This is a genomic window from Streptomyces corallincola (assembly GCF_019104725.1).
In the GTDB taxonomy this organism is placed as follows: domain Bacteria; phylum Actinomycetota; class Actinomycetes; order Streptomycetales; family Streptomycetaceae; genus Streptomyces; species Streptomyces corallincola.
Genome location: NZ_JAHRXF010000014.1, coordinates 1 through 57,022, shown reverse-complemented (window position 1 = coordinate 57,022; position 57,022 = coordinate 1). Strand labels below are relative to the sequence as shown.

52 protein-coding genes and 1 riboswitch are annotated in these 57,022 nt (G+C 73.5%); of the genes, 24 read left to right on the top strand and 28 right to left on the bottom strand.

Annotation, left to right across the window (positions count from 1 at the left end):
- Positions 1 to 68 precede the first annotated feature (68 nt).
- From cobI to KUM39_RS12150, 10 genes are all read right to left on the bottom strand, one after another.
- Entirely contained in the window at positions 69 to 800 is a 732-nt protein-coding gene (gene cobI, locus KUM39_RS12195) for a precorrin-2 C(20)-methyltransferase (RefSeq protein WP_217785581.1), read from the bottom strand.
- Positions 797 to 2,254, bottom strand: a complete 1,458-nt coding sequence (locus KUM39_RS12190) for a cobyrinic acid a,c-diamide synthase CobB (RefSeq protein WP_217785580.1) — start codon at positions 2,252 to 2,254, stop codon at positions 797 to 799. Before KUM39_RS12190 ends, cobI begins: the two co-directional genes overlap by 4 nt.
- Complete coding sequence (cobO, locus tag KUM39_RS12185; protein ID WP_217785579.1) at positions 2,248 to 2,847, bottom strand: cob(I)yrinic acid a,c-diamide adenosyltransferase; 600 nt, start codon at positions 2,845 to 2,847, stop codon at positions 2,248 to 2,250. Before cobO ends, KUM39_RS12190 begins: the two co-directional genes overlap by 7 nt.
- Positions 2,847 to 4,895 (bottom strand): putative cobaltochelatase, encoded by a 2,049-nt coding sequence (locus KUM39_RS12180; protein ID WP_217785578.1) that lies wholly within the window; start codon positions 4,893 to 4,895, stop codon positions 2,847 to 2,849. The genes cobO and KUM39_RS12180 overlap by 1 nt, the downstream gene beginning before the upstream one ends.
- Positions 4,892 to 8,542, bottom strand: coding sequence for a cobaltochelatase subunit CobN (gene cobN / locus KUM39_RS12175; RefSeq protein ID WP_217785577.1), 3,651 nt, complete (start codon positions 8,540 to 8,542; stop codon positions 4,892 to 4,894). The genes KUM39_RS12180 and cobN overlap by 4 nt, the downstream gene beginning before the upstream one ends.
- A complete protein-coding gene (locus KUM39_RS12170; RefSeq protein WP_217785576.1) occupies positions 8,539 to 10,050 on the bottom strand; it encodes a cobyric acid synthase in 1,512 nt (503 codons plus the stop codon). Before KUM39_RS12170 ends, cobN begins: the two co-directional genes overlap by 4 nt.
- A 127-nt stretch (positions 10,051 to 10,177) precedes the next feature.
- The gene (locus KUM39_RS12165) at positions 10,178 to 11,128 is read right to left on the bottom strand and encodes a cobalamin biosynthesis protein (RefSeq protein ID WP_217785575.1); all 951 of its coding nucleotides are present in this window, start codon (positions 11,126 to 11,128) and stop codon (positions 10,178 to 10,180) included.
- A gap of 118 nt (positions 11,129 to 11,246) precedes the next feature.
- Positions 11,247 to 11,378: riboswitch (cobalamin riboswitch) on the bottom strand.
- Between the two features lie 155 nt (positions 11,379 to 11,533).
- Positions 11,534 to 11,761: a hypothetical protein gene (locus KUM39_RS12160; RefSeq protein ID WP_217785574.1), complete on the bottom strand. Its 228-nt coding sequence runs from the start codon at positions 11,759 to 11,761 to the stop codon at positions 11,534 to 11,536.
- 34 nt (positions 11,762 to 11,795) lie between these two features.
- Complete coding sequence (locus KUM39_RS12155; protein ID WP_217785573.1) at positions 11,796 to 13,073, bottom strand: inorganic phosphate transporter; 1,278 nt, start codon at positions 13,071 to 13,073, stop codon at positions 11,796 to 11,798.
- Positions 13,074 to 13,226: 153 nt separating this feature from the next.
- Entirely contained in the window at positions 13,227 to 13,994 is a 768-nt protein-coding gene (locus KUM39_RS12150; protein ID WP_217785572.1) for a lysozyme, read from the bottom strand.
- 193 nt (positions 13,995 to 14,187) lie between these two features.
- Here KUM39_RS12150 and KUM39_RS12145 point away from each other — a divergent pair, with 193 nt between their 5' ends.
- From KUM39_RS12145 to KUM39_RS12135, 3 genes are all read left to right on the top strand, one after another.
- Positions 14,188 to 14,469 (top strand): hypothetical protein, encoded by a 282-nt coding sequence (locus KUM39_RS12145; RefSeq protein WP_217785571.1) that lies wholly within the window; start codon positions 14,188 to 14,190, stop codon positions 14,467 to 14,469.
- A 160-nt stretch (positions 14,470 to 14,629) separates the two neighbouring features.
- Entirely contained in the window at positions 14,630 to 15,751 is a 1,122-nt protein-coding gene (locus KUM39_RS12140) for an alpha/beta hydrolase (RefSeq protein WP_217785570.1), read from the top strand.
- 329 nt (positions 15,752 to 16,080) lie between these two features.
- The gene (locus KUM39_RS12135) at positions 16,081 to 17,505 is read left to right on the top strand and encodes a hypothetical protein (protein WP_217785569.1); all 1,425 of its coding nucleotides are present in this window, start codon (positions 16,081 to 16,083) and stop codon (positions 17,503 to 17,505) included.
- 93 nt (positions 17,506 to 17,598) lie between these two features.
- On the opposite strand, the gene KUM39_RS12130 is transcribed toward KUM39_RS12135, so the two are convergent.
- Together KUM39_RS12130 and ypfJ are read right to left on the bottom strand one after the other, a co-directional pair.
- Positions 17,599 to 18,021: a VOC family protein gene (locus tag KUM39_RS12130; protein ID WP_217785568.1), complete on the bottom strand. Its 423-nt coding sequence runs from the start codon at positions 18,019 to 18,021 to the stop codon at positions 17,599 to 17,601.
- Between the two features lie 114 nt (positions 18,022 to 18,135).
- Positions 18,136 to 19,026, bottom strand: coding sequence for a KPN_02809 family neutral zinc metallopeptidase (ypfJ, locus tag KUM39_RS12125; RefSeq protein ID WP_217785567.1), 891 nt, complete (start codon positions 19,024 to 19,026; stop codon positions 18,136 to 18,138).
- A 314-nt stretch (positions 19,027 to 19,340) separates the two neighbouring features.
- Here ypfJ and KUM39_RS12120 point away from each other — a divergent pair, with 314 nt between their 5' ends.
- The 3 genes from KUM39_RS12120 to KUM39_RS12110 all read left to right on the top strand — a co-directional run bounded on the left by KUM39_RS12120 (position 19,341) and on the right by KUM39_RS12110 (position 22,528).
- Positions 19,341 to 20,939, top strand: a complete 1,599-nt coding sequence (locus KUM39_RS12120) for an ABC-F family ATP-binding cassette domain-containing protein (protein WP_217785566.1) — start codon at positions 19,341 to 19,343, stop codon at positions 20,937 to 20,939.
- Between the two features lie 435 nt (positions 20,940 to 21,374).
- Positions 21,375 to 21,596 carry a helix-turn-helix domain-containing protein gene (locus KUM39_RS12115; RefSeq protein ID WP_217785565.1) on the top strand — a complete coding sequence of 74 codons (222 nt, stop codon included), beginning with the start codon at positions 21,375 to 21,377 and terminating at the stop codon, positions 21,594 to 21,596.
- Between the two features lie 128 nt (positions 21,597 to 21,724).
- Positions 21,725 to 22,528 (top strand): enoyl-CoA hydratase/isomerase family protein, encoded by an 804-nt coding sequence (locus KUM39_RS12110; protein ID WP_217785564.1) that lies wholly within the window; start codon positions 21,725 to 21,727, stop codon positions 22,526 to 22,528.
- A 121-nt stretch (positions 22,529 to 22,649) separates the two neighbouring features.
- Here KUM39_RS12110 and KUM39_RS12105 read toward each other — a convergent pair whose 3' ends face one another.
- A complete protein-coding gene (locus tag KUM39_RS12105) occupies positions 22,650 to 23,408 on the bottom strand; it encodes a nucleopolyhedrovirus P10 family protein (RefSeq protein ID WP_217785563.1) in 759 nt (252 codons plus the stop codon).
- 83 nt (positions 23,409 to 23,491) lie between these two features.
- Between KUM39_RS12105 and KUM39_RS12100 the strand changes: the two genes are divergently transcribed.
- From KUM39_RS12100 to amaP, 5 genes are all read left to right on the top strand, one after another.
- Positions 23,492 to 23,971 carry an Asp23/Gls24 family envelope stress response protein gene (locus KUM39_RS12100; protein WP_217785562.1) on the top strand — a complete coding sequence of 160 codons (480 nt, stop codon included), beginning with the start codon at positions 23,492 to 23,494 and terminating at the stop codon, positions 23,969 to 23,971.
- Positions 23,972 to 24,126: 155 nt separating this feature from the next.
- Positions 24,127 to 24,339 carry a hypothetical protein gene (locus tag KUM39_RS12095; RefSeq protein WP_217785561.1) on the top strand — a complete coding sequence of 71 codons (213 nt, stop codon included), beginning with the start codon at positions 24,127 to 24,129 and terminating at the stop codon, positions 24,337 to 24,339.
- On the top strand, positions 24,336 to 24,713 hold the full coding sequence (locus KUM39_RS12090) for a hypothetical protein (RefSeq protein ID WP_372455745.1): 378 nt from the start codon (positions 24,336 to 24,338) through the stop codon (positions 24,711 to 24,713). Before KUM39_RS12095 ends, KUM39_RS12090 begins: the two co-directional genes overlap by 4 nt.
- Entirely contained in the window at positions 24,710 to 25,357 is a 648-nt protein-coding gene (locus KUM39_RS12085) for a DUF6286 domain-containing protein (RefSeq protein ID WP_246619999.1), read from the top strand. Before KUM39_RS12090 ends, KUM39_RS12085 begins: the two co-directional genes overlap by 4 nt.
- A 5-nt stretch (positions 25,358 to 25,362) precedes the next feature.
- The gene (gene amaP / locus KUM39_RS12080; protein WP_217785559.1) at positions 25,363 to 25,944 is read left to right on the top strand and encodes an alkaline shock response membrane anchor protein AmaP; all 582 of its coding nucleotides are present in this window, start codon (positions 25,363 to 25,365) and stop codon (positions 25,942 to 25,944) included.
- A 33-nt stretch (positions 25,945 to 25,977) separates the two neighbouring features.
- Here the strand turns inward: amaP and KUM39_RS12075 are convergent, their stop codons facing one another.
- The 5 genes from KUM39_RS12075 to KUM39_RS12055 form a co-directional block, all read right to left on the bottom strand.
- Entirely contained in the window at positions 25,978 to 26,733 is a 756-nt protein-coding gene (locus tag KUM39_RS12075; RefSeq protein WP_217785558.1) for an SDR family oxidoreductase, read from the bottom strand.
- 5 nt (positions 26,734 to 26,738) lie between these two features.
- Positions 26,739 to 28,544: a glycoside hydrolase family 15 protein gene (locus tag KUM39_RS12070; RefSeq protein ID WP_217785557.1), complete on the bottom strand. Its 1,806-nt coding sequence runs from the start codon at positions 28,542 to 28,544 to the stop codon at positions 26,739 to 26,741.
- Positions 28,545 to 28,766: 222 nt separating this feature from the next.
- On the bottom strand, positions 28,767 to 29,570 hold the full coding sequence (locus KUM39_RS12065) for an SURF1 family cytochrome oxidase biogenesis protein (protein ID WP_217785556.1): 804 nt from the start codon (positions 29,568 to 29,570) through the stop codon (positions 28,767 to 28,769).
- 109 nt (positions 29,571 to 29,679) lie between these two features.
- Positions 29,680 to 29,913, bottom strand: coding sequence for a metallothionein (locus KUM39_RS12060; protein ID WP_217785555.1), 234 nt, complete (start codon positions 29,911 to 29,913; stop codon positions 29,680 to 29,682).
- A 161-nt stretch (positions 29,914 to 30,074) separates the two neighbouring features.
- Positions 30,075 to 31,079, bottom strand: a complete 1,005-nt coding sequence (locus tag KUM39_RS12055) for a DEDDh family exonuclease (RefSeq protein WP_217785637.1) — start codon at positions 31,077 to 31,079, stop codon at positions 30,075 to 30,077.
- A gap of 408 nt (positions 31,080 to 31,487) precedes the next feature.
- On the opposite strand from KUM39_RS12055, the gene KUM39_RS12050 reads away from it, so the two are divergent.
- Positions 31,488 to 32,534: a zinc-dependent alcohol dehydrogenase family protein gene (locus KUM39_RS12050; RefSeq protein ID WP_217785554.1), complete on the top strand. Its 1,047-nt coding sequence runs from the start codon at positions 31,488 to 31,490 to the stop codon at positions 32,532 to 32,534.
- A 188-nt stretch (positions 32,535 to 32,722) separates the two neighbouring features.
- On the opposite strand, the gene KUM39_RS12045 is transcribed toward KUM39_RS12050, so the two are convergent.
- Entirely contained in the window at positions 32,723 to 34,249 is a 1,527-nt protein-coding gene (locus KUM39_RS12045) for a S8 family peptidase (RefSeq protein WP_217785553.1), read from the bottom strand.
- 284 nt (positions 34,250 to 34,533) lie between these two features.
- On the opposite strand from KUM39_RS12045, the gene KUM39_RS12040 reads away from it, so the two are divergent.
- The 3 genes from KUM39_RS12040 to moaA all read left to right on the top strand — a co-directional run bounded on the left by KUM39_RS12040 (position 34,534) and on the right by moaA (position 37,715).
- Positions 34,534 to 34,890, top strand: coding sequence for a DUF485 domain-containing protein (locus KUM39_RS12040; protein WP_217785552.1), 357 nt, complete (start codon positions 34,534 to 34,536; stop codon positions 34,888 to 34,890).
- Positions 34,887 to 36,527: a monocarboxylic acid transporter gene (locus tag KUM39_RS12035; RefSeq protein ID WP_217785551.1), complete on the top strand. Its 1,641-nt coding sequence runs from the start codon at positions 34,887 to 34,889 to the stop codon at positions 36,525 to 36,527. Before KUM39_RS12040 ends, KUM39_RS12035 begins: the two co-directional genes overlap by 4 nt.
- Before the next feature lie 198 nt (positions 36,528 to 36,725).
- Positions 36,726 to 37,715: a GTP 3',8-cyclase MoaA gene (gene moaA, locus KUM39_RS12030; RefSeq protein ID WP_217785550.1), complete on the top strand. Its 990-nt coding sequence runs from the start codon at positions 36,726 to 36,728 to the stop codon at positions 37,713 to 37,715.
- Positions 37,716 to 37,803: 88 nt separating this feature from the next.
- On the opposite strand, the gene KUM39_RS12025 is transcribed toward moaA, so the two are convergent.
- Positions 37,804 to 38,016, bottom strand: a complete 213-nt coding sequence (locus tag KUM39_RS12025; RefSeq protein ID WP_217785549.1) for a hypothetical protein — start codon at positions 38,014 to 38,016, stop codon at positions 37,804 to 37,806.
- Between the two features lie 146 nt (positions 38,017 to 38,162).
- Positions 38,163 to 38,594: a DUF3099 domain-containing protein gene (locus KUM39_RS12020; RefSeq protein WP_217785548.1), complete on the bottom strand. Its 432-nt coding sequence runs from the start codon at positions 38,592 to 38,594 to the stop codon at positions 38,163 to 38,165.
- A 217-nt stretch (positions 38,595 to 38,811) separates the two neighbouring features.
- Between KUM39_RS12020 and KUM39_RS12015 the strand changes: the two genes are divergently transcribed.
- Entirely contained in the window at positions 38,812 to 39,093 is a 282-nt protein-coding gene (locus KUM39_RS12015) for a GlsB/YeaQ/YmgE family stress response membrane protein (RefSeq protein ID WP_217785547.1), read from the top strand.
- Positions 39,094 to 39,166: 73 nt separating this feature from the next.
- Here KUM39_RS12015 and tyrS read toward each other — a convergent pair whose 3' ends face one another.
- The 3 genes from tyrS to KUM39_RS12000 are packed head-to-tail and all read right to left on the bottom strand — an operon-like array spanning position 39,167 to position 43,415.
- Positions 39,167 to 40,435 (bottom strand): tyrosine--tRNA ligase, encoded by a 1,269-nt coding sequence (tyrS, locus tag KUM39_RS12010; protein WP_217785546.1) that lies wholly within the window; start codon positions 40,433 to 40,435, stop codon positions 39,167 to 39,169.
- Positions 40,436 to 40,491: 56 nt separating this feature from the next.
- Positions 40,492 to 41,895, bottom strand: a complete 1,404-nt coding sequence (locus KUM39_RS12005; protein WP_217785545.1) for a metallopeptidase TldD-related protein — start codon at positions 41,893 to 41,895, stop codon at positions 40,492 to 40,494.
- On the bottom strand, positions 41,892 to 43,415 hold the full coding sequence (locus KUM39_RS12000) for a TldD/PmbA family protein (protein ID WP_217785544.1): 1,524 nt from the start codon (positions 43,413 to 43,415) through the stop codon (positions 41,892 to 41,894). Before KUM39_RS12000 ends, KUM39_RS12005 begins: the two co-directional genes overlap by 4 nt.
- A gap of 273 nt (positions 43,416 to 43,688) precedes the next feature.
- Here KUM39_RS12000 and fabG point away from each other — a divergent pair, with 273 nt between their 5' ends.
- From fabG to KUM39_RS11985, 3 genes are all read left to right on the top strand, one after another.
- Positions 43,689 to 44,393, top strand: a complete 705-nt coding sequence (fabG, locus tag KUM39_RS11995; protein WP_217785543.1) for a 3-oxoacyl-[acyl-carrier-protein] reductase — start codon at positions 43,689 to 43,691, stop codon at positions 44,391 to 44,393.
- Positions 44,394 to 44,398: 5 nt separating this feature from the next.
- The gene (gene fabI, locus KUM39_RS11990) at positions 44,399 to 45,166 is read left to right on the top strand and encodes an enoyl-ACP reductase FabI (protein WP_217785542.1); all 768 of its coding nucleotides are present in this window, start codon (positions 44,399 to 44,401) and stop codon (positions 45,164 to 45,166) included.
- 254 nt (positions 45,167 to 45,420) lie between these two features.
- Entirely contained in the window at positions 45,421 to 45,777 is a 357-nt protein-coding gene (locus KUM39_RS11985; RefSeq protein WP_217785541.1) for a hypothetical protein, read from the top strand.
- On the opposite strand, the gene KUM39_RS11980 is transcribed toward KUM39_RS11985, so the two are convergent.
- Positions 45,755 to 46,447: a FadR/GntR family transcriptional regulator gene (locus KUM39_RS11980; RefSeq protein WP_217785540.1), complete on the bottom strand. Its 693-nt coding sequence runs from the start codon at positions 46,445 to 46,447 to the stop codon at positions 45,755 to 45,757. The two genes, KUM39_RS11985 and KUM39_RS11980, sit on opposite strands and share 23 nt — an antisense overlap.
- A gap of 295 nt (positions 46,448 to 46,742) precedes the next feature.
- Between KUM39_RS11980 and KUM39_RS11975 the strand changes: the two genes are divergently transcribed.
- The 4 genes from KUM39_RS11975 (at position 46,743) to KUM39_RS11965 (ending at position 49,411) form a co-directional block, all read left to right on the top strand.
- Complete coding sequence (locus KUM39_RS11975) at positions 46,743 to 48,134, top strand: CynX/NimT family MFS transporter (protein ID WP_372455744.1); 1,392 nt, start codon at positions 46,743 to 46,745, stop codon at positions 48,132 to 48,134.
- 89 nt (positions 48,135 to 48,223) lie between these two features.
- Positions 48,224 to 48,340, top strand: coding sequence for an SGM_5486 family transporter-associated protein (locus KUM39_RS28565; RefSeq protein ID WP_281425690.1), 117 nt, complete (start codon positions 48,224 to 48,226; stop codon positions 48,338 to 48,340).
- A gap of 267 nt (positions 48,341 to 48,607) precedes the next feature.
- On the top strand, positions 48,608 to 48,814 hold the full coding sequence (locus KUM39_RS11970; RefSeq protein ID WP_217785538.1) for a hypothetical protein: 207 nt from the start codon (positions 48,608 to 48,610) through the stop codon (positions 48,812 to 48,814).
- 78 nt (positions 48,815 to 48,892) lie between these two features.
- Positions 48,893 to 49,411, top strand: a complete 519-nt coding sequence (locus tag KUM39_RS11965) for a SixA phosphatase family protein (protein ID WP_217785537.1) — start codon at positions 48,893 to 48,895, stop codon at positions 49,409 to 49,411.
- A 36-nt stretch (positions 49,412 to 49,447) separates the two neighbouring features.
- Here the strand turns inward: KUM39_RS11965 and serB are convergent, their stop codons facing one another.
- Positions 49,448 to 50,656: a phosphoserine phosphatase SerB gene (serB, locus tag KUM39_RS11960; RefSeq protein WP_217785536.1), complete on the bottom strand. Its 1,209-nt coding sequence runs from the start codon at positions 50,654 to 50,656 to the stop codon at positions 49,448 to 49,450.
- 121 nt (positions 50,657 to 50,777) lie between these two features.
- A complete protein-coding gene (locus KUM39_RS11955; RefSeq protein WP_372455743.1) occupies positions 50,778 to 52,931 on the bottom strand; it encodes a streptophobe family protein in 2,154 nt (717 codons plus the stop codon).
- 239 nt (positions 52,932 to 53,170) lie between these two features.
- Between KUM39_RS11955 and KUM39_RS11950 the strand changes: the two genes are divergently transcribed.
- Positions 53,171 to 55,693: an ABC transporter ATP-binding protein/permease gene (locus KUM39_RS11950; RefSeq protein ID WP_217785535.1), complete on the top strand. Its 2,523-nt coding sequence runs from the start codon at positions 53,171 to 53,173 to the stop codon at positions 55,691 to 55,693.
- A 130-nt stretch (positions 55,694 to 55,823) separates the two neighbouring features.
- Here the strand turns inward: KUM39_RS11950 and KUM39_RS11945 are convergent, their stop codons facing one another.
- On the bottom strand, positions 55,824 to 56,582 hold the full coding sequence (locus KUM39_RS11945; RefSeq protein WP_217785534.1) for a transglycosylase SLT domain-containing protein: 759 nt from the start codon (positions 56,580 to 56,582) through the stop codon (positions 55,824 to 55,826).
- Positions 56,583 to 57,022 lie beyond the last annotated feature (440 nt).

Here is a 57,022-nt window from a genome sequence, read left to right as displayed (position 1 = left end):
CACACAGCGCCCTGCCACCTGTACCGCACCCACACCCCCCGGACCCACCAGACCCCCCGCGGCCCCCCTCACAGCTTCCCGCCCCGCCCGCCGTCCCGCCGGGGCGGTGCGATCAGGGTGGAGAGGTAGGGCAGCGGGCCGCCGTCCAGATCGGCGGCGGGGCGGACCGACTCGCCGTCCAGGCCCAGCGCCGTACCCCAGACCGCGTCACCGAGCCGACCGGTCTCGCGGAGCGCGTCCGCGACCTCGGCGGCCTGCCGCCCGAACTTGTACGCGACCACCGTGCCCGGCCCCGCCAGCGCCTCCTTCAGCACCGCCGAACCCGCCGTCACCGGCACCAGGGTCAGCGGCTCGGTGCCCTCGGTGAGCACCGCACCGGAGCGGGCGGCCAGGTCCTGCATCGCCGTGATGCCCGGCACGCTCTCCACCACGGTGTCCGGCACCAGCGCGGCGACCGTCTGCGCGAGGTAGGTGAACGTGGAGTACACATTCGGGTCCCCGATGGTGGCGAACGCCACCGAGTCGTGTGCCCGCAGCAGCGCTGCGACCCGTTCGCCCGCCGCGTCCCAGGCGTCCTCCCGGCGGGCCCGGTCGGTGCGCTCGTTCAGCGCGAACACCACCCGGACGACCTTCTCGGCGGGCACGTAGTGCAGCACGGTCGCCTCCGCGCGCCCGCGCTCGCCGGTGTCCATCACCGGGACGACGACGATCGCGGCGGCCCGCAGCGCGTTCACGCCCTTCACGGTCACCAGCTCGGGATCGCCGGGGCCGACCCCGACCCCGATCAGCCTGCTGCTCATGACGTCCGGCACCTTTCCGTGAACCGACCCGCGACACCGGGCGTGGCGGCCCAGTGCGTGTGCAGATAGCTCGCGTGCACACCCCGCTGTACGAAACCCTCCACGCGCCGCTCCGGCCCGGTCAGCCCCCACGCGGGCGCCGCACCGGCACCGGGCTCCACGGCCGTACGGTGGAACTCGTGCCCGCGCGTCCGGGTCCCGGCCGGTGCGAGCACGCTGTCCCCGACGGCCACCGCCTGGCGGTACCCCAGGGTGAGCCGGTCCGTCATGCAGGCGTCCGCGTCCAGCACCCCGCACATCGGCAGCCCGTCCAGTTCCCGGCACAGATACAGCAGCCCCGCGCACTCGGCGGCCACCGGCGCCCCGCTCCCGGCCAGCTCCGCCACCGCGGCCCGCAGCGGGGCGTTCGCGGACAGCTCGGCGGCGTACACCTCGGGGAACCCGCCCCCGATCACCAGGCCCCGCGTACCCTCCGGCAGCCGCTCGTCGCGCAGCGGATCGAACACCACGACCTCGGCCCCGGCGGCGGACAGCAGCTCGGTGTGCTCGGCGTACGAGAACGTGAACGCCTCCCCACCGGCCACGGCCACCACCGGCCGCCCACCGGCAGCCACCCCGCCCGCCCCCGAAGCCGCAGCCGAACCCGCCACCGGACCCGAACCCGGCGTCAGGGCCGAACCCGGCGCCAGCCCCGCCCCGCCCTCCGAAGCCACCGCCTCGCCCGCGTCCCAGGCACCCCCCGCTCCCGGCACCGCCCCCGCGCTCCGCGCCAGCCCCATCAGCGCGTCCAGGTCGCACCCGGCGGCCACCCGGGCCCCCATCTCCGCCACGGCCTCCACCGCGGCGGAACGCCGTTCCGCGACCGGTACCAGCCCCAGGTGCCGGGACGGCGTCTCCACCGGGGCCGCCCGCCGCAGCACACCCAGTACCGGAACCCCGGACTCCTCCAGCGCGTCCCGGAGGAGCGCCTCGTGCCGGTCGGAGGCGACCTTGTTGAGGATGACGCCGCCGATCCGCACCTCGGGGTCCCAGGAGGCGAAGCCGTGCACCAGCGCGGCGACCGAGCGGGACTGCGAGGAGGCGTCCACGACCAGCACCACCGGTGCCCCGAGGAGCTTCGCCACCTGTGCGGTGGACGCGAGTTCGCCCTCGCCCGCCGCACCGTCGTACAGCCCCATCACGCCTTCCACCACGGCCAGTCGGCAGCCGCGCGCGCCGTGCAGGAACAGGGGGGCGACCAGGTCGGGACCGCACAGGTAGGCGTCCAGGTTGCGGCCGGGGCGGCCGGTGGCGAGCGCGTGGTAGCCGGGGTCGATGTAGTCCGGGCCCACCTTGTGCGGGGACACGGCGAGGCCCCGCGCGGCGAACGCGGCCATCAGCCCGGTGGCGACGGTGGTCTTGCCGCTCCCGGAGGACGGCGCGGCCACCACCAGCCGGGGGACGGAACTCACCACTCGATGCCCCTCTGGCCCTTCTGGCCCGCGTCCATCGGATGCTTCACCTTCGACATGTCCGTCACCAGATCCGCCAACTCCACCAGCGGAGCAGGGGCGTTGCGCCCGGTGATCACCACGTGCTGGGTGCCGGGCCGGGCCCGCAGCACCTCGACGACCTCCTCGGTGTCCACCCAGCCCCAGTGCATCGGGTACGCGAACTCGTCCAGGACGTACAGCCGGTACGTCTCGGCGGCGAGGTCCCGCTTGACCTGCTCCCAGCCCTCGCGGGCCTTCTCCTCGTTGTCCATCTGGGCGTCGCGCTGCACCCAGGACCAGCCCTCGCCCATCTTGTGCCAGTCCACGGCACCGCCCTCGCCGGAGGCCCCGAGCACGCGCAGCGCGTTCTCCTCGCCCACCTTCCACTTGGCGGACTTGACGAACTGGAACACCCCGATCGGCCACCCCTGGTTCCACGCCCGCAGCGCCAGCCCGAACGCGGCCGTGGACTTGCCCTTGCCGATGCCTGTGTGCACGACCACCAGCGGCCGGTTCCGGCGCTGCCGCGTCGTCAGCCCGTCGTCCGGCACCACACTCGGCTGCCCCTGCGGCACTACGCTGCCCTCCTCGTCGTCTCCCGCACATCCCGGACCAGCCCCGCGATGGAGTCGGCCCGCAGCTCGTCCAACGTGACGGCCGTGCCGCCCAGTTGACCCGCGAGCTGTCCCGCGAGACCGAGCCGTACCGGCCCCGACTCGCAGTCCACGACCACCGAAGCGGTCTCCTCGGCGGCCAGCAGCCGGGCCGCGCGGCCCGCGAGCACCACCGGCTCGGCGCCGCCGGTGGCCCGCCCGTCGGTCACCACGACCAGCAGCGCCCGGCGCGCCGGGTCCCGCAGCCGCTCCACCCGCAGCACCTCCCGCGCCTTCAGCAGCCCCGCCGCCAGCGGCGTACGGCCGCCCGTCGGCAGCGACTCCAGGCGTACGGCGGCGGCGTCCACGGACGACGTCGGCGGCAGCGCCAGCTCCGCCGAGGCACCCCGGAACGTCACCAGGCCCACCTTGTCGCGCCGTTGATAGGCGTCCAGCAGCAGGGAGAGCACGGCGCCCTTCACCGCGCCCATCCGCGCCCGCGCCGCCATCGACCCGGAGGCGTCCACCACGAACAGCACGAGATTCCCCTCGCGCCCCTCGCGCACCGCCTGCCGCAGATCGTCCCGGCGCAGCACCAGACCGGTGCCGGACCGGCCGCGCGCCCGCTGGTGCGGGGCCGCCGCCCGGACGGTCGCGGCCAGGTGCAGCCGGGTCAGCGCGCCGCGCGGGCGGCGGGCGCCGGTGGTCCGGCCGCGCTCGGTGCGCGCCCGCGACCGCCGCCCGGCGGCGCCGTCCCCGACGCCCGGCACACTGAGCACCTTCGTACGGAACGGCTCACCGGCCGGTGCGGGGGTGCGCTCACCGGCGCCGGACGACTGCGAGGGCCCGTCCTCGCCCGCCTCGGGGCGTGCGGTCTCCCCGCCGCCGTCCGCCGGGCCGTCCCCGGGCGCGGGCTGCCCGCCCCCGCCGCCGGGACCGTCCGGACCGGGCCCGTCGTCGTCCCCGCCGTCACTCTCGTCGGGGTCGCCTCCGCTCTCGCCGTCGCCCTCGCCGGGGCCCGCGTACCGCTCCAGCGTCTCGTCGAGCTTCTCCTCGTCCAGGCCCGGCGCGTCGAAGGGGTTGCGGCGCCTGCGGTGCGGCAGTGCCAGCAGGGCCGCCTGCCGGACGTCCTCCGCGAGCACGTCCGTCCGCCCGGCCCACGCGGCCAGCGCGGTCGCGGTGCGCGCCATCACGATGTCCGCGCGCATGCCGTCCACCTCGAACGCCGCGCAGGTCGCCGCGATCTGCCGCAGCGCCGCGTCCCCGAGCCGCACCTTCGGCAGCAACTCCCGCGCGGCGGCTATCCGTTGCCGTACGGCGGACTCCTCGTCCGACCAGCGGGCCGCGAACGCGTCCGGATCGTCGTCGTGGGCCAGGCGGCGCCGTACGACCTCCACCCGCTCGTCCGGTTCACGGGAGGCGGCCACCTCCACGGTGAGGCCGAACCGGTCGAGCAACTGGGGCCGCAGCTCGCCCTCTTCGGGGTTCATCGTGCCGACGAGCAGGAACCGCGCCGCGTGCCGTACGGAGACACCCTCGCGCTCCACGTACGAGGCGCCCATCGCGGCGGCGTCCAGCAGCAGGTCCACCAGGTGGTCGTGGAGGAGGTTGACCTCGTCCACGTAGAGGATGCCCCGGTGGGCGGCGGCGAGCAGGCCCGGCTCGAACGCTTTCACGCCCTCCGCCAGGGCCCGTTCGATGTCGAGGGCGCCGACCAGGCGGTCCTCGGAGGCGCCGACCGGCAGCTCCACCATCCGTGCGGGCCGCGCCTCCGCGCCGCCGGGCAGCGGGTGCGGGCCGTCCGGGCAGGCCGGGTCGGGTGCGGCCGGATCGCACGAGAACCGGCAGCCCGGCACCACCGCCACATGCGGCAGCAGTCCGGAAAGGGCGCGTACCGCCGTGGACTTGGCGGTGCCCTTCTCGCCGCGCACGAGGACCCCGCCGACCGCCGGGCTGACCGCGTTCAGCAGCAGCGCCAGGCGCAGATCGTCCTGTCCGACGACGGCGGTAAAGGGGAACGGGGTGGTCACTGGTCTCCCTCCAGGTCGCCTTCCAGCTCCAGGTACGTCGCCCGCAGCCGCTCCAGCGTCTCGGTGTCCGGCTCCGCCCACAGACCGCGCTCGGCGGCCTCCAGCAGCCGTTCGGTGATCCCGCGCAGCGCCCACGGGTTGGACCGCTTCATGAACTCCCGGTTCTCCGGGTCGAAGACGTACTCCGCGCTGAGCTTCTCGTACATCCAGTCGTCCATGACGCCTGCCGTCGCGTCGTACCCGAAGAGATAGTCCACGGTGGCCGCCATCTCGAAGGCACCCTTGTAGCCGTGCCGCCGCATCGCCGCCATCCAGCGGGGGTTGACCACGCGGGCGCGGAACACCCGGTGTGTCTCCTCGCCCAGCGTGCGGGTCCTGACCTGGTCCGGTACGGCCGAATCGCCCACGTACGCCTCGGGATCGGCGCCGGTGAGGTGCCGCACCATCGCGACCATGCCACCGTGGTACTGGAAGTAGTCGTCGGCGTCCACCAGATCGTGTTCGCGGGTGTCCACGTTCTTCGCCGCGACCGCGATCCGCCGGAACGCCGTCTCCATGTCGCCGCGCGCCGCCCGCCCGTCGAGCCCGCGCCCGTAGGCGTAGCCGCCCCACACCGCGTACACCTCGGCGAGGTCGGCGTCGCTGCGCCAGTTGCGGGCGTCGATCAACGGCAGCAGACCCGCGCCGTACGCGCCCGGCTTGGAGCCGAAGATCCGGGCGGTGGCCCGGCGCCGGTCGCCGTGCCCGGCGGTGTCCTCCTCGACGTGCGCGCGTACGTAGTTGGTGTCGGCGGGCTCGTCCAGCCCGGCCACCGCCCGCACCGCGTCGTCGATCAGCCCGACCACGTGCGGGAACGCGTCCCGGAAGAAGCCGGAGATCCGGACCGTGACGTCGATGCGCGGCCTGCCCAGCTCGGCCGGGGGCACGATCTCGAACCCGGTGACCCGGCGGGAGGCGTCGTCCCACACCGGGCGGCAGCCCAGCAGCGCCAGGATCTCCGCGATGTCGTCGCCCTGGGTGCGCATCGCGGACGTGCCCCACACGGTCAGCCCGACCGACTTCGGGTAACTCCCGTTGTCGTCCAGGTACCGCTGGACCAGCGAGTCGGCGAGCGACTGCCCGACCTCCCAACTCAGCCGGGAAGGAATGGCCTTGGGGTCCACGGAGTAGAAATTCCGGCCGGTCGGCAGCACGTTGACCAGACCGCGCGTCGGGGACCCCGAGGGCCCCGCCGGGACATAGCCGCCGCGCAGGGCGTGCAGGACGTTGCCGATCTCGTCCGTGGTGCGGGCCAGCCGGGGCACCACCTCGGTACAGGCGAACTCCAACACCGCGACGGCGTCCGGCAGTTCGTGTCCGAGGACCTCCCGCAGCACCGGGCGCACCGCGTCGCCGCTCCAGTCCCGCGCCTCCATGCCCTCCGCGATCCCGCGGCACAGCCGCTCCAGCAGGTCCACGGCGTCGGCGGCGGTCCGGTCGGGTCCGGCGACGAGCGCGGTCAGTTCGGCGGGCAGCTTCACCCGCGCGCCCGGCTCGGCCAGCAACTCCTTCTCCACCAGCCCGAAACGGGCCGCGAGCGCGGACCGCAGACCGGGCAGCGCGTTCGCCTGCCCGCCCCACACCTGGGAGGCGCGCAGCACCGCCAGCACGAGGTTCACCCGCGGTTCGCCCACCGGGCCGCCGCCCAGGACGTGCAGCCCGTCACGGATCTGCACGTCCTTGATCTCGCACAGATAGCCGTCGATGTGCATGACGAACGCGTCGAAGTCGTCGTCCTCCGGCTGCTCGGCCACGTGCAGGTCGTGGTGGAGCTCGGCCGCCTTCACCAGCGTCCAGATCTGCGCGCGCACGGCGGGTGCCTTCGCCGGGTCCAGGTCCGACACCAGGGCGTACTCGTCGAGGAGTTGCTCCAGCTTCGCCAGGTCGCCGTAGGTGTCGGCGCGGGCCATCGGCGGCACCAGGTGGTCCACCACGGTCGCGTGCCCGCGCCGCTTCGCCTGGGTGCCCTCACCGGGGTCGTTGACGATGAACGGGTACACCAGCGGCAGTTCGCCGAGCACCGCGTCCGGCGCGCACCCGGCGCCCAGCCCGAGTCCCTTGCCGGGCAGCCACTCCATCGTGCCGTGCTTGCCCATGTGCACGACCGCGTCCGCGCCGAAGCTGTTCTCCAGCCAGCGGTAGGCGGCCAGATAGTGGTGCGAGGGCGGCATGTCCGGGTCGTGGTAGATCGCTATCGGGTTCTCCCCGAAACCGCGCGGCGGCTGGATCATCACCACCACGTTCCCGAAGCGCAGGGAGGCGAGCACGATGTCCTCGCCGTCCACGTACAGGTTCCCCGGCGGCTCGCCCCACGTGTCCAGCATCGACGCGCGCAGCTCCGGGTCGAGCGCGTCGAACCACTCCCGGTAGTCCGCCAGCGGCACCCGCGCGGGCGCGGCGGCCAACTGCTCCTCGGTCAGCCACTCCACGTCGTGCCCCCCGGCCGCGATCAGCCGGTGGATCAACTCGTCGCCGCCGGACGGGTATCCGCTCACCGCGTACCCCGCGTCCCGCAGCGCGTCGAGCACCCGCACCGCCGACGCGGGCGTGTCCAGGCCGACCGCGTTGCCGACCCGCGAGTGCTTCGTCGGGTACGCGGTGAACACCAGCGCGATCCGCTTCTCCGCGTTCGGCCGGTGCCGCAGCGCCGCGTGGCGCACGGCGATCCCGGCGACCCGCGCGGCCCGCTCGGGGTCGGCCGCGTACACCGGCACCCCGTCCGGGCCCTCCTCCTTGAAGGAGAACGGCACCGTCACCAGGCGTCCGTCGAACTCCGGGATGGCGACCTGCATCGCCGCGTCCATCGGGGACAGCGCCGCGTCCGACGCCTCCCACGCGGCCCGCGAGGAGGTCAGGCACAGCCCCTGGAGCACCGGCACGTCCAGCGCGGCCAGCGCGCCCACGTCCCACGCGTCGTCGGCGCCGCCCGCCGACGCCTCCGAGGCGTGCGCGCCGCCCGCCGCGAGCACCGTCGTCACCAGCGCGTCGGCCCGGCCCAGCAGTTCGTACAGCCCCGGATCGGCGCCGCGCAGCGAACCGCAGTACACCGGAAGGGCGTTGGCGCCGCGCGCCTCGACCGCCGCGCACAGCGTGTCCACGAAGCCGGTGTTCCCGCTGAGTTGGTGCGCCCGGTAGAACAGCACGCCCACCGTGGGCCGGTCGTCCCGGATCTCGTACGTCCCGTGGACACCGAACTCCGGCATGGGAGACGGCACTTCGAAGCCCTCACCGGTCAGCAGCACGGTGTCCGACAGGAACCGGGCCAGCTCCGCGAGGTTCGCCGGGCCGCCCTCCACCAGATAGCGCAGCGCCTCCGCGACGACCCCCGCGGGCACCGACGACTCGGCCATCAGCTCGGCGTCCGGCACCGACTCGCCGCCCAGCAGCACCGTCGGCACCCCGGACGCCTTCAGCGCGGCGAGCCCGTCCTCCCAGGCGCGCTTTCCGCCCAGCAGCCGTACGACGGCCAGGTCCGCGCCCGCCAGCAGGCCCGGCAGGTCGGCCGTCACGTCGGTGCGGGTCGGGTTGCCGATCCGGTAGTCCGCGCCCGAGGCGCGGGCCGCCAGCAGATCCGTGTCGGCGGTGGACAACAACAACACTGTGCTCATGCGGGTGCTCCCGGTGGGATGAAGGGCAGTCCGCGCGGCGGGCCCGACTCGACGAGCCGCCACAGCGCGTCCGTGTCCGCGTGCTGTTCGACGAGGTCACCGAGCCGGTCGAGCTGCTCCTCGCGCAGCGCGCCGAACGCGGTGTCCGGGGCGGGGACGAAGCGGCGGCCCGCGGCGGCGGCCACCTCGCGCAGAAACGCCCGCCGGAAGCCGTCCGACTCCAGCGAGCCGTGCCAGTGCGTGCCCCAGGTGTTCCCGGTCCGGCAGCCGTCGAGGAACGGCTCGCCGCCGGTCACCTCGGCGACCCCGTGATGGATCTCGTACCCCTCGACCCGTTCGCCGAGGGCCTCGCCGGTGGGGCGGGCGAGGGTCTTCTCGCGGGCGAACCGCACCCGCACCGGCAGCACCCCGAGCCCGGCGACCGTCCCCGCGCGGGACTCCACGTCGTCCTCGACGCGCTCGCCCAGCACCTGGAAGCCGCCGCAGATCCCCAGCACCGGGCGCCCCTCGGCGGCCCGGCGCAGCAACGCGTCCGCGAGGCCGCGCTCCCGCAGCCAGGCCAGCGCCCGCACGGTGCCGCGCGTGCCGGGGACCACGACGAGGTCGGCGTCGGCCAGTTCCTCGGGCCGGTCCACGAACCGCACCACCACGCCCGGTTCGGCGGCCAGCGCGTCCACGTCGGTGAAGTTGGACATCAGCGGCACCGCGCACACCGCGACCCGCAGCACGTCCGCCCCGACCGGCGGCGCCACCGACGACTCGCGGACCGTGCCGCGCAGCGACACCCGCAGCCCGTCCTCCTCGTCGATGCCCAGCCCGTGCCGGAACGGCAGCACCCCGTACGACGGCCGCCCGGTCAGCCCGCGCAGCATGTCCAGGCCCGGCTCCAGCAGGGTCGCATCACCCCGGAACTTGTTCACCACGAACCCGGCGACCAGCTCCTGGTCCTCCGGCGAGAGCAGCGCCAGGGTGCCGAAGAACGAGGCGAACACCCCGCCCCGGTCGATGTCCCCGACGACCAGGACGGGCAGCCGCGCACCCCGCGCGATGCCCATGTTCACGATGTCGGTCCGCCGCAGATTGATCTCGGCGGGCGAACCGGCGCCCTCGCAGATCACCGCGTCATACGTGCCCCGCAACTCGGCCAGGCACTCCAACACCGTTCCCAGCAGCCGCTGTTGACGCCCGCCGTGGTAGCCGCGCGCACTCATCTCGCCCACCGGGCGGCCCAGCAGCACCACTTGGCTGCTCTGCTCGCCACCGGGCTTCAGCAGCACGGGGTTCATCAGCGCGGTCGGCTCGATCCGGCACGCCTGCGCCTGCATGGCCTGCGCCCGGCCGATCTCGGCGCCCTCACGGGTCACGAACGAGTTCAGCGACATGTTCTGCGCCTTGAACGGCGCCACCTTCACGCCCTGCCGCGCCAGCCACCGGCAGATCCCGGCCGTCACCACGCTCTTGCCCGCGTCGGACGTCGTTCCGGCCACGAGCAGCCCGCCGCCCCTCACGCGGTACGTCCTTCCCGCGCGGCTGCCCCGAACCCGCCCGCCGGACCGCCCTGTTCGAGCACACCCGCCCCCTCCGGCACAACTGCCGCCCCGATCACGCACGCCCCTCCGGCCATGTCCGCCCCCTTCACTTCCCGCGCCCCCGCACGACCACGACCCGCCGCGCGGCCACCGTGACGCCGAGCGCGAGCAGGCCGACGCGGCGGGACAGCCGTACCGCGCGGCCGATGTCGGCGACGGCGACGGCGCGGCCCGCCGCGCCGTTCAGGATCGGACGGTGCTCGACCCGGCCGCCGTAGGAGAGCGTCCCGCCCAGGCGGACGCCGAGCGCGCCCGCGAACGCGGCTTCCACCGGACCGGCGTTGGGGCTCGGATGGCGGCCCGCGTCGGCCCGCCAGGCGCGCAAGCTCCCGCGCGGATCGCCCCCGGCGCACACGGCCAGTACGGCGGTCAGCCGCGCCCCCGGCCAGCCCGCCACGTCGTCCAGCCGGGCCGACGCCCAGCCGAACCGGCGCAGCCGGGGCGAACGGTGACCCACCATCGCGTCCAGGGTGTTCACCGCCCGGAAGCCCAGCAGCCCCGGCACCCCCGCCACCGCGCCCCACACCAGCGCGCCCACCACGGCGTCCGAGGTGTTCTCCGCGACCGACTCGACGACCGCGCGGGCGATCCCGTCGGCGTCCAGCGCCTCGGGGTCCCGGCCGCACAGATGCGGCAGCCGGGCCCGCGCCGCGACCAGGTCACCGGCGGTCAGGGACCGCCCGATCGCGGTCGCCTCGCGGGCCAGCGAGGTCCCGCCGAGCACGGCCCACACGGCACCGGCGGTCAGCGCGGCACGGGCGCCCGGAGAACGCCGTACGGCACGGTCGGCGGCGGCGCCGAGCGCGACGGCGGCCGAGGCGCAGACGGTGGTGAACAGCGCGCCCCAGCCCCGGTGGTCGTGCCACAGCGCACGCTCGGCGCGCGCGGCGGCGCGTCCGAACATGGCGACGGGATGCCCCCGGCGGGGATCGCCGAGCAGCAGATCACCGAGGACACCGGCGGCGGCGCCGTACGCGTAGGAGCGATCGGCACCCATCGGGTCAGCCGACGGGCGTCGCGGGGAGGGCTCTCATACAGGACCGGGAACGGTGTCCGGGCATGGCGACATGTCCTCACTCAGGGTGTCCACGCCCTGGTTCGACGAGACGGGCGGCGAGAGTTCCTGGCTCCCGGGAGGGTTCTCCCGGTGACAGTGGCGGGACCGCGCCGGATTCGCACCGGCTTCCTCTTCTGCCGCCTCCTTGGCCCCGGCAGTCCACCACGGCCCCGGAAGACCCGTCAACTCGCCCGTGACCTGCGCCGGGAGAGTGTGCCGAGCCCCACACCGGGACGGACGGGACACGGACATGAGGGCCCCCGCCCGGTCCGGTGGGACGGGCGGGGGCCCTCACGGGGAACCCCTCGGGGGACGTGCCCCCCGTACCTGTGGCGGTACGGCGGCTCAGCTCTTGGAGACGATCAGGAGGATGCCGTAGCCCACCGCCGCCGCGCAGGCGGCGAAGCAGAGGTACGCGCCGGTCACGGCGAGCCCGGCGGAGCCGCCCTGGGCCGCCGCCCTCTCGCGGCGGGCGAGGCCGCCCACTCCCAGGGTGAACAGGACCACCAGGGCCACGGTGGCACCGAGGCTGACGCCGAAGACGGAGCCGATGGCCGCCCAGTCGATCTTCATGGGGATGTTTCCTTCGGTTACCGGTGCTCGGGGGTCAGACGGTGGCGGCGGGCGGCTTGGCCGCCGTGCTGCGGGCGGTCACCGGGCCGGTGGCCTGCTCCGGGAAGCCGGATCCGGGGGAGCCCGGGGAGTCGGCGGCGGCCGGACCGGCCGGGGGCCGGACCACGGCGGCCATCGCGGTGGTGACCACCCCGGCCGGTTCCCCGGCGGTGGGCGGCGCGATCACGTTGGTGCTGTCCACGACCTCGCGGCGGGAGAGCTTCCAGATCCCGAAGGACGCGGCGACCAGGAACACGGCCACCAGCGCGGTGCCCCAGTCACCGAGGCCGGTGACCTTCTCCGCGCCCGCGCCGACCAGCGCGGCGGCCGGGAGGGTGAGCACCCAGGCGACGGTCATCCGGGTCGCGGTGGACCAGCGGACCACCCCGCCCTTGCGGCCGAGGCCCGCGCCCATCACCGAGCCGGAGACGACATGCGTGGTGGAGAGCGAGAAACCGAGGTGCGAGGAGGCCAGGATGGCGGTCGCCGCGCTGGTCTGGGCGGCGAAGCCCTGCCGGGTGGAGAGGTCGGTCAGGCCCGTGCCCATCGTGCGGATGATGCGCCAGCCGCCGATGTAGGTGCCGAGCGCGATGGCCAGACCGGCCGAGAGGATCACCCAGGTGGGAGGGTTGGAGCCGGGGGAGATGACCCCGCCCGCGATCAGCGCCAGCGTGATGACGCCCATCGTCTTCTGCGCGTCGTTGGTGCCGTGCGCGAGCGAGACCAGACCGGCCGAGGCCACCTGCCCGGCGCGGAAGCCCTTGCGGGTGGCCGCGGCCTCGGTGTCCTTGGCGACGCCGTAGGACAGCCGGGTCGAGAGCATCGCCGCGAGCCCGGCGACGACGGGCGCGGCGACCGCGGGCAGCAGCACCTTGGTGACGAGCACGTCGCCGTGGACCGCGCCGAAACCGGCGGAGGCGACGGTGGCACCGATGAGACCGCCCATCAGGGCGTGCGAGGAACTGGAGGGCAGACCCACCAGCCAGGTCAGCAGGTTCCAGAGGATCGCGCCGACCAGCGCCGCGAAGATGACCTCGGGACGGATGCCGGTCTCATCGACGAGCCCCTTGGAGATCGTGTTGGCGACCTCCACGGAGAGGAAAGCGCCCACCAGGTTGAGCGCGGCGGACATGGCCACCGCGACCTTGGGCTTGAGGGCACCGGTCGAGATGGTCGTGGCCATCGCGTTGGCGGTGTCGTGAAAACCGTTCGTGAAATCGAACGCGAGCGCGGTGACGACCACGATCGCGAGGATCAGCGAGAAGTTTTCCATTTACCCAGGCAATCGTTCGAAGTCATTGGCGGTTGGAACGTAGGCAACCTGGGTGAACGGAAGGTGAACTGAGAGGGGCGTGTGGGTGCCTGTGACCGGGCCCGGAGGTGGCTCGGGGACCACCCCGGACCCGGCGCCCCTGACGCCCCTTGGCTAACGGCCCCGCGCGAACGCCTTGAGGCGGCTCTGCGACCCGTGGAAGAGATTCTGGTCACCCGGCAGACCGCCCCGGACGCCGTACTGCCAGAACGTCCAGTCCGGCCAGCCGCCGGGCAGCGCGCCCGGCCCCGACGTGCCGTGCCGGGCGATCCACAGCGGGTGGTCGGCGGCGAACGCGCGGCTGTCGCCGGTGCACTGCCGCCACCACTGCGCGGTCGTGTAGACGACGGGCCGCCGCCCGGTCGCCCGGCGCACGGCGTCGCTGAACGACCGCACCCACTCCGTCATCCGGCGCGCGCTCAGCCCGTAGCAGCGCCGCTTGGCGTCGTACGGGTTGTATTCGATGTCCAGCGCCGGGGGCAGCGTCCAGCCGTCCGCCCGCCAGTCCCCGCCGTTGCGGACGAAGAACTCGGCCTGCTCGGCGCCGGAGGAGCGGTCCGGCCGGGCGAAGTGGTAGGCGCCCCGGACCAGCCCCGCCGCGCGGGCGCCGTCGTACTGCCGCCGGAAGTAGGGGTTGCGGTAGCCGGTGGACTCGGTCGCCTTGACGTAGGTGAACCGGGCGCCGTCCGCGCGCGCCGACGACCAGTCCACGTGCTTCTGGTGCGAGGACACGTCGTGCCCGCGCAGTTGACCGGCCGCCGCGGACGGCGGGCCGCCGGTGCCCGCGGCGGGCTGGGCGCCGGTGAGGGCGAGCGCGGAACCGAGCGCGGCGAGGAGGGCCGCGCGGCGGCGGGAGCGGAAGGGTGTGCGGTCACGGGCCATGCGTCCCCCTGGTCGGTCGGTGCAACGGGGTCCCGCCGCCGGGGAAGCGTCCCGCGAGCGGCGGCCGTCCCGGCGGGCGAGGGGGACCAGTCAACGCCGGACGGCCGAGAGGGCCCCGCTCATCGGCTGATCGCACCGGCGGGTTCACCCGCCCGGTGCAGCCCCGGGAGGTTTACGGCCACCGAGGCGCGGGTTGTCCGCAGGCCGCCCCGGCACGGACGGCGGTGCGGATGGCGGTACCGGCGGCGGTACGGACCTCCGCGCGGACCGGGAGCGGTGGGCGGGGACCTGGGCGGCGGTGGTGGCCGCCGCGCGGCGCACGGTCGCGGACGGACTCGTGGACGGACTCGTGGTCGGCGAGGTGCGGCGGGGGTCGGCGGCGGCCTCCGTGCCCGGCCGCACACCCGCCCTGGCGACCGAGGCACGGATGGCCGAAGCCGGGGCACGTTCACGGGGGTACGGCCACCGGAGGTGACCCCATGCGTGTCATGCGGCAGAACCCGCCGCCCCGCGTCCCCGACCCCCGCCCGCTCCTGGACCCACTCCGCCGTCCGCGTCCCCGGCCGGGCGCCCGCCCCGTGCACCGGGTGCCCGCTCCGCTGGCCGGTGGCGCCGCGCCCCGTGACACTGGTCCCGTGCGTACCGTCAGAGCCACCGCCGCCGCGCTCACCGCGATGCTGGCCGCCGGGGCGGCCTCCGTGGCCGTCGGACGGCTGGCCGGCGACGCCGCGCTGAAAGCCCCGCCGGGCCGTCCGCTGCCCACCGAACCCCGGCTCACCGTGCACGACATGGTGGCGGGGGAGCGCATCACCCTCACCCGCGACCTCGCCTCGCTGCGCCCCGGCGTCTACGGCCTGGCCGGGCACGGCTCCCACGCGATCGTCGGACCGGTGCTCAACACCGACCTGCACGCCCCCGACACCGTGGCGCGCCGCCTGCGCGGCCTCACCCACGGCACCTTCGAGCCGGGCGACTCGGCCTGGCTCACCCCCAACCTCCACGTCGGGGACCCGAAGAGCGCCCTCGGTCTCGACCACGCCGACATCGACGTGCCCGGCGAACTCGGGCCGCTGCCCGCCTGGTTCCTGCCCGGCGGCCGTGACACCTGGCTGATCGCGGTGCACGGCCTCGGCGCCACCCGCGAGCACTCCATGAACCTCATGGAGTTCCTGCACCGCAAGGGCGTCCCCGTGCTCGCCCCCGCCCACCGGGGCGACCTCGGCGCCCCGCCCCGGCCCGACGGCATCAGTCACCTCGGCGAGACCGAGTGGCGGGACGTGGACGCGGCGATGCGCTACGCCGTCCGCTACGGCGCCCGGCGCCTCGTCCTGCTCGGCTGGTCCACCGGCGCCACCATGTGCCTGCGGGCCGCCGCGAAGTCCCCGGTGCGCGACCGGGTCGCCGGACTGGTCCTGGACTCGCCGGTGCTCGACTGGCAGGCCACCGTGCGTGCCCTCGCCGGTGCCCGGCACATCCCGCGCCCGCTGCTGCCGCTCGCGGTCCGCGCCGTGGAGGGCCGGGCCGACCTGGACCCCGACCCGGACGCGGGCTCCGGCCGCCTCGCCGTGCCGACGCTGATCATGCACGGCCCGGACGACACGGTCGCCCCCTGGAACGCCTCGCGCCGCCTGGCCGCCCGCCGTCCCGACCTGGTCTCCCTGCGCGCCGTACCCGGCGCCCCGCACGCGGCCATGTGGAACGCGGACCCGGCGGAGTACGAGGAACACCTGCGGCGCTTCCTGGTCCCGCTGCTCTGAGCCGCACGGGCCCCTACCGCCGCCGCCCGCCTCGATCGGCGCCCTTCCTCGCCCTTCCGCCCCTTTCCGTCCCTCTCCCGCCGCCACCGGGGGAGAGGGGCGGAAGATCCGCTTCCGGAGGTTCCGTTTACGGCCCTCTGCACAGACGTGCGAGCGCTCTCCCGAACGTCCTCCCTGCCCCCAACGCCCCCGCAACCGGGGATACGCCCCCGTAAGCGCCCCCTGCGCCCCCTTTGCGCACCCCACGGGCGCCCGTGCGTTGGCCAGTCCCGTCGCCGCCCGTGACATTCCGTTTGGGTTTTCGGACCGTCAACCGGAAGACTGCACTCGTGACGTCCCGTATCCCGCGCGACTCCAGGCTTCGACTCGTCCGACCCCGACCCCTGGCCGCCGCCCCCTCCGCTGTGAACCAGCGGCCCACGCGCCGCCCCGCCCCCCGCCCGCCGGAGGGCACCCCGGCCCGGGCCGAGCTGGCCGCGACGGCGCGCGCCGGTCTGGCCGGTGCGGTCCGTGTCGCCCGCTGGGCCGACGCAGCCCTCGGCCCCGGCAGCGACGGCGCCACCGCCGACGGCAAGGCCACCCTGTCCGAGGCCACCACCCGCCTGGCCGCCGCCGACCTCGGCCTGAGCGGCCCCGAGATCCGCGCCGAGTGGGACACCGCCCGCCTCGCCGGACTGGTCGAGGTGCACGGGGACAACGCCCGCCCCGGCTGGCGTCTGCGCGCCTGGGACCGTGACGACAGCGCCGTACTGCGCGGCTGGGTCGCCCTGTTCGACGCCTGGTCGCTGGCCAGCCCGGAACCCGCGGACCAGGAACCCGGCGCCGTCGCCGAGGTCGTCTCCGCGATGCCCCAGGTGCTCTCCTTCCTCCAGCTCTCCGCCGGTCCCGTCCCGGTCGAGCAGCTGCTCGACCTGCTCCAGCAGCGGGTCACCGAACTGCGCACCGAACGCTGCGAGGTCTCCTACGCCCCCGACGGCGCCGCCGCGACCCCGGAGGCCCCGCCCGCCGCACCGGCCCCCGCCGGGGACACCGAGACCCCGCTCCCCCCGCTGCTCGACTGGGCCCTCGACGCCCTCGCCTCGGTCGGCGCCCTCACCCGCGCCGACGGCCACGCCACCCTCACCCCCCTCGGCAGCTGGGCGGTGTGGGTCAAGCTGGAGCAGATCTGCGTCGCCGCGCAGAGCCCGGCCGGAAACATCGAGCAGTCCGCCGAGGACATGCTGCGCGGCTGCGCCCAGCTCCGCCCCAAGGCGGCCCGCGACGAATACCGCGCCTGGCTCGCCGCCCGCCCCGTCGGCAGGGCCGTCACCGAACTCCTCGACGGCGCCCGCGGCGAGGACGCCCTGCTGCGCGGCCTCGCCTTCGAGGCGCTGCGCGTCGTCGGCGCCCCCGCCGAACCCGATGTGCGCGCCGTGGTGGACGAACCCGCCCTGCGCCCCTACGCGCTGCTCTGGCTCGCGGAGCACGACGGGATCGACCCCGAGGACGCCCACGAGGTCCTCACCCGCGAGGAGGCCACCTGGCTCTGGGTGGACACCGCCGCCGCCGTCGCGGACCACGGCGAGGCCGAGATGCTCGTCCGGCACCTGGAGGCCGCGGTGCAGCCCACCGTGCCGATGCTGCTGGACGAGGTCCGGGCCGTGGGCCATCCCCGCACCGTGCAGGTGCTGGTCGCCCTCGCCGCCGCCCACCCCGACCCGGCACTCGCCAAGGCGGTCCGCAGAGCCGCCTTCCAGGTCCACACCGGAGGCTGACCCGACGGGACCACCGGGCCCCCTCGCGGCCCGTCCCGTTCAGCCCCGTCCCCGTCCCGTTCGGCCCGGCCCGTCCGGCCCCGCACCGGCCGCCTACGCCTCCCCGCCCCCGATCTCCGGCGCGTACGTCCCGAAGCTCCACACGTTGCCCTCCAGATCGCGGGCCAGGTAGTCCCGCGAGCCGTAGTCCTGGTCGGTCGGCTCCATCAGGATCTCCACGCCGTGCTCCACGGCCCGCCGGTGATGCGCGTCCACGTCGGTCACGACCACGTACACCCCACAGGGGCCCGCGCCCTTCATCACCGAGTCGAACAGACCGCCCCGCCCCTTCGAACCGAGCATCACTGCGCCCCGGCCCTGCACCAGTTCGGCGTGCATCACGGCGCCGCCGTCCGCCGTCTCGTACACCGCCGTCGCGGTGAAGCCCAGCCCCTCCGTGAGCTGCGTGATCGCCGCCCTCGCGTCCGTGTACAGCAGCGTCGGACACACGCTCGGCCGTCCACCGTTACCCGCCATGCCGATCACTCCCTCGTGGACCGGTTCCGCACCGGTTCGTCCCGTTTCCCCGAGTGTGGCAGCCGCCACTGACAACGGCCCGTGCGAGCGGTCGGGGTGAGCGGTCGGGGCGGCTCAGCGGAACGTGTCGCAGCGGCCCATGTCCCCGGTGCGGTACCCCTGGTCGAACCACTGACGGCGCTGCTGCGCCGACCCGTGCGTCCAGGTCTCCGGCGTCACCCGGCCCTGGAACCGCTCCTGGATGCGGTCGTCGCCCACGGCCGCCGCCGCGTCCAGGCCGTCCTCGATGTCGGCCGCCGTCAGGCTGGTGATCAGCGGGCGGCCCGTCGATTCGTCCGGGGTGGTCGTCGCGTGGTGCGCCCACACGCCCGCGTAGCAGTCGGCCTGTAACTCCGTGCGCACCGAGCCGCTGTCGGCGCCGGTGCGCCCGTCCTGCGAGCGCTTCAGCACACCGGTCAGGTCCTGCACGTGGTGGCCGTACTCGTGCGCCACCACGTACGCCTGCGCGAACGGGCCGCCGGTCGCCCCGAACTTGGTCCGCAACTCGTCGAAGAACCCCAGGTCGAGATAGACCCGCCGGTCACCGGGGCAGTAGAACGGGCCGACCGCCGAGGTGGCCGTCCCGCACGCGGTGCCCACCCGGTCGCTGAAGAGGACCGTCGGCGCGGCCGTGTAGACGCCGTCGCGCCTGCGGAACTCCTGCGTCCAGTAGTCCTGCACGCTGTTGACGACGGCCACCGTCCGGCAGTCGTCGCGCGTGTTGGCGTCCCGCCCGGTCCGGCAGGACTGCTGCACCTGCGCCAGCGAGGACGCGTCCGGCCGCGCCTCGTCCCCGCCGGAGGACAGGCCGAGCTGGTCGGGGCCCACTCCGAGGAACAGCGCCAGCAGCAGGCCCACCACCCCGACGAGCCCGCCGCCCACCGTCGCCCGGCCGCCCGGAATCCGGCTGCCGCGCACGTCGCGCACCTCGGACGTGTCCAGACCGGCGTCGTCGTCGAACTGCACGCCCCACCGCCTTCCGCCCGCCGCGCGGGCCCTACGAGACCTGGCGCCATCCCTACCCGGCGCCGTCCGCCGGGGTCCGGGCGTTCACCCGTACGGGCCGGACCCGGCGCCCCCGGTCCGCCGCGCCCGGCGCGGGTACCCGCGCGCGCCCGCCCGGACACCCGCGCCGCCCGTGTCCGCGTCGTCCACAGGCCGGGGAACCCGCTTGCACCGCCCCGTTAGACTGGCCCGCATGGCCATTCTCCTCGCGCATTAGACGGCGGGAACGTCCTCAGCCGCCCACCCGTCAATCCCGTACGCCCAGGAGTCTGTCCGTGATCTCCGCCTCCGGTATCGAGCTGCGCGCCGGTGCGCGCGTCCTCATCGAGAACGCCACCTTCCGTGTCGCCAAGGGCGACCGCATCGGCCTGGTCGGCCGCAACGGCGCCGGCAAGACCACGCTGACCAAGGTCCTCGCCGGTGAGGGCATCCCCGCCGGCGGCACCGTCACCCGCTCCGGCGAGGTCGGCTACCTCCCGCAGGACCCCCGCACCGGCGACCTCGACGTCCTCGCCCGCGACCGCGTCCTGTCCGCGCGCGGCCTCGACGTGCTGCTCCGCAAGATGCGCGAGAACGAGGAGCGCATCGCCAACGGCAAGGGCAGCACTCGCGACAAGGCGATGAAGCAGTACGAGCGCCAGGAGACCGAGTTCCTCACCAAGGGCGGGTACTCCGCCGAGGCCGAGGCCGCCACCATCGCCGCCGCGCTCAACCTGCCCGACCGGGTGCTCGGCCAGCCCCTGCACACCCTCTCCGGCGGTCAGCGCCGCCGTATCGAGCTGGCCCGCATCCTGTTCTCCGACGCCGACACCCTGCTGCTGGACGAACCGACCAACCACCTCGACGCCGACTCGATCATCTGGCTGCGGGACTACCTGAAGACCTACCGCGGCGGCTTCATCGTGATCTCCCACGACGTGGACCTCGTGGAGACGGTCGTCAACAAGGTGTTCTACCTGGACGCCAACCGCTCCCAGATCGACGTCTACAACATGGGCTGGAAGCTCTACCAGCAGCAGCGCGAGGCCGACGAGAAGCGCCGCAAGCGCGAGCGCGCCAACGCCGAGAAGAAGGCCGCCGCGCTGCACTCCCAGGCCGACAAGATGCGCGCCAAGGCCACCAAGACGGTCGCCGCGCAGAACATGGCTCGCCGCGCCGACAAGCTGCTCTCCGGGCTGGAGGCCGTCCGCCAGTCCGACAAGGTCGCCAAGCTGCGCTTCCCCGACCCCGCGCCCTGCGGCCGTACACCGCTGACCGCCGAGGGCCTGTCGAAGTCGTACGGCTCGCTGGAGATCTTCACCGACGTCGATCTGGCCATCGACAAGGGCTCGCGCGTCGTCATCCTCGGCCTCAACGGCGCGGGCAAGACCACGCTGCTGCGCCTCCTCGGCGGTGTCGAGCAGCCCGACACCGGCTCCGTCGTCCCCGGCCACGGCCTCAAGCTCGGCTACTACGCGCAGGAGCACGAGACCCTCGACCCCGAGCGCTCGGTGCTGGAGAACATGCGGTCCTCCGCGCCCGACATGGACCTCGTGGAGGTCCGCAAGGTGCTCGGTTCGTTCCTGTTCTCCGGCGACGACGTGGACAAGCCCGCCCGGGTCCTCTCCGGCGGCGAGAAGACCCGCCTGGCGCTGGCCACCCTGGTCGTCTCCGCCGCCAACGTGCTGCTGCTGGACGAGCCCACCAACAACCTCGACCCGGCCAGCCGCGAGGAGATCCTCGGCGCGCTGCGCACCTACAAGGGCGCCGTCGTCCTCGTCACCCACGACGAGGGCGCCGTCGAGGCGCTCCAGCCGGAGCGGATCATCCTGCTCCCGGACGGCGTCGAGGACCTGTGGGGCGCGGACTACGCCGACCTGGTCGCCCTGGCCTGACCAGGCACCCGCCGGACCGTCCCGGCGGGTCTCCCGGCCGTCCCCGCCGGGACGGTCCGGCGGGGACGCCATGTCCCCGGCCGAGCGCCCGGCCGGAGACGATCACCCGCTCATGGATCATTCGGCCGATCCTTGATCCCCCATCTGCGTGAGATCCCCTCGTACCGCGGCGTGTCACGGCGCGACGGAGATCGACCGCACGGCCGCACCCCCGCTCACCGGGGGTGCGGCCGTCGCGCGTCCCTGACCTGGCACAACGCGGAACCACCCGTTCGGGTGTACGGACACCCGAAGGTGGAATGGCCCGTTCCGGATGTGCGCAACCCCTCCTGTCGTCACGACGATGTCCCACGGACCTTGCCGAATGGGTGGCCATCGCGCCCCGGAGGGGTGATCATGAGGAGACCAGAGCGCACTTCCCATGAGGAGGCACGGGTGGCCGAGACTCTGAAGAAGGGCAGCCGGGTGACCGGCGCCGCGCGCGACAAGCTCGCGGCAGACCTGAAGAAGAAGTACGACTCCGGTGCGAGCATCCGGGCGCTGGCCGAGGAGACCGGCCGCTCGTATGGCTTCGTGCACCGGATGCTCAGTGAGTCGGGCGTCACGCTCCGTGGGCGTGGCGGAGCGACCAGGGGCAAGAAGGCCGAAACGTCCTGACCCCGGGCGGGCCATCGGTCCCACCGGTGGCCACCCGGCCGTTCGTACGACCGACCGGGTGGTTACTGTGCAGTCACTTGGCGCGCCGCCACGGCACGCGCCACTGACCGCACCCCCGGAGGCGCCGCATGGCCACGCCCGACCAGGACCTCACCGCCGTACTCGACCAGGACGGCGTACGGCTCACCGTGGACGACACCCTCGCCACGGTGACGCTGACCAACGCGGCCAAGCGCAACGCGCAGAGCCCCGCCCTGTGGCGGACGCTCACCGAGGCCGGCCGGCTGCTGCCGGGCTCCGTCCGGGTCGTGCTGCTGCGTGCCGAGGGACAGTCCTTCTCCGCCGGGCTCGACCGCCGGATGTTCACCCCCGAGGGGATTCCGGGCGAGCCGACCTTCACCGATCTCGCGCGCCGCGACGCGGCCGACCTCGACGCGACCATCGCCGGGTTCCAGGACGCGTTCACCTGGTGGCGACGGACCGACATCGTCTCCGTGGCCGCCGTGCAGGGGCATGCCATCGGCGCCGGATTCCAGCTCGCCCTCGCCTGTGACCTGCGCGTCGTCGCGGACGACGTGCAGTTCGCCATGCGCGAGACCGCCCTCGGTATCGTCCCCGACCTCGCCGGGACCCACCCGCTCGTCGGACTCGTCGGCTACGCCCGCGCGCTGGAGATCTGCGCCACCGGACGCTTCGTCGGCGCCGAGGAGGCCGTCAGCTCCGGCCTCGCCAACCTCGCCGTCCCCGCCGGTGACCTCGACGCCACCGCCCGCGACCTCGCCGCCGCCCTCCTCGCCGCCCCCCGCGACGCCGTCACCGAGACCAAGGCCCTCTTGCGCGGCGCCACCGCCCGCACCTACGACGAGCAGCGCGCCGCCGAGCGCGCCGCCCAGGGCCGCCGCTTCCGCGACCTCGCGGGCCTGGGGGACTGAAGCCGTACCCCGCCCGGAGGTCCGGGACGCCGATGACGACCGAGCCGACAGGGACGCGCGCGGACACGGTCCCGTACCCGCGCCGTCGCGCGCGCCTCCGCCGGACGGTGTGAACCGACGGTCACGGCACGGCCGACGTCGGCGGGACGGGTGCCTCCTCGTCCACCGCCGTCACCAGCACCGCGACCGTCGGATGGTCCAGCGCGTCCCGCACCGCGGCCCGTACCCCCCGGGCCACGTCCACGGCCCGGTGGCCGGAGACCGTCGCCAGCTCCACCCGCACGTGCCGACGCGGCAGGGTGCCCCCGTCCGCCCGGTCGTCGATGCGCACACCCCGGCCGCGCCCGCCCAGCGAGCCGGTGAGCCGGGCCGTACCCGGCATGGCCAGCGCGGCCGCCACCGCGCGGGACTCGTCCGGGTCCGAGGCCGGGCGCGCGTCCGGCGGACGCGGCGCCCGGACCGGCTCGGCCGCGCCCGGCGGCCCGTCCAGCAGGTCGGTCACCCTCAGGTCGGTCTCCGCGACCCGCAGCCCCAGCCGCTCCGCCGCCGTCACCAGCACCGCCCGCAGTCGGCCCGCCACCGCCGTCAGCGGTTCGCCGCCACCCGCCGCGAAACCCGCCGAGACCCGCAGCGGACCCGGCGACACCGCACCCGGAGGCGGCGGTACGACCGGATCACCGGCCCGCTCCGGATCGGCCAGCGCCACCCGCGGCACCCCGGTCAGCCGAACCCCGGGCACCTCGCGGGCGACCGCGCCCGCCAGGACCGCACCGGCCGCCGCCTCCGTGATCCACGCCCCGTCCAGGGGTCCGCCGAGCGGCAGCAGCCGCCCCAGCCCGATCTGCTCCCGCACCGCACGCGTCAGCCCGTCCGCCGTCATACCTCCAGCCTGGTCCCCGGCGCGAAACCGCGCATCCGTGCTTACGGTGGTTGAGGAACCACTACCGAGAGGGACGTACGGCGATGACCGAGATGACGACGACCCCAGACGGTGACAACGCACCCCAGATGTCCACCCGCAAGCCCACCCGGCGCGGCGCGGGGGACCCGGCCGGACGTGGCCGGACGACCATCGCGGACGGCGTGGTGGAGAAGATCGCGGGCATGGCGGCCCGTGACGTGCTCGGCGTGCACGCGATGGGCGGCGGCCTCGCCCGCACCTTCGGCGCGGTACGCGACCGGGTGCCCGGCAGTGGCAGCTCCAAGTCGGTGACCCGCGGTGTGAAGGCGGAGGTCGGAGAGGTGCAGACCGCGCTCGACCTGGAGATCGTCGTGGACTACGGCGTCTCCATCTCGGACGTGGCCCGCGACGTGCGCGAGAACGTCGTCAGCGCCGTCGAACGCATGACCGGCCTCGAAGTCGTGGAGGTCAACATCGCGGTCAGCGACGTGAAGCTGCCCGATGAGGAGGACGACGAGCCCGAGGCGCCCCGCATCCAGTGAGGCCCGCGCGGTCGGCCAGGGCCGGTGCGCCGCCACCGCGTCCACCCGCCCCGTACGACCGCTCGCCACGACTGCTCCGTCCGGCTGCCCCGTACGACCGGGACCACCGGTCGCCCCGAACACCACCGACCGCCCGACGCAACTGGGAGCGCTGCATGAACATGGCCGTGATCGGCATGATCGCCGGGATGGCGCTGGGCTTCGCCGGGTACTTCGGCGGATTCGGGGCCTTCCTGCTGGTGGCGGCGCTCGGCGCCGTCGGCTTCGTCGTCGGCCGGGTGCTCGACGGCGACCTGGACCCCGGCGACTTCTTCCGCACCCGCGACTTCCGCACCCGCGGCGACGTCCGGCGCGACCGGCACCGGTGACCGCCGTGAACGCGCGCACCGGCACCCCCGCCCGGCCCTCCGGACCCGTGGCACCCGGCGAACGCGGCGCCACCCGGATCGCGGACCGGGTCGTCGCCCGGATCGCCGCGCGGGCGGCCCGCGAGGCGCTGGCCCCGCTGCCCCGCGAGGCCGCGCCCCCGCACGCCTCCGTCCTCGTCCGCAACAGCACCGCCCGCGTCCGCATCCACCTCGAACTCGGCTTCCCCGGCGACATCGGCGCCCACTGCGCCGCCGTACGGCAGCGCGTCACCGACCGCCTCCGCGCCCTCACCGGCATGGACGTGCCCGAGGTCGTCGTGGAGGTCGAACGGCTGCACCCCGTGGCCGGAGCACAGCGGGGGAGGACCCGATGAACCAGCCCCGACCACCCGCCGACCCCCCCGGCGACACCGACCGCGACCCCGAGCCCGAGTACGAGTCCGGCCGCGCCGACGACCCCGGCCTGCTCCCCGAGAGCAGCGGGCGCCTCTGGTCCGCCCGCCGCGTCCCGGCCGGTGTCGTCGCCCTGCTCGTCCTGGCCGGTACCGGACTGCTGCTCTACGACGTCGCCGCCGTCCGCGCCGGTCGCCCCGCGATGTGGTGGCGCCGCGAACTCGCCCGACAGCTTGCCGCCCGGCCCCTGGACGACGTACGGGTCCTGGCCGGTGCCGCGTTCGTCGCCGCCCTCGGTCTGCTGCTGCTGGCCCTCGCCCTCACCCCCGGCCTGCGCGGCTGGCTGCCCATGCGCCGCCCGCGCCCCGAGGTACGCGCCGCGCTCCGCCGCGAGGCCGCCGCGCTGGTGCTGCGGGACCGCGCGATGGAGGTGTCCGGCGTGCAGGAGGCGCGGGTACGCATGCGGCGCCGCAAGGCGGACGTACGGGCCGTGTCCCACTTCCGCGACCTGACCGACGTACGCGCCGACCTGGACTCCGTGCTCACCGGCGCGGTCGAGGGCCTCGGACTCGCCCGGCGCCCCGCGCTGTCGGTGCGGGTCCGCCGGGCCGGACGGAAGGGGTGACCCCGATGCGTGGAGGAGCCGTCAACCGCGTGCTGCTCGCACTGGTCGGCCTGGTGCTGCTCGCCCTCGGCGGCGCGGTGCTCGCCGTCGGCTTCGGCGCGCCGCCCCCGCACTGGTGGCCGCACACCGGGCCGCACGACGTACTGCTCACCCACGCCGAGCGGACCCACTGGCGCGCCGCCGGATGGTGGTGGCCCGCCGTCATCGCCGTGCTCGCCGTGATCCTGCTGCTCGCCCTGTGGTGGCTGGTCTCCGTACCGCGCCGACGCCGCCTGGCCGCCGTGCTGGTGGACACCGGCGACGGCGACGGCGCGGTGGTGCGCGGCAGGGCCCTGGAGGACGCCCTCGCCCTGGAGACGGACCGTCAGGACGGCGTCTCCGACGCGGACACCCTGCTGACCGGCCGCCGTACCGCGCCCGCCGTCCGTGCCTGGCTCCGGCTCGAACCCGACGCCGACCCGGCGGCGGCCCTCACCGGCTTCACCGGCCGGGCCCTCGCCCACGCCCGCGACTCCGCCGGACTCCCCACCCTCCCGGCCGAGGTCCGCCTGCGGACGGTACGCCACCGCGCGGGCCGCGTCAGCTGACTCCCGCCCCGCGTCGCAGGCCGGGCCGGTTCCTCAGAACCCGTGCCGCATCCCGCCGTCCACCGGCAGCATCACGCCCGTCAGATAGGAGGCGGCCGGAGACAGCAGGAACGCGGCCGTCCGACCGAACTCCTCCGGGGCGCCGTAACGGCGCAGCGGGATGCGGGACTCGCTCGCCCGGCGCGTCGCCTCCGGGTCGGCGGACAGCCCGTCCAGCTCCCGCACCCGGTCGGTGTCGATGCGGCCCGGCAGCAGCCCGACCACCCGGATGCCGCGCGGACCCAGCTCGTCCGCCAGGGACTTGGCGAACCCGGCGAGCCCCGGACGCAGCCCGTTGGAGACCGTCAGCCCCGGAATCGGCTCGTGCACCGACCCGGACAGCACGAACCCGATCACCCCGCCGTCCTCCAGCTCCGCCGCCGCCGTACGGGCGAGCCGCACCGCGCCGAGGAACACCGACTCGAACGCCGTACGCCACTGCTCGTCCGTGTTGTCCGCGACGAACCCCGGCGGCGGCCCGCCCACGCTGACCAGCACCCCGTGCAGCGCGCCGAAGTGCTCGCGGGCGGCGGCGACGAGCCGACCGGCCGCCTCCGGATCGCCATTGTCCACGGCGACCCCGACGACGTTCGGCCCGAGCGCGGCGGCGGCCCCGGCCACCCGCTCCTCGTCCCGCCCCGAGACGACCACCTTCGCGCCGTCCGCGACGAGTTCCCGCGCGGCGGCGTGCCCCAGTCCGCGGGTGGCGCCGGTGACGACGAACACCCGGTTCTTCAGTCCAAGATCCATGCTCCCTATCCTGCCCCCTGCCCTGCGGTCCGGACGCCCAGGTCCCCGTACAGGGTCAGCGCGGTGTTCACCAGCGCGATGTGGCTGAACGCCTGCGGATAGTTGCCGAGCTGGCGGCGCAGCCGCGGGTCGTACTCCTCGGCGAGCAGCCCGACGTCGTTGGTCAGGCCGACCAGCCGCTCGAACAGCGCGCGTGCCTCGGCGGTCCGCCCGGTCAGGTGCAGCGCGTCTGCCAGCCAGAACGAGCAGGCCAGGAACGCGCCCTCACCGCCCGGCATCCCGTCCACGCCGAGCGCGTCCGTGTCGTAGCGCCGCACGAAACCGCCTTGGCCGAGGTCCTCGCGGATGGCGTCCACCGTGCCGATCACCCGCGGATCGTCCGGGGGCAGGAAACCGAAGCGCGGGATCAGCAGCAGCGCCGCGTCCAGCTCGCGCGAGCCGTAGTACTGGGTGAAGGTGTTGCGGCGCCGGTCGAAGCCGTGCTCGCACACCTCCCGGTGCACCTCGTCGCGCATCGCCCGCCAGCCGTCCAGGTCGCCCTTCAGCTCCGGGTGCGACTCCAGGGTGCGCACCGCGCGGTCGGCGGCCACCCACACCAGCACCTTGGAGTGCGTGAACTGGCGGCGCCCGCCCCGCACCTCCCACAGCCCCTCGTCGGGCTGCCGCCACGCCGACTCCAGGAACGTCATCAGGGCGCACTGGAGCGCCCACATGTGGGGCCGCGTCGGCAGTCCCGCGTCGCGGGCCAGCGACAGCGAGTCCATCACCTCGCCGTACACGTCCAGCTGGAGCTGGTCCACCGCGCCGTTGCCGACCCGTACCGGCGCGGACGCCGCGAAACCCGACAGCCAGGGCAGCTCCCACTCCGGCAGCCTGCGCTCGCCCGCGACCCCGTACATGATCTGAAGATCGGCCGGGTCGCCCGCCACCGCGCGCAGCAGCCAGTCGCGCCAGTCCCGCGCCTCCTCGTGGTACCCGGCGGCGAGCAGCGCGCCGAGCGTCAGCGTGGAGTCGCGCAGCCAGCAGTAGCGGTAGTCCCAGTTCCGCACGCCGCCCAGCTCCTCGGGCAGCGAGGTCGTCGCGGCGGCGACGATCCCGCCCGTGGGACGGTACGTGAGTGCCTTCAGCGTGATCAGCGAGCGCACCACGGCGTCCCGGTACGGGCCGTCGTAGCCGCATCTGCGGGTCCAGTGCCGCCAGTCGCGGACGCTGGCCGCCAGCGACTCGTACGGGTCCACCAGCGGCGGACGCCGCTCGTGCGAGGGGTGCCAGGTCAGCACGAACGCCACCCGCTCGCCCTCGCCGACCGTGAACTCGGCGTGCGTGCCGAAGTCCTCGCCCCACGTGCGCACCTCGGGCTCCGCGCGCAGCCACACCGAGTCCGGGCCCGCCACCGCCACCCGGTGCCCGTTCGAACGGCGCACCCACGGCGTCACCGACCCGTAGTCGAAGCGCAGCCGCAGCGTGCTGCGCACGGTGACCCGCCCGCTGACCCCCTCCACGATCCGTACGACGTCCGGGGCCCGGTCCCGCTGCGGCATCAGGTCGGTGACCCGCACCGTCCCCTCGTCGGTCTCCCACTCGGTGTCCAGCACCAGCGTGTCGGGCCGGTAGGCGCGGCGTGTGCAGTCGCCCGCCCCCTTCGGCGCGATCCGCCAGTGGCCGTTGTCCTCGTCGCCCAGCAGCCGGGCGAAACACGCCCCGGAGTCGAACCGGGGCAGACACAGCCAGTCGATCGAGCCGTCCCTGCCCACCAGTGCGGCGGTCTGCTCGTCGCCGATCAGGGCGTAGTCCTCGATGCGCGCGTTCACGGGACGCGGATTCCCCGGCTCCGGGCGCGGGCAATCAGGGGGGTGCGCCGGGGGAGTGAGGGGGGTGGGGTCCGAGGGGAGGCGCCGCGCGGGCGGGGGAGAGCGCGCAGGGGTGGAGTGAGGGGTGAGGGCGCGCGCGGGGGAGTGACGGGGCGCGAGGTGTATGTGGGGGAGTGACGGGGCGCGAGGGTGCGCGCGCGGCAGTAAGGGTGCGCGGGCGGGTCAGACCGCCGTCGCCGGTTCCCGTTCCTCCGGGCTCGTGTCCGTGGCCGCCGCCTCGGCGCGGTCGCTCAGTTCCCGGCGGACCAGGAAGTAATAGCCCACCGGCACGCCCGCCGCGAACAGCCACCACTGGATCATGTACGCGTAGTTCAGCGGGGCGTCCTCGCTGCCGGGGTCGGAGATCTGCTCCGGGGAGCCACCCCTGGACGCGGGCGAGGTCTGCTCGATGTAGCCGCCGAGCACCGGCGCGCCGAGCCGCTTCGTCTGCTCGACACTGTTGATCAACATGATCTGCCGGTCCGGCAGACCCTTGATCTCCTTGATGCCGCTCAACGCGGTCGTCTCGTCGGCCATCAGCCGTCCGGTCACCGTGGTACGTCCGGAGGGCGGGGCGGGGACCTTCGGGAACGCCGTCTGAGCGCCGTTCGCCGGGACCCAGCCCCGGTTCACCAGCAGCACCCTGCCGTCGTCCAGCACCAGCGGGGTCAGTACGTGGAAGCCGACCTCGCCGTCCTCGTTGGTACGGCGCCGGACCACCACCTCGCGGGCGGTGTCGAAGGTGCCGGTCGCGGTGACCGTGCGGTACCTGTCCAGTCGGCCCACCGCGTGCCCCGGTGACGTCAGCCGTTCCACCGGGACCGGCTCGGCGTGCAGTGCCCGCGAGACGAGGTTGTTGCGGGCGGTGCGTTCCTCGTACCGGTGCTGCTGCCAGAAACCGAGCCGGATCATGGTCGGGATCAGCGCGAGCGCCACGAGGGTGAGGATCACCCACTGGCGGGACAGCAGGAAACGGTAGCGGTGCACCCCCGCACGGTACCCCCTGGGCCGGGCGGGGCATTACGGCGGGTACCGCCCCAACCCGGTCGAGGCGGCCGCCCCGGTCGGCGCGGGTCGGCGCGGGGATGCCGGGCCGTCAGACCCGGTCGATCACCCCCGTGGCGCCCTCGGCGCGGGCGCAGTGGGCGCCGCAGTACCAGTTGCCCTCCACCTCCACGCCCTGGCCGATGATCTGCACCCGGCAGTGCTCGCAGATGGGGGCCATGCGGTGGATCGCGCAGGAGAAGCAGTCGAACACGTGCACCGCGCCCTGGGCGTGCACCTCGAAGGTCATTCCGTAGTCATTGCCGCACACTTCGCAAGTCGCCATGAGGCACAGGGTGAGCCGTCACCGGCGCGCGGGCGAGCGGGAGTCGGGCGAGTCGGGACGAATCACCCGTCCGTACGCCACCGCCCGCACGGGCCGTTCCCCGAGGGCGCTCACCCCCCTCCCCGGCCTCCGGTGCCCCTGCCCGTCCCGGCCGCGGCCGGTCAGCCGTCGGCCGGGGCCACGTCCCGCAGCAACTGCCCGAACGCGGCCTCGTCCACCACCGGCGTGCCGAACTGGCGGGCCTTCACCACCTTGGAGGTCCCCGAGGCGGGGTCGTTGGTGACGAGCAGACTCGTCAGCCGGGACAGACTCGTCGCCACATGCAGCCCGGCCTCGGTCGCCCGGTCCTCCAGCAGCTCGCGCTCGGTGGAGGTGTCGCCCGAGAACGCCACCCGCATCCCCTGCTTGAGCGGCCCGCCGTCCGTGTAGCGCCCCGGATTCGGGTACGGGCACGCGGGCCGCTTCCGCGCCGGACGCCAACCGCCGGGCCGCGAGCCGCCGTAGCCCCCGTACCCGCCGGACGGCCCGCTCGCCTGGCGGCCGATCCGGGGTGTGTCCGACCACTCGGTCAGCGGTCGGCACTCCAGCAGCGGCAGCCGTACGTTGTCCGCCGCCGCGGCCCGCAGACTGGGCCGGAACGCCTCCGCCAGCACCCGCGCGTCGTCCAGCGCGTGGTGGGCCCGCTGCTGCACGACCCCGAAGTGCGCGGCCAGCGACTCCAGTTTGAAGTTGGGCAGCGGCAGACCCAGCTCCTTGGAGAGCGCGATCGTGCACAGCCGCTGCCGCACCGGCGCCTCGCGCTCCGCGCGCGCGTACTCGCGGGCGATCATCTGCCAGTCGAAGACCGCGTTGTGCGCGACCAGCACCCGTCCGTCCAGCCGCTCGGCGAACTCCCCGGCGACCTCCGCGAACAGGGGCGCGCCCTCCAGTACATCGCTCGTCAGACCGTGTATCCACACCGGCCCCGGATCGCGTTCGGGGTTGACCAGGGTGTACCAGTGGTCCTCGACCTCACCGCGCGCGTCCAGCCGGTACACGGCCGCCGAGATGATCCGGTCGTCCCGGGCCAGACCGGTGGTCTCCACGTCAACGACCGCGTATCCCTGGGGATAAGCGGTCGGCCACGGGGTGGCGGAGGACACTGCGGTCGCGTGGTCTTCGAGCATGGTCATTGAGGATACGGTCCCGCGCCGACATTCCCGCCCGGCAGGTGCCGGACCCGCCCCTTCCGCCGCATCACCCGCATACGTGTACGCGCGGAACGGCACCCGTGAGAGGGGTTTGGGGCGCCGGTGACCGCAAAGCCGCGCGCACGAAGCCCTGTTGCCCGTGCCCCTCGCGGCGGGGCCGCACCGGCCGATCCTCCTCCGCTCCGTCCCGTCTCCCCTCCCCCTCCCGCCTCTCCTTCCGGTACGGCGCTGACCTGCGCCGCGTACGGGGCCCTCGGCGCGCGACCGCGGCCCGACGCGGCGTACGGTGAGATGCGCCCGCGCCCCCCGGAACCGCCTTCCGGACGGAACGCCTCCGCTCGGGCCGACGCACCGCACGACCCCGTACGAGAAGGACGACCCACCATGCGCGCCACCACCATCCACGCCCCCTACGACATGCGCGTGGAGGACGTGCCCGAGCCCCTGGTCCAGCTGCCCACCGACGCCGTGGTGCGGGTGCTGCGCGCCTGCATCTGCGGCAGCGACCTGTGGGCGTACCGGGGTGAGGCGGCCCGGACACCCGGCCAGCGCATCGGGCACGAGTTCCTCGGCCTGGTCGAGGAGACCGGCTCCGAGGTGAGCGGGGTACGGCGCGGTGACCTCGTGGTCGCGCCGTTCATGTGGTCCGACGGCGTCTGCGACTACTGCCGCGACGGTCTGACCACCTCCTGCGAGCACGGCGGCTTCTGGGGCTCCGTCGGCTACGACGGCGGCCAGGGCGAGGCCGTCCGGGTGCCGTTCGCGGACGGCACCCTGGTCCGGCTGCCCAAGGAGGCGGCCTCCGACGAGCGGCTGCTGTCGGCGCTGCTGACCCTGTCCGACGTGCTGGGCACCGGCCACCACGCGGCGCTCGGCGCGGGCGTCCGTCCCGGCGCCACGGTCGCCGTCGTCGGGGACGGCGCGGTGGGCCTGTGCGCGGTGCTGGCCGCCAAGCGGCTCGGCGCGGAGCGGATCATCGCGCTGGGCCGTCACGAGGTCCGTACCGGTATCGCCCGCCGCTTCGGCGCCACCGACGTCGTCGCGGAGCGCGGGGACGCGGCCGTGGAGGCGGTGCGCGAGCTGACGCGCGGCCGGGGCGCGCACGCCGTGGTCGAGGCGGTCGGCACCGAGCAGTCCATGAGCACCGCCCTGAGGATCACCCGCGACGGCGGTGCGGTCGGCTTCGTCGGCGTCCCGCACGGCAGCGGCACAGGTGTCGATCTCGGCGTCATGTTCAACCGCAACGTCGCCCTGCGCGGCGGTGTCGCCCCGGTCCGCACCTACATCCCCGAGCTGCTGCCCGACATCCTGGACGGCTCCATCGACCCGTCCCCGGTGTTCGACATGACGGTCGGCATGGAGGGTGTACCGGAGGGCTACAAGGCGATGGACGAGCGCACGGCGCTCAAGGTGCTCGTCACCAATGGATGAACGGGGTCGTCCCGTTGATTCCGTACATCCAGTGATGTTCCGCGTCAACTGTTGATCAATACCGTTGACCAATGCCGAGGGCGACTGGTCAACACTGGTCAACAGTTGACCGACCGGGCCGCCGGGCCGCCGGGCCGCCGGGCCGCCGGGCCGATCCCCCCGGCACCGGCGGCCCCGTCACCCCTCGTCTACCAGGTCACGGCCTTCAACGCGTCCGCCGTACCCCACCCGTAGAACCCGTTGTAGTTCTTCGACCCCTTGCACACCGCGTCCACCTTGCCGTCACCGTTGATGTCGTACGGATCGGTGCACGGCGTCGCGTTCGCCTCGGCGTACAGCAGCGCCTTGACCAGTGCGGCCGAGGCGTGTGGATGGGTGGACTTGATCAACGCGGCCACCCCGACCACGTGCGGGGTCGCCATCGACGTACCCGCCATGTACCCCCAGGTCCCGCCCGGCAGCGGGCCGAGGATCAGCCCGCTCGTCGCCGGGGCGTCCGGCTTCTGGTACGCCGTGGAGTCACCGCCCGGCGCGGCGATGTCGATCACGCCGAGCCCGTGGTTCGAGAACGACGACTTCAGACCCTTCGCGCCCGTCGAGGCGACCGTGACCACACCCGGCAACTGGGTCGGGATGTCGAAGCACTTGTGCGGGTCCACCGTGCGGTCCGACGGGGTGCCGTCGTTCGGCGAGGCCGGGTCGGTGATCGAGTGCGAGTCGAGGTCGTAGTTCTCGTTGCCCGCCGCCGCGACATTGACCGTGCCCCTGTCCTCCGCGTACCGGGAGGCCCGTGTGATGGCGTCCACCAGGGCCTTCTGGTCCGGGTCGTCGGCGCAGTTGAAGTACCAGGGGTCGGTGTAATAGCTGTTGTTGGTGACGTCCACGTGGTGCTCGGCCGCCCACATGAAGCCGCAGACCACGGACTCGGTGTAGAAGTACCCGTCCGGGTTGGCCACCTTGATGCCCGCCACCCGCACACCCGGCGCGACACCCGTCACGCCGACCCCGTTCTTCGCGGCGGCGATCTCGCCCGCCACATGGGTGCCGTGCGGGGACTCGGCGGCACCCGGCCGCCAGGAGCCCTCGGTGGTGTCCGCCTTGCCCGAGACGCAGTTCGCGGACGCCGACCGGTCGAAGTTGGGCGCGATGTCCGGGTGGGTGTCGTCCACACCGGTGTCGATGACGGCGACCGTCACCTTCCGGCTGCCCAGGGTCTTCTCGTGCGCCTTGTCCGCCTTGATGGCCGGAAGGTCCCACTGGAGGGGCTCCAGCGGGTCCTGGCCCGCCGCCGCCTTCCGTCCGGCCGCCGCGACCTCGGCGGCGCTCAGTGCCTTCGGGGTGCCCTCGTCCGTGGTGGCCTGCGAGGGCAGCGGCCGGTTCCGGGTGGCGCCCGCCGAGTCCACCCCGCGCACCTGCCGCATCCGCTTCCCGAAGTCCGGGTCGGCGGAGTGCGCCACGATTACCCCGATGCGGTCGTAACTCGTCACGACCGTACCGCCGTTGCGGGTCACGGCCCGGCGCACCGACTCGATCGTGCGGGCGTCCCGCGCGGTGTTCACCACGTACGACAGGACGTCACCGTCCGCCGCGGGGGCCGTCGCCGCGGCCGGGACCGCCGCCGAGGCCGCCACCGGCAGGAAGCCGAGCGAGGCGGTCAGGGACAGCACGACCGGAACGGCGAGCGCGAGTCGGCGTCCTGAGCGCAGATGAGCCATGAGGTCTCCACATCATCCGGATGGCTGACCGCCCGGAACGCGTACAACGCTCGGGCAGGTACATGACGGGTGGGGCAAGGCGAAACTATCCTCACCCGCTGATCTCCGAAAGAGCCGGGCCGAGTTGAACCGGTGTGCCCCGCGCGCCGTGACCGTGGGCGGGGGCCGACCCGGCGTGCCCCCACCGGCCCGTCGTCACGCACGGAGGTCACCCTGTGACGCCCGGTAGTGTGATCCCCCGACTTGGGTCAGCAAGCGCACATCCGTGACGCGAGGAGACTTTCGTGGCTACCGAGACACCGCCGCCTTCGAGGCATTCAGCATCCCTTCCCTCCCCCGAGGAGTTCGCCGAGGAGCAGCGAAGCGCGGAGTTCGGTGAACTGCGCCGCTCCTACCGCTCGTTCGCCTTTCCCCTGACCCTCGCCTTCATCGCCTGGTACCTGCTGTACGTGCTGCTCTCCAACTACGCGGGCGGCTTCATGGGCACCAAGGTCGTCGGCAACATCAACGTGGCCCTCGTACTGGGCCTCGCGCAGTTCCTGAGCACCTTCCTCATCGCCTGGTGGTACGCGCGGCACGCCGCCGCGAAGTTCGACCCCAAGGCCGAAGCCATCAAGTCCCGGATGGAGGGCGGCGCATGAGCCCCGCAGCGCACCTGAGCCCCACGCACACCCTGCTCGCCGCGGGGGAGGCCAGCGAGCACCGGCCGCTGATCATCACCCTGTTCGCGGTGTTCGTCGCGGCCACCCTCGTCATCACCGTGTGGGCCGGACGCCAGACCAAGGACGCCGCCGACTTCTACGCCGGTGGACGGCAGTTCACCGGTTTCCAGAACGGTCTCGCCGTCTCCGGCGACTACATGTCCGCCGCGTCCTTCCTCGGCATCGCCGGTGCCATCGCCCTCTTCGGCTACGACGGCTTCCTGTACTCCATCGGCTTCCTGGTCGCCTGGCTCGTCGCGCTGCTGCTGGTCGCCGAACCACTGCGCAACTCCGGCCGCTACACGATGGGCGACGTACTCGCCTACCGGATGCGGCAGCGCCCGGTGCGCACCGCCGCCGGTGTCTCCACCATCGTCGTGTCGATCTTCTACCTGCTCGCGCAGATGGCCGGCGCGGGCGTCCTCGTCTCGCTGCTGCTGGGCATCACCAGTGACGGCGGCAAGATCGGCATCGTGGCCCTGGTCGGCGTCCTGATGATCGTGTACGTCACCATCGGCGGCATGAAGGGCACCACCTGGGTCCAGATGGTCAAGGCGGTCCTGCTCATCATCGGCGCGCTGCTGCTGACCTTCCTGGTGTTGATCAAGTTCAACTTCAACGTCTCCGAACTGCTCGGCAGGGCCGCCGACAACAGCGGCAAGGGCGCGGCCTTCCTGGAGCCCGGCCTGAAGTACGGCGCCACCGGCACCAGCAAGCTGGACTTCCTCTCGCTCGGCATCGCCCTGGTCCTCGGCACCGCCGGACTGCCGCACATCCTGATCCGCTTCTACACCGTGCCCACCGCCAAGGCCGCCCGGAAGTCCGTCCTGTGGGCCATCGGTCTCATCGGCGTCTTCTACCTGATGACCCTGGCCCTCGGCTTCGGCGCCGCCGCGCTGATCAAACCGGCCGAGATCATCGCCTCCAACAAGGCGGGCAACACCGCGGCCCCGCTGCTCGCCCTGCACCTCGGCGGCGTGGACTCCAACTGGGGCGCCATCCTGCTCGCCACCATCTCCGCGGTCGCCTTCGCCACCATCCTGGCCGTCGTCGCGGGGCTCACCCTGGCGTCCTCCTCGTCGTTCGCGCACGACATCTACGCCAACGTCATCAAGAAGGGCCGGGCCACCGAGAAGCAGGAGATCAACGCCGCCCGCTACGCCACGGTCGGCATCGGCGCCGTCTCCATCGTGCTCGGCGCGCTGTCCAGGGACCTCAACGTGGCCGGTCTGGTGGCGCTCGCCTTCGCCGTCGCCGCCTCCGCGAACCTGCCGACGCTCCTCTACAGCCTGTTCTGGAAGCGTTTCACCACCGCGGGCGCCCTCTGGTCCATCTACGGCGGCCTGGTCACCGCCGTCGGCCTGGTCCTCTTCTCGCCCGTCGTCTCCGGAGCACCGACCTCGATGTTCCCGGACGTCGACTTCCACTGGTTCCCGCTGGAGAACCCCGGCCTGATCTCCATCCCGGTCGGCTTCCTGCTCGGCGCCCTCGGCACCCTGCTCTCCAAGGAGGTCCCGGACGCCGGGAAGTACGCCGAACTGGAGGTCCGCTCCCTCACCGGCACCGGCGCCCACTGACCCGTACCGGACGCCCGGAACCCGTACCGCGGGCACGCGAGAGCGGCCCGTGCGCGGCCCGCGCCGACCGGGACCCGTAGGTCCTGCGGTGCGGGCCGCGCCCCCTCGGGGCGCCTCGCCCCTGTGATCGCCCGCGCTCTCGCGTAGGCTCGCAGGTGACAGACCCACGAGAGCCGAGCGAGCGAGGGAGGGGACCACGTGCTCATCGACACCTACGGCCGGACGGCCACCGACCTTCGGGTCTCACTGACCGACCGGTGCAACCTGCGCTGCACCTACTGCATGCCCGAGGAGGGCCTGCAGTGGCTCGGCAAGTCCGAGCTGCTCACCGACGACGAGATCGTCCGGCTCATCGGCATCGCGGTCCGCCTCCTCGGCATCCGCGAGGTCCGCTTCACCGGCGGCGAACCGCTCCTCCGCCCCGGCCTGCCCGGCATCGTCGAACGCGTCACCGCGCTCACGCCCCGCCCCCGCACCTCGCTGACCACCAACGGCATCGGCCTGGCCCGTACGGCGGCGGCGCTCAAGGCGGCCGGACTCGACCGGGTCAACGTCTCCCTGGACACCCTGCGCCCCGACGTGTTCAAGACGCTCACCCGGCGCGCCCGCCACCAGGACGTGCTGGACGGCCTCGCCGCCGCGCACGACGCCGGACTCACCCCGGTCAAGGTCAACTCGGTCCTGATGCCCGGCCTCAACGCCGACGAGGCACCCGACCTGCTCGCCTGGGCCGTGGCGCACGACTACGAACTCCGCTTCATCGAGCAGATGCCGCTGGACGCCCAGCACGGCTGGAAGCGCGACGGCATGGTCACCGCCGAGGACATCCTCGCCTCGCTGCGCACCCGCTTCCGCCTCACCCCCGAACAGGACGGCGAGCGCGGCTCCGCCCCGGCCGAACGCTGGCTGGTGGACGACGGACCCGCGCGGGTCGGCGTGATCGCCTCCGTCACCCGCCCGTTCTGCGCCGCCTGCGACCGCACCCGGCTCACCGCCGACGGCCAGATCCGCACCTGCCTGTTCGCCACCGAGGAGACCGATCTGCGCGCCGCGCTGCGCTCCGACGCCTCCGACGAGGAGATCGCCGAGCGGTGGCGCAAGGCCATGTGGGGCAAGAAGGCCGGTGCGGGCCTCGACGACCCGACGTTCGTCCAGCCGGACCGGCCCATGTCCGCGATCGGCGGCTAGCGGAGTCCGCGGGAGGCCGCTCCGGAGCCCGCGGGAAGCCGCTCCGGGGTCCCGGACGGCCGCTCCGGGGTGTACCGGACGGAGTTGCTCAGACCTCCGTCGCCCGCCACTCCCCGAACGCCACCACGTCCTTCAGGAACCCCCGGACGCCCAGGAACTGCGACAGGTGCTCGCGGTGCTCCTCGCAGGCCAGCCAGGTCTTGCGCCGCTCCGGGGTGTGCAGCTTCGGGTTGTTCCAGGCCAGCACCCACGCGGCGCCCGCGCGGCAGCCCTTGGCGGAACAGATCGGCGTATCGCTCACGGCACTCGACTCACAGAACGGGGCGGGAAAAGGCGACGCCGAGCAGCCACGGGGGGAGCTGCCCGGCGTCGGTCCGTCGCTCCGACGGGGGATGCGGAGCGCGTACGAAGTATGTCACGGGGCACCCGGCGTCCGGCACCGGAACCTCATGATTGATCTGAGGTTTTCCTGAGGTTCGTGACCGGGTCCCCGGGCTCCTCCGGGGCCGCCCGGCGGCCCTCACCGCCCGCGTCCCGACCGGTGGTCCGGGCGCCGTCCTCCGGGCCCCGCGGCAGCGCGGGCGGCACGTACGCGCTCACCGGCGACGACACATAGGTGGACGGCAGGTTCGGAGGCCGCTCGCGCCCGGCGTTGGCGATCACCACCGCCACGTAGGGGAGCAGCATGCCCACGACGAGGGCCACCAGGGCGACATGGCGCTCGACGTTCCACATGACCGCCGTGAGGATCACCGACAGGGTGCGGATCGACATGGAGATCACGTACCGCCGCTGCCGGGCCCGTACGTCCTCGGCGAGGCCGGTCCGGGCACCGGTGATCCGGAACACCTGGACGCTTCCGCCGTGCTGTTTCCGCATCACATTCCACTCCGCCCGCGTCGGACTCCCCGGCCCGGCACCCGCCCCGTCGGCCGACGGGGAACGGCCGGGAACGCACCTCACGTTACGCCCCGTCCACCGCGCCGACGAGACCGGGTCGCGTCCGGGTGTATCCGACATGCGCCCCGCGCCGGGCACGCCCAGACTGGCCGTATTCATCACGGATCGGCGCGCCGGATCGTTCGAGGAGGCAGTCATGGGCTGGTTGTGGGCGATCATCGTGGGATTCGTGCTGGGCCTGATCGCCAAGGCGATCATCCCCGGCAAGCAGCACAGCCCGCTCTGGCTGACCACCATCTGCGGCATGCTCGGCGCCATCGCGGGCAATGCCATCGCCCGCTCCCTGGGCGTGGCCGAGACCTCCGGCATCGACTGGAGCCGACACGCCTTCCAGCTGATCGCCGCGATCATCATCGTCGCCGTGGTGGACATGCTGTACATGGCGACCCTGGGCAAGCGGAAACGCGAACACGTCTGACAGAGCGACGTGGAGGGGCGCCGGTCCAGCGACCGGCGCCCCTCCACGCGTCGTACGGCCCCGCCGCGAACCGCTACGCGCCGGTGACCTCCACCGCCGCCAGGTTCTTCTTGCCGCGCCGCAGCACCAGCCAGCGCCCGTGCAGCAGGTCGGCGGTGTCGGGCACGGCGTCCTCGGCGGTCACCTTGACGTTGTTCACGTAGGCACCGCCCTCCTTCACCGTGCGGCGCGCCGCCGACTTGCTGGCGACCAGGCCGACCTCGGCGAGCAGGTCCACCACCGGGCCGGGTGCGGCGACGCGGATGTGCGGCAGCTCCGACAGGGCGGCCGTCAGGGTCGCCCCGTCCAGCTCCGCCAGCTCGCCCTGCCCGAACAGCGCCTTCGACGCGGCGATCACGGCGGCCGTCTGCCCGGCGCCGTGCACCAGCGTCGTCAGCTCCTCGGCCAGCGCGCGCTGCGCCGCCCGCGCCTGCGGACGCTCCGCCGTCTGCCGCTCCAGCTCCTCCAGCTCCTCGCGGGAGCGGAAGGACAGGATGCGCAGGTACGTGGAGACGTCCCGGTCGTCCACGTTCAGCCAGAACTGGTAGAACGCGTACGGCGTCGTCATCTCCGGGTCGAGCCAGACGGCGCCGCCCTCGGTCTTGCCGAACTTGGTGCCGTCCGCCTTCGTCATCAGCGGCGTCGCCAGGGCGTGCGCCTCGACACCCGGCTCCAGCCGGTGGATCAGGTCCAGCCCCGCCGTGAGGTTGCCCCACTGGTCGCTGCCGCCCTGCTGGAGCGTGCAGCCGTAGCGGCGGTGGAGCTGGAGGAAGTCCATGCCCTGGAGCAGCTGGTAGCTGAACTCGGTGTAGCTGATGCCCTGGTCGGACTCCAGACGGCGGGCGACCGAGTCCTTGGTGAGCATCTTGTTGACCCGGAAGTGCTTGCCGATGTCGCGCAGGAACTCGATCGCGGACAGGTTCGCGGTCCAGTCCAGGTTGTTGACCATGACGGCCGCGTTCTCGCCCTCGAAGGACAGGAACGGCTCGATCTGGCCGCGCAGCCGGTCCACCCAGCCGGACACCGTCTCCGGGTCGTTCAGCGTGCGCTCGGCGGTCGGGCGCGGGTCACCGATCAGCCCCGTCGCCCCGCCGACCAGTGCCAGCGGCCGGTGCCCGGCCTGCTGGAGCCGGCGGACCGTGAGCACCTGGACGAGATGCCCGACGTGCAGGCTGGGCGCGGTCGGGTCGAAGCCGCAATAGAACGTGACGGGACCGTCCGCGAGCGCCTTGCGCAGGGCGTCCTCGTCGGTGGACAGGGCGAACAGCCCACGCCACTTCAGCTCATCGACGATGTCCGTCACGTCTGTCGTGTCTCCTCGGGTGATCTCGGGCGGCCGGATGACGGCCGCCTACGAGGTTATACGCCCTGGCTGACAGAGCTCATGTGGAAATCCGGCACCCGGAGCGCGGGCATCGCGGCCCGCGTGAACCAGTCGCCCCACTCGCGCGGCAGCGTCTTCTCCGTGCGGCCCGCCTCCACGGCCCGGCCCAGCAGGCTCACCGGTGACTCGTTGAACCGGAAATTGTTCACCGCGCCGGTCACCTCGCCGTTCTCCACCAGGTACACCCCGTCCCGGGTGAGCCCGGTGAGCAGCAGCGTCGCCGGATCGACCTCGCGGATGTACCACAGGCAGGTCAGCAGCAGCCCGCGCTCGGTGGCCGCGACCATCTCCTCCAGGGAGCGGTCAGAGCCACCGTCCAGGATCAGGTTGCCGCCGCCCGGCGCCACCGGCAGCCCGGTGAGGGCCGCGCCGTGCCGGGTGGTGGTCAGGTGCTTCAGCTCACCGTTCCCGATCCAGTCGATGGCGCCGCTCGCCAGACCGTTGTCGAACACCGACCGGTCGCCGCCGGAGGAGTGCGCGACGACGAACGGCGCGCATTCGAGGCCCGGCTCGTCCGGGTCGCTGCGCAGGGTCAGCGGCAGCTCGCTGAGCCGGTCCCCGACGCGGGTGCCGCCGCCGGGCCGGGAGAACACCGTGCGTCCCTCGGCCGCGTCCCGGCCCGACGCCGACCAATGCTGGTAGATCAGCAGGTCCGCCACCGCGGTCGGCGGCAGCAGCGTCTCGTACCGTCCGGCGGGCAGCTCCACCCGGCGCTCCGCCCAGCCGAGCCGCGTGGCCAGCTCCGCGTCCAGCGCGGCCGGGTCCACGTCCTTGAAGTCCCGCGTGGCCCGGCCCGCCCACGCCGAGCGGGTGCCGTCCGGGGACTTGGCGTTCAGCTCCAGCGTCCCCGACGGCTGGTCGTACCGCAGTCGCAGCCCGGTGGAGGTGCCCAGGTACGTCGAGACCATCTCGTGGTGGGCGAAGCCGTACAGCTCCCGGCCGCCCGCGCGGGCACGGGCGAACGACTCGCCCAGCGCGGGCGCGAACTCCGCGAACACCGCCGAGGAGGTCTCGGCGGGCGCGTCCGTGAAGTCCGGGGCGACGGGCACCCCGGTGACCAGCGGCCGGGCGTCCTCGGCGGGCCCGGCGCCGCGCGCCGCCGCCTCGGCGGCCCGCACCAGCGGTTCCAGCTCGTCGGCGGTCACCGCCGCCCGCGACACCACCCCGCTCGCGGTGCCCTCCCGGCCGTCCACCGTGGCGATCACGGTGAGCGTACGGCCGCGGGTGACGCCGTTGGTGGTGAGCGCGTTGCGCGCCCAGCGCAGGTTGGTGTCGGACCGCTCGTCCGCGATGACGACGAGACCGTCGGCGCGGGACAGGGCGAGCGCCCGCTCGACGGTCTCGTGCGGCTTGCTCGCCTTGCTGACGGGGGCGCTCATCGGCCGGCCTCCTGCGTGGTGTTCAGAATGTTGACGCCCTTGAACAGGGCGGACGGGCAGCCGTGCGACACGGCGGCGACCTGGCCCGGCTGGGCCTTGCCGCAGTTGAACGCACCGCCCAGGACATAGGTCTGCGGGCCGCCGACGGCCGCCATCGACCCCCAGAAGTCGGTGGTCGTGGCCTGGTAGGCGACGTCCTTCAGCTGCCCGGTGATCCGGCCGTTCTCGATCCGGAAGAAACGCTGCCCGGTGAACTGGAAGTTGTACCGCTGCATGTCGATCGACCAGGAGCGGTCCCCGACCACGTAGATGCCCCGGTCCACGCCCCCGATCAGGTCGTCCGTGGACAGGCCCGCCGGGTCCGGCCGCAGCGACACGTTGGCCATGCGCTGCACCGGCACGTGTCCGGGGGAGTCGGCGTAGGCGCAGCCGTTGGAGCGCTCGAAGCCGGTGAGCCGGGCGATCCGCCGGTCCAGCTGGTAGCCGACCAGGGTGCCGTCCCGCACGAGGTCCCAGGACTGCGCGGCGACACCCTCGTCGTCGAAACCGACGGTCGCCAGGCCGTGTTCGGCGGTGCGGTCCCCGGTGACGTTCATCAGCTCGGAGCCGTACTTCAGCGTGCCGAGTTTGTCGAAGGTGGCGAACGAGGTGCCCGCGTAGGCCGCCTCGTAGCCGAGGGCGCGGTCCAGCTCGGTGGCGTGCCCGACCGACTCGTGGATGGTCAGCCACAGGTTGGACGGGTCCACGACCAGGTCGTACAGGCCCGGTTCCACGCTGGGCGCGCGCATCTTCTCCGCGAGCAGCTCCGGCATCCGCTCCAGCTCGCCCTCCCAGTCCCAGCCGGTGCCGGTGAGGTACTCCCAGCCGCGTCCGGCGGGCGGGGCGAGGGTGCGCATCGAGTCGAACTCGCCGCTGGAGCCGTCCACCGACACGGCGGTCAGCTCCGGGTGCAGCCGGACCCGCTGCTGGGTGGTGACGGTCCCGGCGGTGTCCGCGTAGAACTTGTTCTCGTGCACGGTGAGCAGCGAGGCGTCCACATGGCTGACGCCCTTGGCGGCCAGCAGCCGCGCGCTCCACTCGGCGAGCAGCGCCGCCTTCTCCTCGTCGGGCACCGTGAACGGGTCGATCTCGTACGACGACACCCAGGTGCGGTCCGCGTGCACCGGCTCGGCGGCCAGCTCCACGCGCTCGTCGGAACCGGCGGCCCGCAGCACCTGCGCGGAGAGCTTCGCCATCGCCACCGCCTGCGAGGCGACCTTGGCCGCCGCGTCCAGGGTGAGGTCCACACCGGACGCGAAACCCCAGCTGCCGCCGTGCACGACACGGACCGCGTACCCGAGGTCGGTGGTGTCCGACGACCCGGCGGGCCGGGCGTCCCGCAGCCGCCAGGACGCGCCGCGCACCCGCTCGAAGCGGAAGTCCGCGTGCTCGGCGCCCAGCGCCCGCGCGCGGGCCAGCGCGGCGTCGGCCAGCGGCCGTAGCGGAAGCGCCGTGAAGGCTTCGTCGATGGAATGGGGCACGGAGTTCTCCCTGCTGTCGTGGCCTGTCGGCACCGATCATGGCGCGGGTCCGCCCGGCGCGACCACCCGTTCCGCCCCGTCGGCACGGGTTTCTGTAGGGACCCGACAGCGACACCCCCGTGCCACTGTCGGTGCCCGATTGCCCGCGCGGGGTGCGCGACCGATAGGTTTTCGATGCGGTCGCCCGTCCTCGGCGCCCGGCCGGACCCACGGCCACCTGCCCGTCCGACCTCGGCCGCAGCAGCATCAGCCCGCCAACGAAAGGGTGATCCGTTGAGCCGCTCGGTTCTCGTCACCGGAGGAAACCGGGGCATCGGCCTCGCCATCGCCCGCGCGTTCGCCGACGCCGGCGACAAGGTCGCCATCACGTACCGCTCCGGGGAGCCGCCGGCCGGCTTCCTCGCCGTCAGGTGCGACATCACCGACGCCGACCAGGTGGAGCAGGCGTACAAGGAGATCGAGGACGCCCACGGCCCGGTCGAGGTCCTCGTCGCCAACGCCGGTGTCACCAGGGACCAGCTCCTGATGCGCATGTCCGAGGAGGACTTCACCTCGGTCCTGGACACCAACCTCACCGGCACCTTCCGGGTCGTCAAGCGCGCCAACCGGGGCATGCTGCGCGCCCGCAAGGGCCGTGTCGTGCTGATCTCCTCGGTGGTCGGCCTGCTCGGCTCGGCGGGCCAGGCCAACTACGCCGCCTCCAAGGCCGGTCTGGTCGGCTTCGCGCGCTCCCTCGCCCGTGAGCTGGGCTCGCGCAACATCACCTTCAACGTCGTCGCGCCCGGTTTCGTGGACACCGACATGACCAAGGTGCTCTCCGACGAGCAGCGGGCGGACATCGTCACCCAGGTGCCGCTCGGCCGTTACGCGCAGCCCGAGGAGATCGCCGCGACGGTGCGGTTCCTCGCCTCGGACGACGCCTCGTACATCACTGGAGCCGTCATCCCCGTTGACGGCGGACTGGGAATGGGTCACTGATCACCATGAGCGGAATCCTCGCCGGCAAGCGCGTCCTGATCACGGGCGTGCTGATGGAGTCCTCCATCGCCTTCCACGCCGCCAAGCTCGCCCAGGAGCAGGGCGCCGAGATCATCCTGACCGCGTTCCCGCGGCCCACCCTGACCGAGCGCATCGCGCGGAAGCTGCCGAAGCCGGTCAAGGTCATCGAGCTGGACGTCACCAACGAGGAGCACCTCGGCCGCCTGGCCGACGTCGTCGGTGAGGAGCTGGGCGGCCTGGACGGCGTCGTCCACTCCATCGGCTTCGCCCCGCAGGACGCGCTCGGCGGCAACTTCCTCAACACCCCGTTCGAGTCGGTCGCCACCGCCATGCACGTCTCGGCGTTCTCGCTGAAGTCGCTCACCACGGCGTGCCTGCCGCTCATGCAGAACGGCGGCTCCGTCGTCGGCCTCACCTTCGACGCGCAGTTCGCCTGGCCGCAGTACGACTGGATGGGCCCGGCCAAGGCCGCCCTGGAGGCCACCAGCCGCTACATGGCGCGTGACCTGGGCAAGCAGAACATCCGCTGCAACCTGATCTCCGCCGGTCCGATCGGCTCGATGGCCGCCAAGTCCATCCCCGGCTTCGCCGACCTGGCCGCCGTGTGGGACACCCGCTCCCCGCTGGAGTGGGACCTCGCCGACCCGGAGCCCGCCGGACGCGGCATCGTCGCCCTGCTGAGCGACTGGTTCCCGAAGACCACCGGCGAGATCATCCACGTGGACGGCGGCCTGCACGCCATCGGCGCCTGATCCCCGGCCGACACCGGCAGCTGCGCCCCGCCTCCCGTACGACGGTACGACCGTACGACGGGAGGCGGGGCGCGGTCGCGTGCGTACGGGACGGGCCACCCCTGCGCGCGGGCCCGACGGCGGCTACCACTGTGTACACGTACCGTCACCCGATCGGCCCTGCCCGCCGGGCGCCGCACACCCCGTACGGCGCACTCTGGAGGCACGCGCCCTGCTCGGGCGTCCCTCCGCAGCCCGGCCCAGGAGGTTCCCTTGTGCGCCTGTCCCACAGCCTGGCCCCGGTGATCCTCGCGGCCGCTCTCACGCTGCTGCTCCCGCGCGACGCGTCCGCCCTCACCGGCGACGGCGGCTCCTCGGTGGCGGACGCCCCCGGTGACCTGTTCGGCGCCTCCTGCCGCACCGCTGTGGACGGCTCCCACGTGGTCGCCTACTGCCACAACCCCTATGTGGACACCGACCGGCTGCGGCTGCACATCGAGTGCGCGCAGTGGTGGGACATCGACACCGACACCGCGCCCGTGGACGACGGCGCCGCCATGACGGTGCGGCTCACCGGACGCTGCTGGAACGAGGTCGCCTCGGCGTGGGTCAGCCACCAGCGGGCGGGCTGAACCGGTCCGGACGGCACAGGAACGGGTAGCTCCCGGCCTCCGCCTCGGCGGCGTCCGCGTCGCCCGCCCGGATCGCGTCCACCAGCCGGGTGTGGTCCATGTGCGACTCCGGGGTCAGCGCCTCGCCCACGTCCGCGCGCAGCCAGTCCCGCAGTACGGCGCCCAGGTCGGCGTACATCGCCGCCATGACGTCGTTGTGCGAGGCGGCGACCACGGCCAGGTGGAACGCCGCGTCGGCGGTCACGAACGCCTCCGCGTCGCCGGTGTTCCACGCCTCCTCGCGGCGCGCCAGCATCGCGTCGAGCTGCACCAGGTCCTTCCCGGTCCGCCGTACGGCGGCCAGCCGCGCCGCAGCCGACTCCAGCGTGGAGCGCAGTTCCGCGATGTGCCGGGGGTCGGCGTCCGCGAACCTGCGGTACATCACCCCGGCCAGCTCGCTCGTCGCCAGCACGTAGGTGCCCGAACCCTGCCGGATGTCCAGCAGCCCGTTGTGCGCCAGGGCGCGGACCGCCTCACGCACGGTGTTCCGGGCGACCCCGAGCTGCTCGACCAGCTCCGGCTCGGTCGGGATGCGCGATCCCACCGGCCACTCGCCGGACGCGATCTGGTTGCGCAGCGCGGCGATGACCTGTTCGGACAGCGCCGACCGGCGCGGGTGGCTCAAGGGCATGGCTCACCTTCGCACGGGCGGGGGAGCGGACGCCGGTCCGGGGACGCGGAACCGGGCGGGGGCGGACGGACCGGCAGGGGGGGCGAGGGCGATCACCGTGGGCGATCATCGCTGCGGTCGTGCGGTCGTGCGGTCGTGCAGTCGTGCGGTCGTGCGGTCGTGCGGTCGTGCGGTCGTGCGGTCGTGCGGTCGTCGTGGGCGACGGCAGCCACGGATGGACAACCAATCATCCCATGATTCTATGATGTGCCACATGGTCGGTGAGGAAGCGCGAACCGGGGAAACCCGTACGGAGATGTCAGTGCCCGAACGCGCAACAGAGCCCCGGCGGGCATCGGCGCGCCGCACGCCGCCCGCGCGCGCGTGGGCGGTCCGCCTGGTCGTCGTCGGCATCGTGCTGTCCGCGCTCAACCTCCGCCCGGCCATCACCAGCCTCGGCGCGCTGCTGGAGGAGGTCCGCGGCGGCCTCGGCATGAGCGGCAGCGTGGCCGGACTGCTCACCTCCGTACCGCCGCTGTGCTTCGCCGTGTTCGGGGTGACCGCCCCCCGCCTCGCCCGCAGGTTCGGGCCCGCCGCCGTGGTCTGCGCGGGCATGGCCGCCATCACCGCCGGACTCCTGCTGCGGCCCTGGGCGGGCGGTACGGCCGGATTCCTCGCGGCCAGCGCGCTCGCCCTCATGGGCATCGCGGTCAGCAACGTCCTGATGCCGGTCATCGTCAAGCGCTGGTTCCCGGACCGCGTCGGCTCCATGACCGGCCTGTACTCGATGGCCCTCGCCCTCGGCACGGCCCTCGCCGCCGCCGTGACCGTCCCCGTCACCGACGCGCTCGGCGGGAACTGGCACTACGGCCTCGCGGTCTGGGCGCTCCCCGCGGGCGCCGCCGTACTGCCGTGGCTGCCGCTGGTACGGGAGCGTGCCGCCGGGACGGGGAACGGGCGGGAATCCGCCGGTGCGGGAGACGCGCGAGAAGGCGGTGCGCCGGACGGTGACGCACGGAACGGTGGCGCGCCGAATAGTGGTGCGCCGGACGGAATCGGGCGGAACGGCGAGGCTTCCGCGCGGCGGTCCGGCGGCCAGGACGCCCCGATGCGCATCACCGGGAGCCGTACCGCCTGGGCGCTGGCCGTGTTCTTCGGGCTCCAGGCCACCGCCGCCTACATCACGATGGGCTGGATGGCACAGATCTTCCGCGACGCCGGGGTCCCGGCGGGCACGGCCGGTCTGCTGCTCGCGGTGACGATGGTGATGGGCGTGCCGCTGGCCTTCGTCATCCCCCGGCTCGCCGCCCGGCTGCCGCATCAGGGGCCCATCGTGCTGGTGCTGGGGGTCTGCGGCCTCGCCGGATACGCCGGGCTGTACTTCGCCCCGGCCGGTGGCGCGTGGGCGTGGGCCGTGCTGCTCGGTGTCGCCAACTGCTCCTTCCCGCTGGCCCTGACCATGATCGGGATGCGGGCCCGTACCGGTCCGGGCGTGGTCCGGCTGTCGGCGTTCGCGCAGAGCACCGGGTATCTGATCTCCATCCCGGGTCCGCTGCTGGTCGGCGTGCTCTACCAGCACAGCGGTGGCTGGGGAGCGCCGATCGCGCTCATGGCCGGGCTGATGGTCCCGCAGATGGTGGTCGGCTTCGCGGCCGGACGGGACCGCACGGTCGAGGACGAGACGGCAGTCGCCCCTCCGGCCCGGTGAGCTGTCCGGCCCGGTGATCCTTCGGGCGCCCCGCCCGGTCGAGTGACCCCCGGGCGGGCCGGGCGTCCGGCGAGTGGCACACTGACCGCATGCCAGTGCTCGAACCGAATCCCCCCAACGGCCAGAAGAAGATGCTCATCGTCTTCGGCTCGTTCTTCGCCATCTTCCTGGTCATCGCGGTCATCGCGTCGATCGCGTCTCCCTGACGGCGGGCGGCTGACGGCGGGCGACCGACGGCTCACGGCGGGGGCTCACACCGGGCGGGCGGCTCACCGCTCGCGGCGGGTCTCGCGGGGCCCTGCGGGACCGGTCTTCGGAGGGGCGAGGGTGGGGACAACCCCCCCCATCCCCTAGGGGGTCGGTTTCAGGGTTGAGTGGGTGGATATCCGGATGGGCGCCAAGCGCCGGAAACCGTAACTTCGAGGTACGGCCGCGACGGGCGGCCAAGAACCGCGAAGACCACGGAGGCGACCATGCAGGCCCGCACCCCCGCCCCGCCCCGCCCGGCGACCGAGGGCGGCTCCGAGACCCGACTGCGCTGGTGGGCGCTCGCCCTGCCCGTCCTCGCCTTCACCGCCCTCCTCACGCTGATACTCAACCCGTCGGACGCCCACGCGGCCGGTCCCGACCCCGCGCTCACCCACCTCGTGCAGCGCGCGCAGTCGCTGCTCGCACGCTGATCCACAGGTGCCACCGGGGGGTGAATCCGCATGTCAACTCCCTGCGCCCCATGCCCTGTTTCGTGCGAAGCTGGGCCCATGAGCGTCGCTGAACCCCGCAGGATCATCGTCTTCCGGCATGCGAAGGCAGACTGGCCCGACGTGGCCGACCACGAGCGCCCGCTGGCCGAGCGGGGCCGCTCGGACGCGGCGGTCGCCGGACGCAGACTGGCCGAGAGCGGCATCGCCTTCGACCTCGCCCTGTGCTCCACGGCCGTATGGACCCGCGAGACCTGGAAGCTCGCCGTGCACGAACTCACCCACCGGCCGAAGACCGTCTACGAGGAGCGGATCTACGACGCCTCGCCCGGCGAGCTGATCGCGGTCCTGGACGAGACCCCGGACGACGTGCGGGACGTGATCCTCATCGGACACAACCCCGGCGTCCACGGCCTGGTCGAGGTGCTCACCGGAGGTGCGGAGGGCGACGCCCGCGAGCGGATGGACCGGCGCGGCTTCCCGGCCGCCGCCTTCGCGGTACTGACCTTCGAGGGCACCTGGAAGAACGTCGAACCCGGCGTGGGCACGCTCGTGGACTACTGGGCGCCCTCGGAGTGACACGGCGGCACCGGCCCGGCCGCCTCCCGGCCGGGCTCAGCCCTCGTCGTGGGTGTCCGCCGCCTCGACCTCTTCGCGGGTGATCCCCAGCAGATAGAGGACCGTGTCGAGGAAGGGGAAGTTCACCGCCGTGTGCGCGGCCTCGCGCACCACCGGCTTGGCGTTGAAGGCCACACCGAGACCGGCCGCGTTCAGCATGTCCAGGTCGTTCGCGCCGTCCCCGACGGCCACCGTCTGCGCCAGCGGAACCCCGGCCTCGGCGGCGAACCGGCGCAGCAGCCGGGCCTTGCCCGCCCGGTCCACGATCTCCCCGACCACCCGCCCGGTGAGCCTGCCGTCCACGATCTCCAGCGTGTTGGCCTGCGCGAAGTCCAGCCCAAGCCGCTCCCGCAGATCATCGGTGACCTGGGTGAAACCACCGGAGACCACGCCCACCTGATAGCCGAGCCGCTTCAGCGTCCGGATCAGGGTCCGCGCCCCCGGCGTCAGCCGCACCTGCTCCCGCACCCGGTCCACCACCGAGGCGTCCAGCCCCTTCAGCAGCGCCACCCGCGCGTGCAGGGACTGCTCGAAGTCCAGCTCCCCGCGCATCGCCGCCGCCGTCACCTCCGCGACCTGCTCCTCGCAGCCCGCGTGCGCGGCGAACAGCTCGATGACCTCGTCCTGGATCAGCGTGGAGTCCACGTCCATGACCACCAGCCGCTGCGCCCGCCGGTGCAGACCCGCAGCGACCACCGCGATATCGACACCCAGTGCCCCCGCGTCCGCCATCAGAGCCGTGCGCAACTGCTCCGTCTCCACGCCCGACACCGCGAACTCCACAGCGGTCACCGGGTACTTGGCGAGGCGGAAGATACGGTCGATGTTGCCGCCGACCTTGGCGATCCGGGCCGCGATGGCCGCCGTGGACTCGGCGGTGAGCGGACTGCCCAGCACGGTCACCAGGGAGCGTCCCAGACCGCGGGGCCGGTTGTCGCCGTGCCCGGAGAGGATCTCCGCCTGCATCTTCACGGACTCGGCCCAACTGTGCACGGTCGCCCGCAGATCGCCCTCCAGCGCGGGCGACGGCTGCGTGATCAGCGCGCACAGCACCAGACGGCCACGTGTGACGACCTGCTCGATGTCCACCACGTCCACCCCGAAGGCGGCCAGGGTGTCGAAGAGTCCGGCGGTGATGCCCGGCCGGTCCTTCCCGAAGATCTTGACGAGGAGAGTGGGGACCTCTGAGGTCTGCGCAGCGCTCATGGTGGGCACCACGGTATCCGGCACCCGGTGTCCCGCGCCCGCCACGTCCGCCTGACGGACATGGAACAACCGGTGTCCGCCGGATGGCGCGCGCCTTGCCCGCCCGTGCGCCGCGGGGGGTTCAGCCGCGGGGGCGGTGCGGGGGAGTGGCCGGTGGGGGCGGCGGCGCGGACGGCGGAGGCGGCACCGACGGAGGAAGCGGGGGCCGACCCCCGCTCCCGCGCGTACCCCCGCTCTCGTGCGTACCCCCGCTCCCGCGCGTACCGCCCGCCCGCGTCCCCTCCGCGTGCCCACCCGCACCCTCCACCCACGTGTCGTCCGGCGCCGGGCCGAACCCCGGCCGCGCGTCCTCCGGCTCCCGCGCATCCTCGGGCACGCGCAGGTAGGGGTTGGTGGCGGGGTTGGGCGGACGGTACGGGGTGCGGGGACGGTAGGGGCCGGTGTGGTCCGGGGGCGCGGTCCCGGCTGGGGCGCCGTGGGGTTCGCCGTCAGCGGGGCCGGGATCAGGGAGGGGGCTCCGGCGGGGTACGGAGGCGTGCGGTGTAGCAGGTGCGGACTGTGCGGTGGAGGCGTGCGGTGTGGCGGGGACGTGCGGTGCGGCGGAGACGGACGGTGCCGCAAGGGCGGACGGTGCCGACCGCCCCGCGCCGTTTGCCCCGTCATCCGCGCTCACGCCGTCCCCGCTCCGATCACCTCCGTCCCTGTCCCTGTCCTCGTCCCCATACCGCCCAGCCCTGTCCCGCCGCACCGCCCACTTCCCGCCCACCCCGGCCCAGCTCGCCAGCAGCGCCCCCGCCGCCCCCGCGCCCGCACCCCACACTGCGCCCAGCAGCAGGGCCGTACCCGTGCGACCGTGCAGCCCGACGGACGTACCGAGCGCGTCCACGCCCAGCACGGACAGCGAGGCGTCCGCCGAAACACCCGTGAGCCGGACCAGCAGCGGCAGCCCGAGCGCGGTGACGACCCCGAGCCGCAGCGCACACCACCCCGCGAACCGCGCCGTCCCACCCGGCCGCGCCGCCGTCCCGTACCCACCCCCACCCCCGACCTCGCCCCCGGGCCCCCCACTCCACCGGCCGTGCCCCCGCCCCACCGGTGTCCGTACCGCTGCCAGCACGCCCGCCGCCAGCATGGCCAGCACCGCGCCCACCGCCAGCAGCCACACCCTGCCGTCCAGTTCCGCCAGCCGTCCGAGCGTGACCGGGCGTCCGGAGCCGGAGTGAAGGAGCTGGTCTATGGGGTGGGGGAGCAGGGTGCCCAGGAGTCCGGTGGCGCGGCCGTCCCAGGGCACGAACAGGCCCAGCGGCATCCCGAGCCACGCCCCGTTCGGCGCGCCCAGCAGAGCCGCGCCCGCGACGCGGCCGGGGTGGTCGTCGCCGACCGCCGCGTACGCCGCCGCCGCGAGACCGGCGCCCACCGCGGCCAGCAGGACGTTGACCAGCGCCGACACCGGGGGGCGTACCGTCCGGTGCACCACGTCCCAGCCGCGGGGCAGCGGGGTGCGGCGCGAGGCGAGCAGCGCGATCAGCAGGACGGCGGCACACCAGAACAGCCCGCCGAGCAGCGTCGCGCCGGTGTCCACGTCGAATCGCACGACCACCTTGGCGTCGGCCGCGTCCCCGAGCGCCTTGCCCAGCCGGTCCCCGAGACCACCCGCGATGCCGTCCCCGAGACCCCCCGGCAGCATCCCGCCGAGATCCCCGAGCCCCGGTACGCGCAGCCCGCCGCCCGTGTCCCCGCCCGTGCCGGGGAGCCGGTCCAGCCCGAGCGTCCTGCCGTCCAGCGTCACCGACCCGTGCCCCGCCCAGCACGCTCCGCCCAGCGCGGCCACGAAGACGGCGACCAACGTCCCCGAGCGCAGCGCCAGTTCGGGCAGGGTGATCCCAACTCCGGCCGCCCGCAGAGACCGTAGGAAGATCCAGGCGATCAGCAGCGCGCCGACCAGACTCACTCCGAGTGGCGCGAAGTCGATGGCGGTACGGGCGCGTACGCCGTCCACGCCGAACGCGGAGGCGTCGGCCGACGGCGTGACCGAGCCGCCCGCGGCGAGCGCCACCGCCGCCGCCGTCATCGGACCGCGCGCGCCCCGTGCGTCGGCGCCCAGCAGATGCAGCCCCAGCACGGCGACGGCCGTCATCCCCGCGAGCGCCCAACTGGCCGCCGCGACAGCGGAGATGAGGGCGTCCAGCCAGAGCGGCAGCGTGCTCCGCCGCATGTCGCCGCCCCGCGCGCCGTGTTCCGGCGCGGCGCCCGCGCCCGCCCTCGCACCGCTCATGGCAGACCCCCCGATCCGCGCGCGGCACCCGCCGCTGATGTCCCCCTCGGGGGCATTACCACTGTCCGGCCCGATTTCCACCCCGTCAACGGGGCGTGCGGGGAGCGCGTTCGACCGCTCGTCGCAAGGCCCGGCTTTCGGTCAGGGCGATGAGCCTGGAATAGTTCCCCACGATGTTCGACATCCCTAGACTCCCTGTGACGGGGGAAATATCGGGGGACAACTCAGTGGGGCATGGAGTGCCGGAACTCGTACTGCAATCAAACGGACGGACCTGGACGCTCGACCCGTCCAGGCCCTACACCCTCGGGCGCGATCCGCAGGGTGACATCGTGTTCGACGACGCCAGGGTCTCCTGGCGGCACGCCACGGTCAGTTTCGACGGCCGCGGTTGGGCCATCGAGGACCACGGCAGCACCAACGGCACCTTCGTGCGGGGGGATCGCGTCCAGCGGACGGAGATCGGCCCCGGCACGGTGGTGCACCTGGGCAACGCGACGGACGGACCGCGCGTGGACCTGACGGCCGCCGCCGTCACCGCGCCGCAGACGACGCCGCAGGCCGCGTCGTACGCGGCACAGGGCGCGGGCGCGGCGGCCCGGAGCACGCCCGTCGCGCCGCCGCAGCCGGACGTCTCGCAGCCGGTGCCCGCGGCGTTGCCGCAGCAGGGCGGCCCGGCCGAGGGCCTCGCGCAGAAGACGCCCGGCGGCGGTGCGGGGGCACCGCCGGTCCACGGCGACCGCAGCCCGACCACGTTCCACCAGCTGGCGCTCGGCCGGGTGATGCGCATCGGCCGCGCCCTGGAGAACGACCTCGTCGTCTCCGACCTCCAAGTGTCCCGGAACCACGCGGAGTTCCGGTCCACACCGGACGGCCGCTTCGAGATCCGCGACCTGGGCTCGCACAACGGCACGTACGTCAACGGCCAACCGATCACCAAGGGCGGCACCGCCGTCCTCGGCCCGAGCGACATCGTCGGCGTCGGCCACTCCGCGTTCCGGATCGTCGGGGACCGGCTGGAGGAGTTCGTCGATACCGGCGAAGTCTCCTTCTCCGCACGGCACTTGACGGTCACCGTGGACGGCGGCAAGCAGATCCTGAAGGACGTCTCCTTCGGCGTCCCGGAGAAGTCGCTGATCGCGGTCATCGGCCCGTCCGGTTCCGGCAAGTCCACCCTGCTCAAGGCGCTCACCGGCTACCGGCCCGCCAACGAGGGCGAGGTGCTGTACGACAACCGCAACCTCTACAAGCAGTTCGCCGAACTGCGCCAGCGCATCGGTCTGGTCCCGCAGGACGACATCCTGCACAAGGAACTGACGGTCAGGCGGGCGCTGAAGTACGCGGCGAAGCTCCGCTTCCCGGCGGACACCACGGGCCAGGAGCGCGACGCCCGGATAGAAGAGGTGTTGCGCGAACTGAAGCTCGACATCCACAAGGACAAGAAGATCACCTCGCTCTCCGGCGGCCAGCGCAAGCGCGTCTCGGTCGCCCTGGAGCTGCTGACCAAGCCGTCGCTGATCTTCCTGGACGAGCCGACCTCGGGTCTCGACCCCGGCATGGACCGGGACGTGATGCAGCTGCTGCGCGTCCTGGCCGACGACGGCCGTACGGTCCTGGTGGTGACCCACTCGGTGGCCGAGCTGGCGATCTGCGACAAGCTGCTGGTGATGGCGCCGGGCGGCGCGGTGGCCTACTTCGGCCCGCCCGAGGAGGCGCTGAACTTCTTCGGCTACGACACCTGGGCCGACGTCTTCTCCGCCTTCGAGAACTACCGCGACTACGACTGGGCGGGCCGCTGGAAGGGCTCGCAGCACTACCAGATGTACGCCGCGGACATCGACGCGGTCGCCCCGCAGTCGGTGACCATGCCGTCGCCGCAGGCCGTGAAGCCGCCCAAGCCGCAGCCGTGGGCCTCGCAGTTGCTCACCTTGATCCGTCGCTATGTCGCGGTGATCGCGTCCGACAAGGGCTTCCTCGCCTTGACGGTCATCCTGCCCGCTGTACTGGGTGCGGTCAGTCTGTTGATCGATTCGGACAGGGGGCTGTTGGTCAACCCGATCAACCCCCGCACCGGGGTACCCGTGCCGAACGGTACGGCCACGACGGTTCTGTTGATCCTCGCGGTCGGAGCCTGCTTCGCCGGTGCGGCCAACTCCGTCCGTGAACTGATCAAGGAACGGGTGATCTACGAGCGGGAGCGCGCCACCGGCCTGTCCCGCTCGGCGTACCTGATGTCCAAGGTCGTCGTCCTGGGTGTCGTCACGGTGCTCCAGGGCCTGATGGTCGGCCTGATCGGCTTCTCCAGCCGGGAGATCCCCGCCGAGGGCGTGGTGCTCGGCCACTCCACGCTGCTGGAGCTGTGCCTGCCGATCATGGGGCTGGGCTTCACCTCGATGATGTTCGGCCTGGTCATCTCCTCGCTGGTGAAGACCTCCGAGAAGACGATGCCGCTGCTGGTGATGTTCGCCATCATCCAGGTCGTGTTCACCGGCTGCCTGTTCACCCTGCACGGCGCGGTCGGTGTCAACGAGTTCTCGTACCTGATGCCGTCGCGCTGGGCGGTGGCCGCCGCGGGCGCCACGCTGGACTTCAACAACATCGCGCCCAACACCGACGACCCCGGCAGCACGGATCCGCTGTGGAACCACACGGCCGCCGCCTGGGGTATGGACATGGGCGCGCTGCTGGTCCTCGGCGTGATCTGCGGCTTCCTCGTGGCGCGCTTCCTGCGACGGCACGAGCCGGAGGTCATGCGGAAGTGACCGGGTCCGTGAGCGGGGCCTCCGGGCGCCGATGACGGAACGCGGATGACGGAGCGCGGATGATGGAACGCCGAAGGGCGGCACCTCGACAGGTGCCGCCCTTCGTGTCGTCTCAGAGGTCCGCGCGGCCTCAGTACGCGCTGTTCACGTTGTCGATCGAGCCGTATCGGTGCGCCGCGTAGTTGGCGGCGGCGGTGATGTTGGCGACCGGGTTGTAGATGTCCCACGAGGTGCCGGGCACGTGGTACGCGGCGAAGGTCGGCGGGATGACCTGGAGCAGACCCTTGGACGGGATGCCGTTGATCGCGTTGATGTCCCAGTTGTTGATGGCCATCGGGTTGCCGGAGGACTCGCGCATGATGTTGCGGTGCAGACCGCTGTAGCTGCCCGGTATGCCCCTGGAGTGCATGATCGCCAGGGCGTTGCGTATCCAGCCGTCCAGGTTGTTGGAGTAGGTGGTGGCGGCGACGGTCTGCATCGGGAGGCGCTTGGCGGAGCGGTTCGCGGCCGGGGCGGAGGAGTGCGCGCGCTTCGCGGCTGCGTCGGCCGCGGCCTTCTTCAGCGCGGCGGCGGTGTCCGCCTTCTTCTTGGCGTCGGCTGCCTTCGCGGTCTTCGCGGCCTCGGCCGCCTTGGCGGCCTTCTGCTTGGCCGCGAGGGCGTCGAGCTTCACGCGGTCGTTCGTCAGACCGGCGTGGTCCTCGTGCGCATGGGCGACGGCGACCTGGGTGTCCGCGACGGGGGATCCGGCGGTGACGGTGGCGCCCGTGCTCCCGACGGTGGCCGTCAGCGCGATGGCGGCGGCGCCGAGCGTTCCGGCACCGGCCATCACGGCCTTGTGGCGCTTGGTCAGGGTCTGACTGAGACGGCCGTTGAGGAAGTTCTTGGGCATGGCTGATGGACCTCTTCGAGTAGCGCGGAGGTCGCTCCTGCGTCCGCCGGGGGAATCGGCTCCTCCCACACGAACGCCGGGGGACGCATCCCACGGCGCTGAGCGACGGGAGCAATTCTTAGCGGGGGCGAAATGCCCAGGCAAAGGCGTGATTTACGAACCTGTGTAGTGGAACGAGGAGGGTCAAATCAGGACAAGCTAGACCGTCGATCCAGCTCATCCCGGAGGCCGCGTCTCCTATGCGAGGTCGTACGTGATGTGTGCCCTATGTGGGTCCTCACATCCGAAGAGTCCCGTTTTCACCCTCCGTGCCCCGCGCACCGCCCCAGGGTGAGCGCCCTCCTCCTCAAGGAGGAGACCCGCGCCCCCCGGACCACCCCCCCCCCCCCCCCCCCCCCCCCCGCCCCCGCCCCCCCCCCACCCCCCCCCCCACCGGACGA

Coding starts and splice junctions, on each gene's coding strand:
- cobI (WP_217785581.1), bottom strand. CDS start 800: ATGAGCAGCAGGCTGATCGGGGTCGGGGTCGGCCCCGGCGATCCCGAG.
- cobN (WP_217785577.1), bottom strand. CDS start 8,542: ATGAGCACAGTGTTGTTGTTGTCCACCGCCGACACGGATCTGCTGGCG.
- KUM39_RS12165 (WP_217785575.1), bottom strand. CDS start 11,128: ATGGGTGCCGATCGCTCCTACGCGTACGGCGCCGCCGCCGGTGTCCTC.
- KUM39_RS12160 (WP_217785574.1), bottom strand. CDS start 11,761: ATGAAGATCGACTGGGCGGCCATCGGCTCCGTCTTCGGCGTCAGCCTC.
- KUM39_RS12155 (WP_217785573.1), bottom strand. CDS start 13,073: ATGGAAAACTTCTCGCTGATCCTCGCGATCGTGGTCGTCACCGCGCTC.
- KUM39_RS12150 (WP_217785572.1), bottom strand. CDS start 13,994: ATGGCCCGTGACCGCACACCCTTCCGCTCCCGCCGCCGCGCGGCCCTC.
- KUM39_RS12130 (WP_217785568.1), bottom strand. CDS start 18,021: ATGGCGGGTAACGGTGGACGGCCGAGCGTGTGTCCGACGCTGCTGTAC.
- KUM39_RS12110 (WP_217785564.1), top strand. CDS start 21,725: ATGGCCACGCCCGACCAGGACCTCACCGCCGTACTCGACCAGGACGGC.
- KUM39_RS12105 (WP_217785563.1), bottom strand. CDS start 23,408: ATGACGGCGGACGGGCTGACGCGTGCGGTGCGGGAGCAGATCGGGCTG.
- KUM39_RS12100 (WP_217785562.1), top strand. CDS start 23,492: ATGACCGAGATGACGACGACCCCAGACGGTGACAACGCACCCCAGATG.
- KUM39_RS12095 (WP_217785561.1), top strand. CDS start 24,127: ATGAACATGGCCGTGATCGGCATGATCGCCGGGATGGCGCTGGGCTTC.
- KUM39_RS12085 (WP_246619999.1), top strand. CDS start 24,710: ATGAACCAGCCCCGACCACCCGCCGACCCCCCCGGCGACACCGACCGC.
- amaP (WP_217785559.1), top strand. CDS start 25,363: ATGCGTGGAGGAGCCGTCAACCGCGTGCTGCTCGCACTGGTCGGCCTG.
- KUM39_RS12075 (WP_217785558.1), bottom strand. CDS start 26,733: ATGGATCTTGGACTGAAGAACCGGGTGTTCGTCGTCACCGGCGCCACC.
- KUM39_RS12060 (WP_217785555.1), bottom strand. CDS start 29,913: ATGGCGACTTGCGAAGTGTGCGGCAATGACTACGGAATGACCTTCGAG.
- KUM39_RS12055 (WP_217785637.1), bottom strand. CDS start 31,079: ATGCTCGAAGACCACGCGACCGCAGTGTCCTCCGCCACCCCGTGGCCG.
- KUM39_RS12050 (WP_217785554.1), top strand. CDS start 31,488: ATGCGCGCCACCACCATCCACGCCCCCTACGACATGCGCGTGGAGGAC.
- KUM39_RS12045 (WP_217785553.1), bottom strand. CDS start 34,249: ATGGCTCATCTGCGCTCAGGACGCCGACTCGCGCTCGCCGTTCCGGTC.
- KUM39_RS12035 (WP_217785551.1), top strand. CDS start 34,887: ATGAGCCCCGCAGCGCACCTGAGCCCCACGCACACCCTGCTCGCCGCG.
- KUM39_RS12020 (WP_217785548.1), bottom strand. CDS start 38,594: ATGCGGAAACAGCACGGCGGAAGCGTCCAGGTGTTCCGGATCACCGGT.
- KUM39_RS12015 (WP_217785547.1), top strand. CDS start 38,812: ATGGGCTGGTTGTGGGCGATCATCGTGGGATTCGTGCTGGGCCTGATC.
- KUM39_RS12005 (WP_217785545.1), bottom strand. CDS start 41,895: ATGAGCGCCCCCGTCAGCAAGGCGAGCAAGCCGCACGAGACCGTCGAG.
- fabI (WP_217785542.1), top strand. CDS start 44,399: ATGAGCGGAATCCTCGCCGGCAAGCGCGTCCTGATCACGGGCGTGCTG.
- KUM39_RS11980 (WP_217785540.1), bottom strand. CDS start 46,447: ATGCCCTTGAGCCACCCGCGCCGGTCGGCGCTGTCCGAACAGGTCATC.
- KUM39_RS11975 (WP_372455744.1), top strand. CDS start 46,743: ATGTCAGTGCCCGAACGCGCAACAGAGCCCCGGCGGGCATCGGCGCGC.
- KUM39_RS28565 (WP_281425690.1), top strand. CDS start 48,224: ATGCCAGTGCTCGAACCGAATCCCCCCAACGGCCAGAAGAAGATGCTC.
- KUM39_RS11970 (WP_217785538.1), top strand. CDS start 48,608: ATGCAGGCCCGCACCCCCGCCCCGCCCCGCCCGGCGACCGAGGGCGGC.
- KUM39_RS11965 (WP_217785537.1), top strand. CDS start 48,893: ATGAGCGTCGCTGAACCCCGCAGGATCATCGTCTTCCGGCATGCGAAG.
- serB (WP_217785536.1), bottom strand. CDS start 50,656: ATGAGCGCTGCGCAGACCTCAGAGGTCCCCACTCTCCTCGTCAAGATC.
- KUM39_RS11955 (WP_372455743.1), bottom strand. CDS start 52,931: ATGAGCGGTGCGAGGGCGGGCGCGGGCGCCGCGCCGGAACACGGCGCG.
- KUM39_RS11945 (WP_217785534.1), bottom strand. CDS start 56,582: ATGCCCAAGAACTTCCTCAACGGCCGTCTCAGTCAGACCCTGACCAAG.